Origin of the sequence: Bradyrhizobium sp. (assembly GCF_004799405.1) — a bacterium.
In the GTDB taxonomy this organism is placed as follows: domain Bacteria; phylum Pseudomonadota; class Alphaproteobacteria; order Rhizobiales; family Xanthobacteraceae; genus Bradyrhizobium.
On sequence record NZ_SSMW01000093.1, the window covers coordinates 1 to 42,997 of the forward strand.

Here is a 42,997-nt window from a genome sequence, read left to right on the forward strand (position 1 = left end):
GGATGATTAACCCTGGTTGCCGGGGCGGTTTCGTGACCCAAATCGGCCTTTCCTGGGCCCCTTGACGCCATCCCCCAGGCTGGCCCATGGTATCCCGCATGAACGGTTTTCTCGCCTTTTGTGGCATTTGCCGCGAGATTATGAGCTAGCGATTCGCTGGCTGAGGCCGTCTTTTCTCACACGAGATCACTGGACGCCCGGCCGGCAGTGTCCCCGGCTCTCGCGTTCGCACGGCATCGCCGCGAGCGTGTTTGCGAACGCGAGAGCCGCAGGGGACACTGACCAGAAATACAATTGTAGTGCCGCTTTTCGATTTGAAGTTCCTGATCGGATTTGCGGCTACGGGACAGGAACTTCAAATCGGCGGCACTACCGACGGGATATCCATGGAACTGCGACTCTACGATACCTTGACTAGGGAGAAGCGCACCTTCGTGCCGCTCGATTCTGACAACGTGCGCATGTATGTGTGCGGACCGACGGTCTACGACTTCGCGCATATCGGGAACGCACGCCCGGTGATCGTATTCGACGTCCTGTTCCGCCTGTTGCGCCATCGCTACGGCGAGAACCACGTCACCTATGTCCGCAACATCACCGACGTCGATGACAAGATCAACGACCGCGCGGTGCGGGATTTCCCCGGCCTGCCGCTGAACGAGGCGATCCGGAAAGTCACCGAAGTCACCGCGAACCAGTTTCACGCCGACGCGAAAGCGCTGGGTTGCCTGCCGCCGACGTTCGAACCGCGCGCGACCGATTTCGTGCTGCCGCGTTCGGACGGCAAAGCGGACATGGTGACGATGATCAAGCAATTGATCGCGGGCGGTCATGCCTATGAAGCCGGCGGCGAGGTATTATTCGACGTTCAATCGATGCCTGATTACGGCAAGCTGTCGGGCCGCAAGCTGGAGGAGCAACTCGCCGGCGCGCGGGTCGCCGTCGACGCGCACAAGAAAAATCCGGCCGACTTCGTTTTGTGGAAGCAATCCTCCGGCGATGAACCGGGCTGGGAAAGCCCGTGGGGCAGGGGACGTCCCGGCTGGCACATCGAGTGCTCGGCGATGAGTGCGGCCTATCTCGGGGATGTCTTCGACATCCATGGCGGTGGTCTCGATCTGATCTTTCCGCATCATGAAAACGAGATCGCGCAATCCAGGTGTGCACACGGCACCGCGACCATGGCCAATTGCTGGATGCACAATGGTTTCGTGAATGTCGAAGACGAGAAGATGTCGAAGAGTCTCGGTAATTTCGTGACCATCAGGGAGTTGCTGGCGGATTGGCCGGGAGAAGTGCTGCGCCTGAATATGCTGAAGACCCACTATCGCTCGCCGATCGACTGGACGTTGAAGGGAGTGGAAGAAAGCGCAAAGACGCTCGACGATTGGTATTGGGTGGCAGCGGACACCAAAGGCGGCGCGCCATCCGAAGCCGTTATCGAAGCTCTCTCGGACGACCTGAACACATCGCAGATGATCGCCTCGCTTCACGGCTTGCGGAAGAGTGCGGCTTCGGGAAACAAACGGGATCGCGGTGCGTTTGCGGCCTCTTTGCGGCTTCTTGGTTTCCTGTCCGAGAGCGCGGCGCAGTGGAAGAGCCGAAAGGAACAAGCGAGTGGCGTCGATGCGAAACATGTCGATAGCTTGATTTCAGATCGCACCGCTGCGCGTGCGCGCAAGGACTTTAGGGAATCCGATCGCATCCGCGACCAGCTTGCCGCGATGGGCGTTGTCATCAAGGATTCCAAGGATGGCACCACCTGGGAGATCGCCCGATGAGCAAGCCCGACACGCCGTTTCCAAAACACTGGCGCTATTACATCTTCATCAAATGGGCCGTCATCGCCGCTGCCATCGTGCTGGCGCTGAAGTTGTTTGGGGTATTCTAGAGCATGGGACAGGCGTTGCCCAAAGCTGCGTTGCGGCCGTTTCTGGCGGCGGACACGCCGATCCTGGCGGCGATCTTCATTGCCGCGATCGAGCAGCTGACCGGCGACGATTACAGCGAGGCGCAGCAGGAAGCCTGGGCCTCCGCCGCCGATGATGAAGGACAGTTCGGCAAGCGTCTGGCCAGCGAACTCACGCTGATCGCCACGATGCAGAATTCACCCGTCGGCTTTGCTTCGCTGAAAGGCGCCGACCACATCGACATGCTTTATGTTCATCCGGGAGCCATCGGCCAGGGCGTCGCGTCGATGTTGTGCGAGGCGCTGGAAAAGCTCGCCGGCGGCCGCGGTGCCAAGAGTCTGACGGTCGATGCCAGCGACAATGCGCAGCCGTTTTTCGCCAAGCGCGGCTATGTCGGCAAGCAGCGCAACACCGTGACGGTCAACGGCGAATGGCTCGCCAATACCACGATGCAGAAGAATCTGGCCGATAACGCCGTGCCCGGAGGCCCGACATGAGCCGCGAACGCCTTTATCTGTTCGACACCACGCTGCGCGACGGCGCGCAGACCAATGGCGTCGACTTCACCCTGCATGACAAGCAGGTGATCGCGCAGATGCTGGACGAACTCGGCATCGACTATGTCGAGGGCGGCTATCCCGGCGCCAATCCCACCGACACCGAATTCTTTGCCGAGAAACCCGCGTTCAATCACGCCCGCTTCACGGCGTTCGGCATGACGCGGCGCCCCGGCCGTTCGGCCTCGAATGATCCGGGTCTGGCGGGGCTGCTCGAAGCGAAAGCCGATGCGATCTGCTTTGTCGCGAAGTCGTCGGCCTATCAGGTGCGCGTGGCGCTTGAGACGACCAACGAGGAGAATCTTGCCTCGATCCGCGACAGTGTTGCGGCCGCGAAAGCCGCTGGCCGCGAGGTCATGCTCGACTGCGAGCATTTTTTCGATGGCTACAAGGAAAATCCGGAATTCGCGCTGGCCTGCGCGAAAGCGGCTTACGATTCCGGCGCGCGCTGGGTGGTGCTGTGCGACACCAATGGCGGAACCATGCCGCACGAGATCGAGACCATCGTCACCGAGGTGGTGAAACACATTCCCGGCGATCACGTCGGCATTCATGCCCATAACGACACCGACCAGGCCGTCGCCAACTCGCTGGCCGCGGTGCGCGCCGGCGTGCGGCAAATCCAGGGCACGTTGAACGGTCTCGGCGAACGCTGCGGCAACGCCAATCTGTGCTCGCTGATCCCGACCCTGCGGCTCAAGTCCGAGTTTTCCGACAGCTTCGATATCGGCGTCTCCGCCGGCAAGATGGCGACCCTGATGAAAGTGTCGCGGACGCTGGACGACATGCTCAACCGCGCGCCGAACCGGCATGCGCCCTATGTCGGCGAAAGCGCCTTCGTCACCAAGACCGGCATTCACGCTTCCGCGGTGCTGAAGGATCCGCAGACCTACGAGCATGTCTTGCCTGAAACGGTCGGCAATCATCGCAAGGTGCTGGTGTCCGATCAGGCCGGGCGCTCGAACGTGATCGCCGAACTCGATCGGGCAGGGATCGCCTACGACAAGAACGACCCGAGGCTGGTGCGCCTGGTCGAGGAACTGAAGGAGCGCGAGGCATCCGGCTTCGCCTATGAATCCGCCAGCGCGTCGTTCGACCTGTTGGCGCGGCGCCGGCTCGGCCGGGTGCCGGAATATTTCCGGGTCGAGCAGTTCGACGTCAATGTCGAGCAGCGCTACAACGCCAACGGCCAGCGTGTCACGGTGGCGATGGCGGTGGTGAAGGTCGACGTTGCCGGCGAGCGGCTGATTTCGGCGGCCGAAGGCAACGGCCCCGTCAACGCACTCGACGTCGCGCTACGCAAGGACCTCGGCAAATACCAGAAGTACATCGAACACCTCAAGCTGATCGACTATCGTGTGCGTATCCTCAATGGCGGCACGGAAGCGGTCACGCGGGTGCTGATCGAGAGCGAGGACGAGCAGGGTGAGCGCTGGACCACGATCGGCGTCTCGCCCAACATCATCGACGCCTCGTTCCAGGCGTTGATGGATTCGGTGGTCTACAAGCTAGTCAAGTCCAACGCACCGGCGTGAGGGAGCGGTCAGATGATCGATCACGTATCCGTCGGCGTCAGCAATCTGGAGCGCGCCGCGCGGTTTTATGAATTGGCGCTGGCGCCGCTCGGCTTCACGCGGCTGGTGACGCGGACGGCGACCGTCGGATTCGGCAAGAGCTATCCGGAATTCTGGATCAACCTTCGCGCCGATATGACACAGGTCGCCCCCGATAGCGGCGTGCATATCTGTCTGCGGGCGAAATCGACCGGCGAGATCGATGCGTTCCATGCGGCGGCGCTCAGTGCCGGCGGCCAATCCGACGGCGGCCCGGGGCTGCGCCCGCACGACCGGGTGCGTTACTATGCGGCCTTCATCAGGGATCCCGATGGCAACCGGATCGAGGTGGTGACGTTTCCGGCCGACGACAGCTAGAGCCCCGTTCAGTTTGACGCGTTTTCTTAACGCGAACCGGTATCCACTTCGCTGAAAACCGCTCGAGCGGAATTAAAGCCGGCGCGCGACTTCGGGCGCCATCTGCCTGGTCTCTTCCGGGGCCCGCGCCGCGGCGGCGCGAAGCCGCGGCAGTATATCTTCCACCCGTTCGGCCTTGAGAATATCGACGCTCAAAGTCGGCCGGATGAATTGCGTGGCGCGCATGTGAGTCAGCAGCGCCAGCAACGGCTCCCAAAAGCCGTCGATGTTCGCCAGCAGCACCGGCTTGGTATGGCGGCCGAGTTGCTGCCAGGTGAGCTGCTCGACCAGTTCTTCCAGCGTACCGATGCCGCCGGGAAGGGCCACGAACGCATCGGAGCGTTCGAACATCAGCCGCTTGCGCTCGTGCATGTCGGCCGTGACGATCAGTTCATGAACCCGTCCCAGCGCGTTTTCGCGCGCCGTGAGGAAGTCCGGAATGATGCCGGTAACGATGCCGCCATGATCGATCACGGAGGTGGCTATCGCGCCCATCAATCCAAGCGAGCCGCCGCCATAGACCAGGCCGACGCCATTTTCGGCCATGACCTTTCCGAACGCGGTGGCAGCTTCAATAAAGCGGGGATTGGTGCCGGGGCCGGAGCCGCAATAGACACAGATGGTTTTGATCTTGTTCATGTCGGCCATGTGGCACTGCAATGTGAACGCGTCAAGGCGTGGAAGGCGCTGGCGGGTCTGGCGATTCTGCCTCCAGCGTACCCGTAAAACGCAAAAGAATCGGCGACACAAGGGTGCATAGGCGCTCCAAACGCTCTATATGACAGCGAACAGATGATCAAAAAAAGCGCAGGCGCCGCCCACCGGCGCGCCGTTGATTCCGGGCAGCACGACTGATGGCTGATAGCGATTCGTTTCCGGCCGCCGGGGAGGCCAAGGCCACGCCTGACAAATCCATCGAAAAGGCGACCCTGATCGGGACGCTGGTGCACCTGTGGCCGTATATCTGGCCCAGCGATCGCGTCGACCTCAAGATGCGCGTGGTCTGGTCGGTGGTGCTGCTGCTGATCGCCAAGGTAGCGACGCTCGCGGTGCCCTTCACGTTCAAATGGGCGATCGACGCCCTGACCGGCGCCGATACCGCGCCGGTGCAAGCGTCGAACTGGACGATGTGGCTGATCGCCTCGCCCTTGATCATGACCGTCAGTTACGGAGCTTTGCGCATATTGATGGCGGTGCTGACCCAATGGCGCGACGGCATTTTTGCCCGGGTGGCGATGCATGCGGTGCGCAAGCTCGCCTATCTCACCTTCGTCCACATGCACGAGCTGTCGCTGCGCTTTCACCTGGAGCGCAAGACCGGTGGATTGACGCGCGTGCTGGAGCGCGGCCGGCTCGGCATCGAAGTCATCGTCCGGATGGTGATCCTGCAACTGGCCCCGACCATCGTCGAGGTCTCGCTGCTGATGGCCGTGCTGCTGTGGAAGTTCGACTGGCGCTATGTGCTGGCCACCATGATCACCGTCGTGGTCTTCATGTATTACACCTACAAGGCGACCGAATGGCGGATCGAAATCCGCCGCAAGATGAACGATTCCGACACCGAGGCTAACACCAAGGCGATCGACTCGCTTCTGAACTACGAAACCGTCAAATATTTCAGCGCCGAGGAGCGCGAAGCCAGGCGCTACGATCGATCGATGGAGCGCTACGAAAAGGCCAGCGTGAAAACCTACACCTCGCTTGCGGTTCTCAATACCGGGCAGGCGATCATCTTCACCGCCGGCCTGACCGCGACCATGCTGATGTGCGCAATCGGCGTCCGCAACGGAAAAAACACCGTGGGTGATTTCGTCATGGTCAACGCCATGATGATCCAGCTCTACCAGCCGCTGAATTTCATGGGCATGGTCTATCGCGAGATCAAGCAGGCGGTGATCGACATCGAAAAGATGTTCGGCGTTCTCGCCTGGAGGCCGGAGGTCAAGGACGTTCCGGGGGCCCAGCCGCTGGTCGTCACGTCAGGCAATGTGCGCTTCGACGATGTGCGATTTTCCTACGATCCCGAGCGTCCGATCCTGAAAGGCCTCAGCTTCGAGGTGCCCGCCGGCAAGACGGTTGCGATTGTCGGGCCGTCCGGCGCCGGCAAGTCGACCATTTCGCGGCTGCTGTTCCGGCTCTACGACGTCTCCAGCGGCAAGATCCTGATCGACGGCCAGGACATCCGAAAAGTCACGCAGGCCTCATTGCAGGCCTCGATCGGCATGGTGCCGCAGGACACCGTGCTGTTCAACGACACCATCCGCTACAACATTCGTTACGGCCGCTGGGATGCTGACGATGCCGAGGTCGAACAGGCGGCGCAACTCGCGCAAATCGACGGCTTCATCCGGATGTCGCCGAAAGGATATGAAACCCAGGTCGGCGAGCGCGGCCTGAAACTGTCCGGCGGCGAGAAGCAGCGTGTCGCGATCGCGCGCACGGTTCTCAAGGGTCCGCCGATCCTCGTGCTCGACGAGGCGACATCGGCGCTCGACAGCCATACCGAGCATGAAATCCAGGAAGCGCTGGAGCGGGTGTCGCGCAACCGCACCTCGCTGGTGATTGCACATCGGTTGTCCACCGTCGTCGGCGCCGATGAGATCATCGTGCTCGATCAGGGCCGCATCGCCGAGCGCGGCACCCATACCCAGCTTTTGGCAACGGGTGGACTTTATGCCAGTATGTGGAACCGGCAGCGCGAGGCCCAGGAGGCGCGCGAGAAGCTGGCGCTGATCGCTGACCACGACGAGGCGCCGAACCGGCTGCCGCCGCCGGTCGATGACGTGCTGGTGTCGCCTGCGGCTGCTGAATGATTGCCGAGCTCTGTGCTTGAAGCGTGAACAAACGACAGTGAGACTCAATGTCCATCGTTAATTCCATCCGCGCGCAAATTCCGCCGATTCATCGGGAGGGCTACCCGTTTATCGGCGGCTTTGCCGCGGTTAGTCTCATTCTGTTCTGGATCTGGTCGCCGCTCGGCTGGATCGGCACCTTGCTGACAGTGTGGTGCGCGCTGTTTTTCCGCGATCCGGTACGGGTGACGCCGGTACGCGAAGGCATCGTGGTGGCGCCGGCCGACGGACTGGTGTCGATGGTGACGCAGGTGCTGCCGCCGGCCGAACTTGGTCTCGGCGACAGGCCGCTGCCGCGTATCTCCATCTTCATGAGCGTGTTCAACTGCCATGTGAACCGCAGCCCGGCGGCAGGGCGAATCGACCGCATCGCCTATCGTCCCGGCACGTTCATCAACGCCGAGCTCGACAAGGCGAGCGAAGACAACGAGCGCAATTCGCTTGTGATCTCGACGCCGAACGGACGCATCGGCGTGATCCAGATCGCAGGTCTGGTGGCACGGCGGATTGTATCGTTCGTGCGAGAAGGGCAATCGATCGGCGCCGGCGAGCGGTTCGGCTTGATACGGTTTGGGTCGCGTCTCGACGTCTATTTGCCCGAAGGCACCAAATCGCTGGTCTCCGAAGGCCAGACCGCGGTAGCCGGCGAGACCATTCTGGCCGATTTCAGGCAGGGCGATACCGGGCGGACTTACCGCGCCGATTAACCATTCGATCGACCGGATCAGATCGTCCCGGCCAATGGCGCGGCAGGCTCACGCTTGCTATATACCGACTGCCATGCAGATGCCGTTCGATCCCAAATCGCCTGAAATGCGCCGTCGCCGGTTTCGCCCGATCCCGGTGCGGATGCTGGTGCCCAATTTCATCACTCTGCTCGCGATCTGCGCGGGACTGACAGCCATTCGCCTGTCGACGGAAGGGCGGATGGAACTGGCGGTGGCGGCGATCGTGTTCGCCGCCGTGCTGGATGGTCTCGACGGCCGTGTCGCCCGCATGATCAAGGGACAGTCAAAATTCGGCGCCGAACTCGACAGCCTCGCGGATTTCGTCAATTTCGGCGTGGCGCCGGGGCTGATCCTGTATTTCTGGCAGTTGCACGAGTTGAACAACGGCGGCTGGATCGCGGCGATGGTTTTCGCGATCAGCGGCGGCCTGCGGCTGGCGCGCTTCAACGCCACCATGGACGATCCGAACAAGCCGGCGTTCGCGGCGAATTACTTCACCGGCGTTCCCGCCCCCGCGGGCGCGATCACCGTGCTGCTTCCGATCTATCTCGCCTTCCTGGGCTTGCCGAAATCTCCGGCGACGCTGACCGCACTCTATACACTGCTGATCGCATTCCTGATGGTGTCGCGGCTACCGGTGTTTTCCGGCAAGACGGTCCGGCTCCGCGTGCCGCCGGAAATGGTGCTGCCGGTTTTCGTCTCGGTGGTGTTCTTCATCGCGCTGTTGATCGGCTATCCCTGGTATATTCTTTCCGCCTGCACCGTGCTGTATCTGCTGAGCCTGCCGGCAGGCTGGAAATCCTATCGCGACCACGAGCGGCGCGCTGCCGCACAGGCGGTCGCGCCGGCGGCTGTCGCCCCTGTAAATCCAGCGCCGCCGTTTGCCGCGCCCGAACCGGCACCCGATGACCGGCCGGCGCGGCTGAATTGAGCCGCGCCTCCGGATATCTGCCGGATATCTGCCATGAGCGATCGCCGAGTTGGGTTCGATCCCGATCTCGGCTATAGGCAGACGATACCCGGCCCTCGAAACGGGCCGGGCCCCAAATCAGGAGAGAACGCCGTGACCGAACCCGCAACCGCGCCGCTGCCTGCTTCATTGCTTGAAGCGCTGGCGCGCTACGACACCCCGACGATCTGTAACGCGATGGAAATCGTCGCACCGGGCCGTCGCCTGATCGGCTATACCACCAAGCCTTTGGTGTGCCCGTTCCCGGATCTGCCGCCGATGGTGGGATATGCGCGCACGGTGACGATCCGCTCCGTGCTTCAGTCCGGTCTTCCCGCCGCCGAGCAGTCGAAACGGCGGATCGCCTATTATGAATATGTCGGCACCGGTCACGGCCCGCGCATTACCGTGATCCAGGATATCGACGGCGCCGACGCGGGATATGGCGCGTTCTGGGGCGAGGTCCAGAGCAATGTGCACAAGGCGCTCGGCTGCCTCGGCGTCATCACCGACGGATCGATCCGCGACATCCCGCAATGGGCGCCGGGCTTCCAGGCGCTGGCCGGCTCGATCGGACCCTCGCATGCCTGGGTCCACGCCGAAAGCTTTGGCGGCGAGGTTCGCGTCGCCGGTATGACCGTGCGCTCCGGCGATCTCATTCACGCCGACCGTCACGGCGCCATCGTGATTCCATTCGATATCGCCGCCAAGCTGCCGGATGCGGCCGAACTGTGCGGCCGCCGCGAAACGCCGATCCTCGAAATCGCCCGCAGCCCGTCATTCACGCTTGAGAAGCTGAAAGAGGCGCTGGCCAAGTCGGCCGAGATTCACTGACGGTTTTCGGGGCTGCCCGCGATGAACATGAACGGCAAGACGGTATTGGTCACGGGCTCGACCGACGGCGTCGGCCGCTATGTCGCCGCCAAGCTCGCCGGCGCCGGCGCCAAAGTCCTGATCCATGGACGCGACAAGGCGCGGGCCAAAACGCTGATCGAAGAGATCAAGCGCGAAGGCCACGGCGAAGCGATGTTCTATCAGGCCGATTTGTCGTCGCTGGCAGCTGCGCGGCAGTTGGCGGAAAAGGTGATCGCCGAGCACAAGCGGCTCGAGCTTTTCATCAGCAATGCCGGGATCGGGTCGCGCACGCAAGGATCCGAACGGCGGACCAGTGCGGATGGATACGAGCTGCGGTTTGCGGTGAACTACCTGTCCGGATTCCTGCTCGCGCGGCTATTGCTTCCGCTGCTGAAGGCGAGCGCGCCGTCGCGGATCGTCAATGTCGCCTCGCTCGGCCAGCATCCGATCGATTTCGACGACGTGATGATCACCAGGGGCTACAACGGCGGGCGCGCCTACTCGCAAAGCAAGCTGGCGCAGATCATGTTCACCATCGATCTCGCCAACGAACTCAAGGGCTCGGGCGTGACGGTGAATTCGCTGCATCCGGCCACCTACATGAACACTACGATGGTGCGGGAAGGCGGCATCACGCCGATCAGCACGGTAGAGCAGGGCGGCGAAGCGATCCTGCATCTTGCCGTCGGTGACGACGTGGCCGGCAAGAGCGGGCTGTTTTTCAACGGCATGCGGCAGGCACAAGCCAATGCGCAGGCCTATGATGCGGCCCCCCGCCAGCGATTGCGCGCGCTCAGCCTTGAGCTCACCGGCCTGCCGGCACGCAGTTAGTATTTGATGCGGGAGACGATGCTGACCGTGTCCGAACCTCCAGCGCCGACCCGTCAACGCTTTCTCACCGGATTGATCGGCGCCCCGATCGCGCATTCGGCCTCTCCGGCCATGCACGAACGGGCCGGCGATGCCCTGGGTGTGCGCTGCCTGTATCAGCTGATCGAGGTCGCCGGCGCCAATCGCGAGGAACTGCGCGCGTTGCTCGATGGCGTCAGGCGCCTTGGCTTTGCGGGCGTGAACGTGACGTTTCCCTACAAGGAAGCGGTGCTCGATCTGTTGGACGAACTGTCGCCGACCGCGGCCGCTCTCGGTGCGGTCAACACCATCGTGGTCAGCGACGGCAGGCTGTTCGGCCACAATACCGACACCACCGGATTTGCACGGGCGGCGCGCGATCTGGTCGCAAGCTCCGGTCGCGGCGCGGTGGCCGTGATCGGGGCCGGCGGCGTCGGCAAAGCCATCGTGTTTGCGCTTGCCGACCTCGGTGTTTCCGAGATCAGGATATTCGATACCGATCGCGCCAAGGCTGACGGTCTGGCGGCACGCTTGCGTGCATCTCATGGAATCGTTGTCGTGGACCGCGTCGAGGACGCGCTTCGTGACGCCGTCGGCCTCGTCAATGGGACGCCGGTGGGAATGCTTCCCAGTCGGGGCACGCCGGTTCCCGATGCACTCCTGCATGACGGGCTGTGGGTTGCCGACGTTGTGTATTCGCCGTTGTGGACGCCGCTGCTGCTGGCGGCAAAGGCGAGGGGCGCGCGTATCATGACCGGGGGCGAGCTTGCGATCTATCAGGCGGTCGATGCGTTCGAATTATTCACGGGCCTTACCCCTTCGATCATCGAGATGAGAAATGCATTCGATGACGTGATGGCGAAGGCAACGACAGCATCTTGCGCAGGTGCCAAAACCGGAAGCCCAAGCGGATATTGGCGTTGAGACGAGCCAGGGACGCTTGTCTTTCTTCTCAGGTCCCGCACCACAGCGGGTTGATCGCATGCCTAGTATTTCATTAACCAATCGTTATGCCTACCAAATTCGGTAACGCGTCTTTAATGGCGGGTCCGTAGGGTTCCCGGACGCGGCTCAGAATGAGCTGCGCCGCCGTCCCAGGATGGCGGTCGTTCGCGTACGCGTTGGAGTTTCCCATGGATATCATGACGGGCGTTGGGCTCGTGTCCGGCATCCTTGTCGTGGCCGTAATGGTGCTCATGGGCGGCGATCTGCACATGTTCGTCTCCGAACATGCCGTGATCATCATCTTCGGCGGTTCGATTGCCGCCACCATGATCCGGTTTCCGCTCAGCGCGATCCTCCATGGCCTGCCGCTCGGCGCGAAATTCGCCTTCACCATGAGCCGCCTGTCGGCGCGCGACCTGGTCGACGAACTGGCCCGCATCGCGGAGATCGCCCGCAAGCAGGGCCCGGTCGGCCTGGAAAAGGTCGATACCGACGAGCCGTTTCTCGCCAAGGGAATTCGCTTCGTCGCCGACGGCTACGATCTCGAATTCATCCGCGACAATCTCGAGCGCGACCGCGACAACTTCCTGATGCATCTCGATGAGGGCGGCAAGATCTACCGCGCCATCGGCGACTGCGCGCCGGCATTCGGCATGATCGGAACGCTGATCGGCATGGTGCAGATGTTCGCCAACATGACCGATCCTTCCAAGCTCGGCCCGTTCATGGCCACCGCGTTGCTGGCGACGCTTTACGGCGCGCTGGTCGCCAACCTGTTCTGCCTGCCGATCGCCGACAAGCTCCACGGCAAGCTACTCGACGAGGAGACCAACCGCACCCTGATCATCGACGGCATCCTGATGATCCGGGATTCCAAGAGTCCGACCCTGGTCCGCGAAATGCTGCTGGCGTACTTGCCGGAAAAACACCGCCAAGAAGAGGGCGAACCGGTCCCGGCGTAAACCGCAGACCCCGGTCCGGAAAAGCAGGCGATGGCCAAGAAAAAACGCGGTGATGGGCATGCGGGCGGGCACGGCTGGTTCGTGACCTTCGCCGACCTCATGGGCCTGATGATGAGCTTCTTCGTGATGCTCGTCGCCTTCTCGACCATGGACAACAACAAGCTCAAGATCGTCGCGGGCTCGATGCGCGATGCTTTCGGCGTGCAGACCGAGGTGCGCTATTCCGGGATCATCGAATCCGACGGCTTGCCGACGCGGCCGAAGCTGAAAAACACCGCGCACATCGCGCCGGAGGAATCGTCCAGCACGCCGACCCCGGACGAGCAGGAACGCAGCCGTACCGCCGGCGCCCGCCTCAAGATCGATCGCGAATTCGCGCTGGCCTCGGCGTCGCTGCGGCAGGCGTTGCAGGACATGCCGGAACTCACGGAAATCTCGAAACACATCATGTTCGAGGAGACCAGTCAGGGCCTCAATCTGGAAATCGTCGACCAAGACGGCCGCTCGATGTTCGCCGATGGCTCCAAGGCGCCCTATGAGCGCACCCGCCGCCTGATCGAGAAGCTTGCCGCGCCGCTGAAGGCGACGCCGCTCCGGGTTTCGATCGTCGGTCACACGGCGGCCGGCTTCGTGCCGATCCAAAGCGACTACGGGGCATTCGATCTTTCAGCGGATCGCGCCAACGTGGTACGCCAGATTCTCGAGCGGGAGGGATTGCCGCCGTCGCATATTTTTGCGGTGTCGGGAAAGGCCGACACCCAGCCGCTGTTTCCTGACGATCCCTCATTGTCGGCCAACCGCCGCGTGACCATCACGCTAATGCGCGAAGACCCGCCACTACCGCCCGATCTGAAGCCGTAATACGAATTGCTACTATATTACCGTTCGCGTTGCGATGAAGTGTCGCTTGGCCACACGAAGATCCAACGCGGCCCGGCGCGCAATGCCTCGGTGGCAGAATCACCTGTTCATCGCGCTGAGCCGGTCGGCGAACGATGCCACCGACTATTTCCAGATTCCGCACGCAAGTCACAATCTGAGCGTTATAAAAGCACGGTCTAAGGAACTTATGCATTTTCGCATGACCCGGGCCCAAAATCAGGGTAGGCTATGCTTCAAGCGCAGGACTATAAGCCGCCTCGCTTTGCTATTTGTTGCAGTGAAGCATTGAGGCGTCCGCTCCCATGACCAGCGATGTTGTAGTTCCCGCCGCGGAAGCCACGGCGGCCAATGGTCATGGCGATGCCCATTCCACCGCCGGTTTCAAGGCGCTCATGCTGGGCAGCATCGGCGTCGTCTACGGCGATATCGGTACCAGTCCGCTGTACGCGCTCCGCGAAGCCGTTATCGCCGCCAGCGGGCCATCAGGCATCGTCGATCCACAGGCCGTACTTGGCGTTCTCTCCCTGATCCTGTGGGCGCTGATCGTGGTGGTGACGCTGAAGTACGTGCTGATCCTGCTCCGCGCCGATAACCACGGCGAGGGCGGAACGCTGGCGTTGATGGCGCTGGCGCAGCGCGCGGTAAGCCACGGCGCGGGCGCCATCGTTCTGCTCGGCATTATCAGCGGCGCGTTATTTTACGGCGACGCGGTGATCACGCCGGCGTTGTCGGTGCTTTCGGCGATCGAAGGCATCAAGCTCGTCACCGCAGCGTTCGATCCCTACGTCGTGCCGCTGACGGTGATCATTCTGCTGGCGCTGTTTGCCGTTCAGTCGCGCGGCACGGCGCGCGTCGCGGCTTTCTTCGGGCCGGTAATGTGTATCTGGTTCGCCGTGATCGCGATCGCAGCGATTGAGCCGATCATGCGGCATCCCGAAGTGCTTTTCGCGCTTAATCCGCTCCACGCCATCGCGTTCATGGTCCATCATGGCATCATCGGATTCGTTACGCTCGGCGCGGTGTTCCTCGCCGTCACCGGCGCCGAGGCGCTTTATGCCGACCTCGGGCATTTCGGCAAACGGCCGATCCAGACAGCCTGGCTTTTCATTGTACTGCCGTCGCTGGCGCTGAACTATCTGGGGCAGGGTGCCCTGGTGATCGCCGATCCCAAGGCAGTCGAAAATCCGTTCTTCCTGATGTTTCCGGACTGGGCGTTGTTGCCGATGGTTTGCCTCGCCACCGTGGCGACCGTGATTGCAAGCCAGGCCGTCATCACCGGCGCCTATTCGTTGACGCGTCAGGCCATTCAACTTGGCCTGCTGCCGCGATTTGAAATCCGCCATACCTCGGAATCCCATTCCGGTCAGATCTACATCCCGCGCATCAATATGCTGCTCTTGATCAGCGTGATGCTGCTGGTGCTGATGTTCCGCTCGTCCAGCGCGCTGGCGTCGGCCTACGGCATTTCCGTGACCGGGACCATGGTGGTGACGGCGATGATGGGTTTCGTCGTGATCTGGAAAGTATGGAAATGGTCGCCGTTCGCGGCCGCGGCGCTGATCGCGCCGTTCCTGTTTCTCGACCTGACGTTTCTCGCGGCGAACCTTTTGAAGGTAGTCGAAGGCGGTTGGGTGCCGTTGGCGCTGGGATCTGTGGTGATGCTGCTGATGTACACCTGGCGGCGCGGCAGCCGGCTGCTATTCGAGAAGTCGCGCAAGCTCGAGTTCCCGCTCGCGGATCTGGTGGCGATGCTGGAGAAGCGTCCTCCCCAGCGGGTTTCCGGCACCGCCGTGTTCCTGACCAGCGATCCCGTCAGCGCGCCGACGGCGCTAATGCACAGTCTCAAGCACTACAAGGTGCTGCACCAGAAGAACGTCATTCTCACCGTCGAGACCGCCCCGACGCCGCGCATCGACCCGGCCGATCGGGTGCGGCTGGAAGAGATCAGCGCGACCTTCTCCAAGGTGACGCTGCGGTTTGGGTTTATGGAATCGCCCAACGTGCCTAAAACGCTGGCCATCGCCCGCAAGCTGGGCTGGCATTTCGATATCATGTCGACCTCGTTCTTCCTGTCGCGGCGTGCGCTGAAACCGGCCGCGCATTCCGGGATGCCGCGCTGGCAGGATCATCTTTTCATCGCGCTCAGCCGTACCGCCAACGACGCGACCGACTATTTCCAGATTCCCACCGGACGGGTGGTCGAAGTCGGGACACAGGTTACGGTCTAGATATTTCCTCAGCCTTTCGGACATCCTTCAGGCGCTTGATTTTCAGCCGCCGAGAGGCGAGTTTGGCGCCGGGGCGCGTTGGGGCGGGGTAGGGGAGGATTTTGAGTGACGGATCAGGGTCATCGGGTTCACGATTTGACGCCGGAGGATGTCGCCAAAGGGATCGCCGACGGGCGCTATCTTCTGGTCGATGTTCGCGAGCCCAACGAAGTCGCGATCGAAGCTTATCCGGATTCGGTGGTCGTTCCGCTTTCGGGCTTTGATCCGCAGGATATCCCGGACCCCCATGGCAAGCAGGTGGTTTTTGCCTGTCGCTCCGGCAAAAGGTCGGTGACGGCATCGCTGGCCGCTCAGGCGGCTGGTCTGGCCTATGACAAGCATCTTGCGGGTGGGATACTGGGCTGGAAGGCCGCGGGATTGCCGACCAAGACCGGCGGCTGATCGTCGTCATGGCCCCTGCGAACCTGCCCTCCATGAACAAGGTTTTTGCGGATCTTCCCGTCACGATCTTCGAGGCGATGTCGCAGCTGGCGCGCGACAACAACGCGATCAATCTCGGCCAGGGTTTCCCCGACGATCCCGGCCCGGAGGACATTCGCCGTGCGGCGGCGGATGCGGTGATGGACGGCTATAACCAGTATCCGTCGATGATGGGCATCCCCGAACTGCGCCAGGCGATCTCCGCCCATTACCAGCGCTGGCATGGCCTTGCGCTCGATCCGATGACCGAAGTGATGGTGACTTCGGGCGGCACGGAAGCGCTGACAAGCGCCATTCTCGCGGTGGTCGAGCCCGGCGACGAGGTGGTGGTTTTCCAGCCGGTCTACGACTCCTATCTGCCGATCATCCGGCAGGCCGGCGGCATTCCTCGTCTGGTGCGGCTCGAGCCGCCACATTGGCGCCTGACCGAAGGGGCGTTGCGGCGCGTGTTCAATCCCAGGACCAAGGCCGTGCTCTTCAACAATCCGCTCAATCCGGCCGCGGTGGTCTATCCGCGCGAAGACCTTGAACTGCTGGCCCGATTTTGCCAGGAGTTCAACACCATCGCAATCTGCGATGAGGTCTGGGAGCACGTGATTTTCGATGGCCGCGAACATATTCCGCTGATTACGATTCCGGGAATGCGCGATCGCACCATCAAGGTAGGTTCCGCCGGCAAGATTTTCTCGCTGACCGGATGGAAGATCGGCTTTGTCTGTGCCGCGCCGCCGCTGTTGCGGGTGGCGGCGAAAGTACATCAGTTTCTTACCTTCACCACTGCGCCCAATCTCCAGGCGGCCGTCGCCTATGGCCTCGGCAAGCCGGCGGATTATTTTCACAACATGCGCAAGGAACTGGCGCGAAGCCGCGACCGCCTCACCCAGGGGCTGGAGAGCATCGGCTTTCCGGTTCTCAGGTCTCAAGGCACTTATTTTCTGACCGTCGACCTTTCGCCGCTCGGGCTTAACGAGACCGACGAGGCGTTCTGCAAGCGCATCGTCACCGACTACAAGGTTGCGGCCATCCCGGTATCGGCTTTCTATGAAGAGGATGCCGTTACGTCGGTGGTGCGGTTTTGCTTTGCCAAGAAGGACGCAACGCTCGACACCGCGCTGGAACGTTTGTCGGATGCGGTGCACCGCCGATAGGAGATCGATGAATGATGCGTGGCCGGACCCGTGCCCCGTTCCGACTTGTTGTCGCGATCGCAGCAGCGCTTGCGCTGCCGTCGCAGCTCGCCAGGGCGGAGGAGCGCACCGTCAATTTCTATAATTGGTCGAATTATGTGGCGCCGGGCGTGCTGGAAGATTTCACCAGGGAAACCGGCATCAAGGTCGTCTACGACACGTTCGATGCCAATGAGACGCTGGAGACACGGTTGCTCGCGGGTAAGTCGGGCTATGACGTCGTCGTTCCCACCGCCTATTTCCTGCAACGCCAGATCACCGCGCATATTTTCCAGAAGCTCGACAAGTCAAGGCTGCCGAACCTTGCCAACGCCTGGCCGGTCGTGACCAAACAGCTCGCGATTTACGACCCCGGCAATCAATACGCTGCCAACTACATGTGGGGTACGACCGGCATTGGCTATAACGTCAAGGCCGTACAAAAGATTCTTGGTCCCGACGCCAGGATCGACAGTTGGGATATGGTGTTCAAGCCGGAAAATCTGGCCAAGTTCAAGGATTGCGGCATTCACATGCTGGATTCCGCTGACGACATTTTTCCCGCGGCATTGGGTTATCTCGGGCTCGACCCGAACTCGACCAAGCAGGCCGAGCTCGAAAAGGCCGCCGATCTCGTTGGCCGGATCAGGCCCTATGTCCGCAAGTTTCATTCGTCGGAATATCTGAGCGCATTGGCTACCGGCGAGATTTGCCTGGTGGTGGGCTGGTCGGGCGACATCATGCAGGCGCGAAGCCGCGCCGCGGAGGCGAAAAGCGACATCGAGATCGGTTATGCCATCCCGAAAGAAGGCGCGCAGATGTTCTTCGACAATCTCGCCATCCCGGCGGATGCGAAGAACGTCGCCGAGGCCTATGCACTGATCGATTATCTCTACCGACCGGAAGTCGCGGCCAGGAATTCTGACTTTCTGTCCTACGCCAATGGCAATCTGGCCAGCCAGAAACTGATTAACCCTGCAATTTTCAGCGACAGGAACATTTATCCGGATGAGGCGACGCTCCGGAAGCTGTTCGTGATCACCGCGCGCGATCCGGCCACGCAGCGAATTATCAACCGGCTCTGGACCAAGGTGAAGACCGGACGGTAGGCGAGCATTCTACCGCCAGCGGCGATGCAGCCAAAGCCACTGGTCGGGATATTCGCGGACCCAGCCTTCGACCACCGACGTTACCGCCTGCATCGTCCCCTGAATGTCGATTTGGCCGTTGGCGTCGCGCACGGGCTCGACTTCTTCGGATAGTTCGGCGCGGAAGCGGTGGTCAGGCAGGCGGATGATGCGGACGCCATGGATCGGGCATTCGATCTGCCGCCGCAATCGCGCCAGGATCGGATTGGCCCTGGTCTTGCGGCCGAAGAACGTCACCTCGACGCCGTTGCTGAAATACTGGTCGACCAGCAAGGCCACGTGCTGGCCGTTTTGCAGGGCCTGGGCAAGTCTCAGGGGCGCATCACGACTGGCCGGGACCAGGGTTCCCATCTTGGCCGCGCGCATTTCCTTGATAATGCGGTCCACTGAAGCAATGTTCGGACGGCGATACAGAATCGCGGCGTCGAGCCCGTTTGCGGCGGCGGCGATGGCAGGCATTTCCCAATTGCCCAGATGGCTCGCGAAAATCAACGCCGGTTTGCCGTCGTCTTTGAGCTGGGCGAACAACTGCTTGGATCTGGGCGAAAGTTCGATGCGGCCTTTTTCCGGACTGTCCGGGTTATAGTCCCAGATCTGATCGAGATGGGCAAACTCAGCGCAGATGCGGCCGAGATTGTCCCAGACGCCTGCCAGAATGTGGTTGATCTCCGCGCGCGATTTTTCCGGAAACGCCGCTCTCAGATTGGCACGGCCGATCCTCTGTTCGCGCCTCATGGGTCCGATGCGACGGACGATGCAGCCGAACAGATTCGCCGTCTTGATGTCGTCGAAATCGCGTATGGCGCGCAGTACGCTGATCGCCAACGCCCCCACGACAGCTTCCGTGTACGGCTTGATCGCGAAGTAAACGCGATATTTGGCGCGAAGCAGCAGCGGACGCATCGCGGACCAATAACGAGTTTTACCAAACACCTAGATCGGTTCGCGGGTTAGAATCAGTGAGACATTCTGGCCGCCGAAACCGAACGAGTTCGACATCACGGCGGTGACGCCGGCGTCGCGTGCCTTGTTGGGAACCACGTCGAAAGGAATCGCCGGATCGGGAATGTCGTAATTGATGGTCGGCGGAATCCGCTGGTGCTCGAGTGTCAGCAGCGAAAAAATGGCCTCGATCGCGCCGGCCGCGGACAGGGCGTGACCCACCATCGACTTATTGGACGATACCGGAATCTGTTTGGCGCGTTCACCGAACACGGTGGAGATGCCTAGATATTCCATCTTGTCGTTTTCGGGCGTGGAGGTACCGTGGGCGTTGATGTAGTCGATTTGCTCAGACGTGATCCCGGCGTCGGCCAGTGCCTTGCGCACACAGCCGATGATCGGTTTACCGTCGGGGCTTGATCGGGTGCGGTGGAACGAATCGGTTAACTCGCCGCAGCCGGCAACGACACCGAGAATTTTAGCGCCGCGCGCGACGGCGGCTTCGTAGCTTTCCAGCACCAGCGCGCCGGCGCCTTCCGCCATCACAAAACCGTCGCGGTTCTTCGAGAACGGTTTTGACGCCGCTTCAGGCCGGCTGTTCTGGGTAGACAGCGCCGACAGCAACGAAAACCGGACCAGAGTTTCGACATTGACCGAACTGTCGGTCGCGACGCACAGCGCGGCGTCGACTTCGCCGCGGCGGATGGCCTCGACACCGAGCTGTATCGCGGTAGCACCGGAGGCACATGCGGTTGAAAGCGAAATCGGTGACCCCTTGGTGCCGAAAATCTCCGCCAGATGGGACGCCACCGAGCCGAACATGAAGCGACGATGGTATTGCTCGAACCGTCCACCGCCGCTAACGCGTAACACGTCGCTAAAGTCGAATTCCGTCTTGCCGACGGCGCGTCCGGCCTCCAGTCGCTGCGGCCATTCGGTCTCGACAGGGGCGACCGCAAGGAACAGCGGTCCCGGAAAATCACCTTTGCGGCCGATGCCCGACTGCTCGAGGGCTTCCTCGGCTGCGATATCGGCCATCCGTTCGGTGAGGTCGATCGACGAGAACGGTTCGACGGTGATGAAATCCACCGTTCCGGCCATCGTTGTTTTCAAACCATCGATGGGAAAGCGTTTGACGGTCCGGATGCCGGATTCGCCTGCAGTCAGCTTCGCCCAATTGTCGGTTTTGCCGGCGCCGAGCGACGTGATGACGCCCATTCCGGTAACGACCACGACTGGCCGGTCGAATTTATCGCGCATTGCTGTCACGGTCTCTCCATGGCCCCCGCGGACCGGTTCAGTCGATGGCTTCGACCAGCGCCATGCCCTCGCCCTGCCAGTGGCCGGCGCCTACCACGATAATCTGGGTCGGAGGCTTGGACATTTCAACCTCCAGTCCGGTCGGATCGTTGGGCGGAAACAACTCGCCGCGCGAGATCGAAAGCGCCGCCAGGACAAGACCCAGCGGAAATTGGGCTTCTACGGTCTGGCCGAACATCGTTCCAGTCGCGCGTACCGCATAATCGGGGTGCAGGCTCAGGAAGGTTTTTTCCTCTGATGTGACGGGTTCGGCGCCGGTCGCGCCGGTGATCAGCGCGACATTGCCGCCAAGGACACCCAGCTTGTTCCAGAGCGCTTCCAACGATCGCGTCACCGCGCCTGGTTGTTTGCGCTGCGCCAGATCTGCAACCACCCTGGTCAGCCTGGCGTAGGGCTTGGCTCCGCGCGCCTGTGCATGCGCTTTGGATTCGATGACTAGAAAGGCGCCGGCCGATCCAAGCGCGAAGCCGGGGTGTTCTTGGCGCGCCCATACCGGCGCAAATTTGTCTTTCAGATTGAAGCCGCCGAACTCGTAGAGCATCAACAGCTCCTGGCGCTCGCCATTGTGGGCCGCGCCGACCAGCGCGATGTCGCTCTGACCGGAGGCGACACGCGCCAGCGCGATCCGCACCGCGTCGACGCTTGCAGCTTCCTCGCCCATGAAGGTGCGGGACGTTCCGGAAACGCCGTGGACGATGGCAATATTGCCGGCCAGTAGGTTGGAAAGCTGAGCCAGAAACAGCGTCGGCCGCAGATCGTTCATCAGCCGTTCGTTGAGAAGGTTGGGAGCCGAGTTGCCTTTTGCATCGGCGTTCAGAACCGCAAGGTCGACCGCAAGATCGCGCTCGCCGCCGCCGGCCGCGACGGTCATGTCCATTCGGCTCAGGACTTCTTTGTCGCCCTTGACGCCTGCGGAATCCAGCGCCAACCCGGCGGCGTAGGTGCCGATCCGCTGCCAGGCTTCCATCTGGCGCTGATCGCCCTTTTTGGGGATCTGGGTGTCAAAATTCACCGGCGCCCAGGGATGCACGATGTACGGCGCAAAACGCTTTTCGTCGATGTTGATGCGCCGTTGCTTGAGTGCGTTCCAATGCGTGTCCGGGCCTTCGCCGAGCGAACTCGCCAGGCCAATGCCGGTGATCCAGACTTCCGCCGACCTCGTCTCAGTCATGAAGGATCATTTCTTGCGGAAATCCGATACGCCTCGCCACGGCGTCCATGTGCCCGCGCAAATCGGGATTTGGGAAAGGGATGTGACGGAATGTGAGCGTCGCGTTGCATCTTAGTTGGCCGCGGACGCTGATCTCCGCAGATGTCATGGCAAAGCCCGAGCCTTCGTGAACGATGCTGGCATCGATCTTGAGCGTTTCCCCGGGGCTGACGAAACCCCGCATCTTGGCCTCCTTGACCGCACCGAGGAATGGCATGCGCTCGAATTTCATCAACGCAATCAAAAGCCAACCCGACGCCTGCGCCATGGTCTCGATCAACAGCACGCCGGGCATCAACGGGTACCCAGGAAAATGGCCTTCGAAGATGGTGTTCTTCTCGGGCACCTGCGCCTCGGCCGCAATGGTTTTCGCACCGATGTTGAGGTCGGTGATGCGGTCAATCAGCTGGAAAAATTCAAGATGCATGGTGGGGCGATTACGCGCCCTTGGCCGCGACCAATTCGTCGATGTGAGCGGCGAGGTTTTTCATGACGAAATATTCTTCGGTGGTCGCTTTGCCGTCGTTGACTTCCTGGGTCCATTTTTCAAGCGGCAATTTGATCCCGAACTCCTTGTCGATCGCAAACGCGATGTCCAGGAAGTCCAGGCTGTCGATCCCCAAATCGTCGATGGCGTGGCTCTCGGGCGTGATCCTATCGCGTGGAATGTCGCAGGTTTCCGCGATAATCGTAGCGATTTGATCGAATGTGGATGACATCACTAAGCCTTTGATATATTGAGAGAAAATCTTAGACCTGAAGGGCAGGGGCGCCGCTCCGGAATGCCTTGTCTGCCCGCCGAAGTCGAGTGCCCGTATATCGGAGCGCCGCTCCGAATTCAATGGAGGCGGCGAGTCCCGCCTCCAATCGGCATGAGGGCTAAACTGGCTGATCCGGCCTTCAAATGCTAGCTCAGCGGCGCGGAAATCCGCACGCAGTCGCGACGCCCCATCAGGACGCAATCCTGGGTCCGGCGCAGGTCCGCGATGCTCATGGCGAGCCATATGCCGATGGCCGTCAGCGCGACGGTGAACGCGAAGGCTGCGATATTCGCCAGCATGCGATGGCGAAAGTCGTCCGATTCATCCCGGTCCCGCTCATAGCGCGACAGATCGTTCGGCTCTTGCTGCGTGTCTTTTTGTTGCTGAGCCTGCCAGCCCAAATGTCCGCGCGGGCCCGGCGGATGCGCCAGGGCGCGCGGCCGGAATTCGAGCACGCGATGCTCGTCCTCCGACGCAATGGGCCGCTGGGTTTTCACTGGTGCCAGCTCCGGGACATCCTCATCTCGTGTAGCACGCCCGCAACGCGTCTTGCAGAAAATGTTGAGGTGACGCCGATTCGATCGTCTAGGCCTGCAGGGTGTCATGGAACCGGCCGTAGTCAATCCTCAGCCGGCCGTCTTCCGACGTGCCCAGGATATCCGCGTAGCGGTGCCCAAAACGAATGTCGGAATGATCGTAGGTCTTTCGCGCGTGGACGGTTTGCGCGGCGACGACGTCATATCCGGACACCACCACGGCCAGCGAAACATTGGATGCCTCGAGATCGTCCGCATCGAGCCCGTAAAGCGGGCTTTGCTCGTCGATGACGTGGTAGAGCGTCCAGCTCAGGGCCAGCGCGGGGTGCTCGTTTCGCTCCAGCGGCAGTTCGTAGAACCGCCGAAACGACACGCCCTCCAGGCTCACGATATTCTTGAACAGCCACAGCCTTGCGGTAGCGTTGCTGATGATGGCGTTCCGCTCGTTGGCGAAGCGGGCCATCAAGGTCGGCTTGCCCTCGTTGTTGGAAATCACCGGATGTTGGGCGAACAGCAGACGGGCGTTCGGCCGCGAGAATCGGGCAAAGATCAGCCCGGTCATCAACGACATCGAAAAGATGCCGGTGAACAGCTCCACCGTCGCGACCAGGTGTCCGTAGTGGGTGTCGGGATGCATGTCGCCGTAACCGGCGGTCGAAAGCGTCTCGATGCTGAAATACAGATAGTCGATATAGGCGCCGCCGGGCACGTTCGAGATCGGCTGATTTCCGATCCAGTAAAAGAATGCGAAGACCGCGTTGAAGGCGATAAAAATCAGCGCGGCGCCGCCGATAAACGCCGGCCATGACGCCGTCAGGCAGCGATGGCTGATGTCGGCCCAGAACGTGAGATGGAGGCCCTCGGTGATGATTTCGCGATCGCCAAACCGAACGATCCGCGCCTTCGAAGTTCGCTCGTTCGGGCTTTTGACCATCTCTTCGAATCTCTTGAGGTGCCGGGGCAAAGGCATTTAATCGCCTGCGCCATCATGTCATAATCGGGCATATTTCAGGGCAATTTTTGCGAAATCAGACACGGGGTTCTAGTCATGGCCAACACGCGCGAACCGATGGTGCAGCCGGTCCCAATCCTCTCTTTGCGCCCGACCCAGATGACTGTCGGAATGACGGAAGTTAAGGAAAAACGCAAGCGCTGGCGGGAGCACAAGTCGACGAAGAAGCAGGCGGAACTGCTGGGTAAACACATGATCCCGGTCGTTCTGGGACCGGACCAGCGCTACTACGTCGTCGATCACCACCATCTGGCGCGGGCGCTTCACGACGAAGGCGTGAAAGACATTCTGGTCACCATCATCGGTGACCTCGCCATGGTCGATCGTGATGCGTTCTGGGGCGTGCTCGACAACAAGAGGTGGGTCTATCCCTACGATTCAAAGGGTGAACGCCGGCACTTCAAGGATATCCCGAAAACCGTGGCGGAGCTCAAGGACGATCCGTTTCGCAGCCTCGCCGGCGAATTGCGCCGCGTCGGCGGCTTTGCCAAGGACACGACGCCGTTCAGCGAATTCCTGTGGGCGGATTTCCTGCGCCGGAAAATGTCGCGCAAAAGCTTGGAAGCCAATTTCGAGAAGGCGATCGAGAAGGCGCTTGCTCTGGCAAGGAGCAAGGATGCGGTCTATTTGCCCGGCTGGTGCGGACCGGCGTCGGATGACTAGTGAGTAGCGAATGGCGAATAGAATGAGTCAGGCGGCGGTGAGCTTGCTTTCTTATTCGTCATTTGCTGTTCGCTACTTCGGCAATCGTCCCATCATGTAGAATTCGTCGTTGGGGCGCATTCCGGTGACGTTGGCCATCCGGTTCGATAGCGCGAAGAACGCCGCAATCGCGGCGATATCCCAAATGTCGTCGTCGCTGAAACCGTGGGCGGCGATATCGGCAAAATCCGCTTCCGAAATCTTGTGCGCCTCGGCACTGACCTTCATCGCGAAATCGAGCATGGCGCGCTGGCGCGGCGTGATGTCCGCCTTGCGGTAGTTGACGGCGATCTGATCGGCGATTTGCGGGTTCTTCGCGCGAATTCTCAGGATCGCGCCGTGCGCAATCACGCAATAGTGGCATTGATTGGCGCTGGAAGTCGCAACCACGATCATCTCGCGCTCGGCCTTGGTCAGCCCGCTATCTCTGTCCATCAGAGCGTCGTGATAGGCAAAGAACGCGCGGAATTCGTCGGGGCGATAGGCCAGGGTCAGGAAGACGTTGGGAACAAAGCCTGACTTTTCCTGCACCGCCAGGAGGCGGGTGCGGATATCTTCCGGCAGCTGGTCGATGGAAGGGGTGGGGAAGCGTTTTTTGATCGGCTGCGTCATGAGTAAGATCCCGGCTCAGGCCGCGTGATGCGGCTGTCCGCGACCTTAGTCGATGGCGGCATTCCGGCAAAGCGTGCGGTCTTCTCAGCGCAGCGGCTTTTTCAGCAGGGAAAAGCGGTCTGGATCGAGTCCCATCGACGGCTGCAGCATCGGCGCTTCGACCGTGCGTGCGGCGGGGCGTTCGTTGATGGCGGGATCGTTGGGAACGTCGCGGTGCGAGGTCGCGCCGCGCCAGCGCTCGAGCACGGCGCCGACGAAGTGCATATCGTGGCCGGCCGCGACCGACGGCACGGTCGCGATGGTGGCCTCGCTACGCGGCAACTGATGTACCGGCACTTCCTTGAAACGCAGCCGGGTCGGCAACGCGACGCCTTCACCGAAAGCCAGCACTTCGCGGGTGCCGAGCGACGGGACGAACGACAGCAGGTTTGCCGCGGCATCGGAGACCGCCGAACGCAGGAGCGCCTGGTCGCGGTCGTTGGCAAGGCGCATCGCGAACAGCGTGTTGCACTGGGAAATGATGGTGGCGTCGAGTTCGGCCGGGCGCTGGGTGACGAGGCCGAGATAGACACCGTATTTACGGCCTTCCTTGGCGATGCGCGAGATTGCCTTGCGGGTCGGTCCGAAGCCGATGTTGCGGTCGGCGGAGGCGTAGCGATGGGCCTCTTCGCAAACGAACAGAAGCGGCGAAACGCCGTCGCTCCACAGCCCGAAGTCGAATGCCATGCGGCACAGCACCGACACCACGGAGTCGACGACTTCGGCGGGGAAGCCGGCCAGTTGCATGATGGTCATTGGCCGGCCGTTGGCTGGAAGCCGGAACAGATGGCTGATGACTTCCGCCATGGTGTCGCCGCCGACATTGGCGTTGTCGAACATGAAGGCGTAGCGTGGATCGTTGCGCACGGTCTCGATGCGCGAAATCAGCTTGTGATAGATGATGCGCGACGAGCGGTTTTCGAGCTTGCCCATGCGTTCGTCGATCAGCGAAATCAGGTCGACCAGGCGAAAGGGTACCGGCGTATCGACGGTATAGCCGACCGTCCTGGGATCGATGCGCTTCAGCCCGACGCGATCGGCGTTCTGGTATTGGGTATAGATTCCCTTCGCTATCGGAATGACTTCGGCGAGAATGTCGAGTTCTTCGGGGACGCCAGGCCGGCCGCCGAACAGCACGTCGACGATCTCTTCGAAATTGAACAGCCAGAACGGCAGCTTCAGATTGCGCGGATTGAGAACCAGCGAACGGTTGCCGAAACAACGGCCGTATTCGTTGTGCACGTCGAGCAGGAAAATCCGCAAGTTCGGCCGCGACTTGAGGATTTCGTTGAGCAACAGCGACACGCCGCTTGATTTGCCGACGCCGGTCGAACCGAGCACCGCGAAGTGCTTGCTGAGCATCTCCTCGACGTCGACATAGGCGATGACGGATTGATCCTGCTGCAGGGTGCCGACGTTGATCTGGTCCGATCCGATCGGGGCATAAACCGTTCGAAGTTCCTGATTGGTAATCAGGTCGACGGTGTCGCCGATCGTTGGATAATTGGTGACGCCGCGCTGAAACTTGGGGGTTTGGGCTATGTTGAGGATTTCACCGAGCAGATCGACCGAAGCGCTGGCGATGTAGACGTCGGAGGTCGGCAGGTCCTCGCAGGATACCTCGGTAATCATGGCGACAATGGTCGAGTTTGCGCAGCGGATGCTGACGAACCGGCCGACGGTCGCCCGCACCTCTGAGACGGCCAACTTGCTGGCTGCCAAAAGTCCTACGCGGGCGAGCGAGCCGCGCACCGAAATCACACGTCCGAAGGTTGTCACCGTAGTTGAATCCACTCGTTATGAATTGGCATCAGAATGCCTTCTATGATCGGCACTATGCAGGCAGTCGTTGGACAAACGGTTAAGCCGATCGAACAGCAGTTTCGTTAAATCTGCGGCATCTTGGCCGGAATTGGGTTTGGTAGATCGTCCAGGGCGACCGTCATCGCCGGATTTAGCCGTAAAATCGATGTTTTCGGCGCCCACCCGTCGGCGCCATGCCGCGGGCCGGTTTAACGCTTGGTTCACCAATGCTGCAGAGGACACCCGGCGGTCGGAGGGGGAGCTTGCCGGCGATCTCGGGTTCGATTTCGCAGGGCAGTCGACGATCGTTCGCGACGATGTCCGTTCTCGAATGCCGCCGTTGCGTTTTGAGGTTTGGTGGGGGTTGGAAAGGCTGTGGCCGGCCGGCCAATTCACGCCGCCGATATCTTCCCGGGCCTGATAGGAATGCGAGGGCAACCAGGCATCGATCGCATAGGAGCGCTACAGGATCGGCCGCTGTCGCGCGTGATTTGGTTGTCCGTTTACAGTTTCAAATCTTGGGCTTATCAGACACGCGCGGCCTTTAGGAGACCAAGCGATGACTGATGCCGACATCGTCGATCCCGTTGCCAAAGGCTCCGACATGGCCAATCCGGCTTTTCTGGCTGCGAGCATGCTGGAAGAGCGGGCGCCGGACATCGTCGAGGCCATCAACGACATGCCGCCGGAGCTTGCGACCGCGGTCCTGCTTCATTTGCCGGCCGACCGAGCGATCGAAGTGCTGGATCAGCCCGGGCTTGAGCGCGAACCCGAACTGGTCACGCTGATGCCGCGGGACGTCGCCGCCACGCTGCTTGCCGGCGTGTCCGCCGACCGCGTTGCCGACATCTTTCACCAGGTAAAAGAACCGCATTGCACGGAACTGCTGGATCTTCTGGACCCCGACACCAGGGTCAACATCCGCCGCCTGCTGCAATATCCCAAGGACACCGCCGGATCGATCATGACGACGGAATTCGCCAGCGTTCCCTCGAACTATACGGTCCAGCAGACCCTGGACTATATCCGTCACGTGGAAAGCAGCCGGGAGACCGTCTACGCGATCTATGTGCTGGATCCGCTGAGCAAGAGGCTGGTCAAGACCATTACCCTGCGCCGGCTCATCACCGGAGATCCGCAGGCGCCGGTGCTCTCGGTCGCCCGCCCGGGCCGGCTGATCACCGTCACGCCCCTGATGGACCGGGAAGATGTCGCGCGCCTGATCTCGAAATACGACCTGCTCGCGGTGCCGGTCGTCGACCACGGCCGCGTTATCGGCATCGTCACGGTTGACGACGTGATCGACGCCATCGTGCAGGAAACCACCGAGGACGTGCAGAAGTTCGGCGGCATGGCGGCTATCAACGAGCCGTATATGGAAATCGGCTTCTGGCAGATGATGAAGAAGCGCGGCGGCTGGCTATGCGCGCTGTTCCTGTCCGAGATGCTGACGGCTTCGGCGATGCAGGGCTACGAAGGCGAGCTTGAGAAGGCGATCGTGCTGACGCTGTTCATTCCGCTGATCATGAGCTCGGGAGGCAATTCCGGATCGCAAGCCACCTCGCTTTTGATACGCTCATTGGCCTTGCACGAGCTTGAGATCGGGGACTGGTGGCGGGTGGCGCTGCGGGAAATTCCGAATGGACTGGCCCTCGGGACGATGCTGGGTCTGGTCGGCATCGTCCGCATTTCGCTGTGGCAGTATCTCGGCCTTTACGATTACGGCGAGCACTGGGTACTGATCGCGCTGACGGTCGGCGCCGCCCTGGTCGGGATCGTCATGTTCGGTTCGCTGACGGGGTCGATGCTCCCGTTCATCCTGCAACGGATCGGCTTCGACCCAGCCAGCGCTTCGGCGCCGTTCGTGGCAACCCTCGTCGATGTCACCGGTCTCGTGATCTACTTCAGCGTTGCGTCGCTGATCCTGCGGGGAACACTATTGTAGGCGTCGTATCCCGAGATTGACACCGGCAATATCAACACGGTATCCCCCCTTAGGGAAACGATTTCCATTGCAGGGAAATCCGTTTCCCGGAACAATAAGAAACAACAAGAAACAGGGCAGGGTGGAACGCGATGAATCGCGGCGTCGAGTCTTGAGCGAGGTCGCGCGGCCGACCGCGCTCGCTCCCTTCCGGATCAGGAATTATCGTTTCCAGTGGCCCGCCGACCTGCTCACCTCCTGGGCGTTCGAGATGGAGGCGCTGATCCTCGGCTGGTATGTGCTGGTCGAGACCCGGTCGGTGCTGCTGTTGACGCTGGTTGCATCGCTCAACTACGGCGGCACGCTGATTGCTCCGATATTTGGCGTGGTCGGCGACCGCATCGGTCAGCGCGACCTGCTCGCCATGATGCGCGCGACCTATGCGACGCTGGCGGCCACACTCATGACGCTGGCGCTGACGGGATATCTGACCCCGCTCTACGTCTTCATCATCGTGGCCATCACGGGCCTGGTTCGGCCTTCCGATCTTGGCGTCCGCGGCGCGCTGGTCGCTAACATCATGCCGCATCACTATTTGATCGGTGCGATCAGTGTTTCACGAACCACAATGGACACCGCACGGATCGCGGGAACGTTGACCGGCGCCGGATTGTTCGCCTCGCTCGGCATCGGGCAGGCCTATATCGCGATCGTCGCCCTTTATGTCACGAGCACGCTGCTGACCCTCTGTGTGGTAGCGCCTCCGAAACCACATCCCGCCGATGAAGCAGGTGTCGATGTGTTACGTACTTCACCGTTGCGCGACCTGAAGGAGGGCGTGGCCTATGTCTGGACCAGCGCGAGGATGCGCGCGGCAATCTGGATCGCCTGCCTCGTCAATTTGACTGCCTACCCCCTGACCAACGGATTGTTGCCTTATGTCGCGCGCGAGGTCTACGGCACCAATCAGACCGGATTGGGATATCTGTCGGCCAGTTTTGCGGTGGGGTCGCTCTGTGGTTCGATTGCCCTGAGCCTGATCGGCGGCATCCGGGTGGCGCGGCTGATGATCGCATCGACGGTGGTGTGGTACGGAACGCTGATGGTGTTTGCACAGATGCACACGATGCCGGCGGCGATTGCGTGCCTGATGCTGGTGGGCTTCTCGCAAAGCCTGTGCATGATTTCGATCGCGGTTATCCTGATGCGCACCGCGAGCGAGCACTTCCGCGGCCGGGTGATGGGCGTGCGGATGCTGGTGATCTACACCCTGCCGCTTGGTCTGGTGGCGGCCGGCAGCCTGATCGACGAGGTAGGATTTGCCGCCACCGAAACCCTCTATGCCGCCGCCGGGTTGACGCTATTGCTGGCCATTGTCCTGCACTGGCGCGCGGATTTATGGCACGTCCACGCGCCGGCGAACGCGAAATAAACAGGGCCGTCGAATTTTGCGTTTAGCGCCGATGCCGCCTACATTCGGTCTCTAAAAAATTGGCAACGCACAGGGAATGCCATGGCAAAAACAGGTTTGGTGGTTTCGGCCCATCCGGGAGACTTCGTCTGGCGCGCCGGCGGCGCCATCGCGCTGCACGCCAGCAAAGGCTACCGCGTCAAGATCGTGTGCCTGGCATTCGGCGAGCGCGGCGAATCCCAGTTCGCCTGGAAGCAGCCGGGCATGACGCTGGAAAAGGTCAAGTCCGGCCGCAAGGACGAGGCCGAGCGTGCGGCGGCGGCCCTTGGCGCCGAGATCGAATTCTTCGATGCCGGCGATTATCCATTGCACCTTACCGGGGCGCATATGGAACGGCTGATCGACGTCTACCGCGAACTCAACCCGAGCTTTGTGCTGACGCATGCGCTGGAAGATCCCTACAATGTCGATCATCCGGCCGCCGCGGCCTATGCGCAGGAGGCGCGGATCGTGGCGCAGGCGATGGGTCACAAACCGCAGGCGGATTACAGCTACTCAGCGCCGCCGGTGTTCCTGTTCGAGCCGCATCAGCCGGAAATGTGCAATTTCAAGCCGCAGGTCATCCTCAACATCGACGAGGTCTGGGACATCAAGCGCAAGACCTTCGAGATTCTCGCGGCTCAAAAGCATCTGTGGGCCTATTACGAGCGGGTGGCCTTGCAGCGGGGCATGCAGGGCGGCCGCAACTCGGGCAAGGCCATGACCTATGGCGAGGCCTATCAGCGGCTATTCCCGATGGCGATGGAGGAACTGGCATGAAGACGGTCGTTATCAGGAACATCAAACGCGCCGACGCCGCGGTAGTCAAACGGCTCGGCGCGCTCGGCACCTCGACGGTGCATGAAGCCTACGGCCGTGCCGGGCTGATGAAGCCCTATCTGCGCCCGGCATGGGCCGGCGGCGAAGCGGCGGGAACCGCGGTCACCGTGCTGGTGCATCCCGGCGACAACTGGATGATCCATGTCGCGGTCGAACAGTGCCAGGCGGGCGATATCCTGGTGGTCGGCTGCAGCGCCGACAATACCGACGGGATGTTCGGCGATCTCCTGGCGACCTCGCTGATGGCGCGCGGCGTCAAGGGCCTGGTCATCGATGCCGGCTGCCGCGATGTGAAGTCGCTGCGCGAGATGGGTTTTCCGGTGTGGTCGAAGGCGATTTCGGCCAAGGGCACGGTGAAAGCCACGCTGGGCGCCGTCAACATTCCCGTGGTCTGTGCCGGTATCAATGTCGAACCGGGCGATGCGGTCGTTGCCGATGACGATGGCGTGGTGGTGATCCGGAAGAAGGATGCCGCCGAGGTCGCGGCCAAGGCGGAGAAGCGCCATGCCGACGAGGAGGGCAAGCGCAAGCAGCTCGCCGCCGGCAAGCTCGGACTCGACATGTACAATATGCGCGAACCACTGGCGAAGGCCGGCCTCGTCTATATCGACGAACCCCCGTCCGATTGAGGTGACGATGCATCTGCGCACATTGCTTGGCGACCATCCCTGCACGGCGGCGCTCAAGAATGGATCGGTCAAGTCTGATTCCATCACGCTCGATTTCACGGAATATTCGCCCACCAACAAGGGCTTCAAGCCGATGGTGCGCGACGGCGCCTTCGACGTTTCGGAGATGGCGATCGTCACCTACCTGATGGCCAAAAGCTTCGGCAAGCCGATGGTGCTGCTGCCAAGCGTGGTGGTGGCGCGGTTCCAGCATGCTTATGCCGTCTACCGGGCCGAGCTCGGGAACCTGAAGCCACGCGATCTCGAGAGAAAGCGGGTCGGCATTCGCTCCTTCACCACCACGACCGGCGCGTGGCTGCGCGGCATTCTCGCCAACGACTACGGCGTCGATCTCGATTCGATCCAATGGGTGACGTTCGAGGACGCGCATGTCGCCGAATTCCAGGACACCACGCTGCGGGCGCCGCAGGGCAAGCAGATCATCCAGATGCTGCTCGATGGCGAACTTGATGCGGTGCTTGGGGAGAAGGTGGAACGCGAAGGCCTGAAGGCGCTGTTTCCCGACGCCGCGGCGGAAGAGAAATCGTGGTTCGCCCAACACAGGGCGGTGCCGATCAACCATATGGTCGTGGTCAGCGAGGCGCTGTCCAGGACGAACCCGAACGCGGTGCGGGAGGTTTTCCGGCTGCTGCTAGCCGGCGCCGCTGCTGCACCTGCCGATGCCCGGCCCGCTCCGCCGCAATTTAGCGCCGAAGAAATGAGCCGTTCGCTGGCGCTGATCAGCCGCTATGCCGCGCAACAACAGCTTGTTCCGCGCGCCTTCACCGTGGATGAGCTGTTCGACGACCTGACGCGAACGCTGCGTTAGAACAAAGGAAACAGGCCAATGAAGCCGGAGCCGATCTTCGATCTCGCCCATCTCGGTCACATGGAATTGCTGACGCCGAAGCCGGACGAAAGCCTGAAGTTCTTTGTCGACGTGATGGGGATGACCATCAGCGGCCGCAAGGGAGATTCGGTCTATTTGCGCGGCTGGGACGATTACGAACGCTATTCGCTCAAGCTGACGGCCTCGAAAACCTCTGGGATGGAGCACATGGCGCTGCGGGCGCGAAGCCAGCAGGCGCTGGAACGCCGCGTCGCGGCGTTGAAAGGCTCGGGGTTCGAGATCGGCTGGACCGACGGCGACATGGGGCAGGGCCCGGCGTTTCGCTGCCGCGATCCCGACGGCCATATCATCGAGCTCTATTACGAGACCGAATGGTACCAGGCGCCACCCGAACTCAGGCCCGCGCTGAAAAACCAGGCGCAGCGTTTTCCCGCGCGCGGCGTCAATGTCCGCCGGCTCGATCACCTCAATTGTCTTGCGGTTGACATCAAGGCCAATCGTATCTTTTTCGAGAAGTATCTCGGCTGCCGCCTGACCGAGCAGATCGTGCTCAACGACGGCACCGAAGCCGCGATGTGGATGACGATGTCGAACAAGAGCTACGACTTCGCCTATTCGCACGATCACTCCAATACGCCCGGCCGCTTCCATCACGTCACCCACGCGCTCGACAGCCGCGAGGACGTGCTTCGCGCTGCCGATATTTTTCTGGAGAACGGCGTCTACATCGAGACCGGCCCACACAAGCATGCGATTCAGCAGACGTTCTTCCTCTATGTCTACGAGCCCGGCGGAAACCGCGTCGAGGTCGCCAATGCCGGCGCCCGTCTCATTCTCGCGCCGGACTGGAAGCCGATCGTCTGGACCGAGGAAGAACGCAAGAAAGGCCAGGCATGGGGGTTGAAGACCATCGAATCCTTTCATACCCATGGCACGCCGCCGGTCTCAGCGGATTGAGGCGAGCGGATCGCGGAAGGTTTGCTGATGAGACTGGACGCCCGGAAACGGCTCACGATGATGCTCGCGGCGAGTAACCTGGCCGCGGCACTGGTCGCAACGCTCGTGCTTGCATTGCCGAGCTCCCGCGGTGCGGTCGCCGAGCCGGTCTATTCCTTCGATGCAACGCCGGGCAAGCTGCCGAAGGCGGTCATTCCGCTGCATTACACCATCGAACTGACCCCCGACCTCGAACGCCTCACGCTGGCCGGGGTTGAGGTCGTGGATGTCGAGGTGCGCGAACCCACGGCGCGGCTCGTCCTCAACGCGGTCGACATGACGCTCGACGCCGCCACCGTCGATGGCGATGCGCAGCGCGCCGAGGTCGCGCTCGATGCCGCCGCCGAGACCGCGACGCTGAGTCTTGCGCAACCGCTCGCGGCGGGCGCGCACCGGCTTCGCATTGACTTCACCGCGAAGATAAACAGTTTTGCCCGTGGACTGTTCTTTGTCGATTACCCGACCGGCAAGGGCATCAAGCGGATGCTGTCGAGCCAGCTTGAACCGGCCGACGCGCGGCGGATCTTTCCGTGCTGGGACGAGCCCGCCTTCAAGGCGACCTTTGCGCTGACCGTCACGGTGCCCAATGCTTTCCTCGTCGTGAGCAACATGCCGGTGGCGCGGGAAGAGGCGATCGCACCGAACCTGAAGCAGATTACGTTTGCGCCGACGCCGAAAATGTCGAGCTACCTGTTCGTGCTCTCGACCGGCGAGCTCGAGCGATTTACCGGGCAAGCCGACGGTACGACCGTCGGCGTGGTCACGACCGCCGGCAAGGCAGAGCAGGGACGCTTTGCGCTGGAGAACGCGGTCAAGCTGCTGGACTATTACAACGAATATTTCGGCGTGAAGTATCCGTTGCCGAAACTGGATCTGATCGCGGTGCCCGGCGGGTTCGGCGGCGCCATGGAGAACTGGGGCGGCATCACGTTTTTCGAAAGCCGGCTGCTGTTCGACCCCGCCACCAACGCCGAGACGGCGCGGCGCGAGATCTTCAGCGTCCTGGCGCACGAGATGGCGCATCAATGGTTCGGCGATCTCGTCACCATGGGCTGGTGGGACAACCTCTGGCTCAACGAGGGCTTTGCGAGCTGGATGCAGGTCAAGGCCGCCGAGCATTTCTATCCGCAATGGCAGACCTGGCTCAACAACAACGGGGCGAAACAGTACGCCATGGTGCTCGATGCCCGGCGCACCTCGCATCCGATCCAGCAGTTGGTCGCCGACCAGAGCGAAGCCTTGGTCGCATTCGACGGCATCACCTACAACAAGGGCCAGGCGCTGATCCGCATGCTGGAAAGCTATCTCGGCGACCAGGCCTTTGCCGAAGGCATCCGCAAATACATGGCGACGCACGCCTATGGCAGCACCACCACCGCCGATCTGTGGCAGGCGCTCGAAAGTGCGGCCGGCAAGCCGGTGACCGGCGTTGCCGCCTCCTTTACCGAGCAGGACGGCGTGCCGCTGGTTATCGCCGAAACCGGTTGCAGCGGCGGCGACCAGCGCATGACGCTGCGGCAGGATCGGTTTGTGATAGCGCCTTCGCAATCCCGGACCGTCTGGCCGCATCGTAGCTGGCACATTCCTGTTACGGTCGGGCCGCTCCGCGCCACGCAGCCGGCAAACATCCTGCTGTCGGAGAGCGCTGCCGAGATCGCGGCGGGATCCTGCGGCGAGGCCGTCAAGGTCAATCTGGGCGATGTCGGTTACTACCGGGTCGAATACGGTCCCAAAAGCCGGGCCGCCCTGGTGAAGTCGCTGGCGGAGATGACGCCGGCCGACCGGGTCGATTTCGTCAGCGATAGCTGGGCGCTGATGCAGGCCGGCCGCGCCGAGCCGCCGTCCTATCTTGCGCTGGTCGATCAAATCCGCAACGACGATCACCGCGCGATGTGGGATCAGGTGATCGCCGCCTTGAAGAGACTCGATTTTCTCGCGCGCGGCCGCAGCGAGCGCGATGGCTTGCGAAATTATGCGCGCGCCCGATTGCGGCCGGTGTTCGACCGGCTCGGCTGGGACGCCAGCAGCGCTGACGCAAAGGACAGCGATAGCGACACCGCCTTGCTGCGTTCGAGCCTGATCCAGGCGCTCGGCGAATTCGGCGATGCCGATATCCTCGCCGAGGCCAGGCGGCGGTTCGCAGGCTTCCTGCAGAATCCGTTATCGCTGCCGAACGCGCTGCGCGATCCCGTCATCCATCTCGCCGGCATCGGCGCCGATCGCGCCACGTACGATGCGCTGCTGGCACTGGCGCGCAAAACCACGGTCACGAGCGAGCGCGTGCGCTATTACTTCGCCGCCGCCAGCGCGCGCGACCCCGATCTTGCCCGCGCCACGCTGCAACTGACCCTGACCGATGAACTGCCGAAAACCATCGTCGAGCGCGTGATCAATACGGTGGCCTCCTCCGGCGAGCAACCCGATCTGGCCTGGGACTTCGTGCGGATGAATTTCGACGCGCTCGCCGCCAAGGAGGGACCTTCGTTCCGCGATTTTTTCGTCGCCGACTTCATGACCAACTTCAGCGATGAGGCCCATGCCGCCGAACTGGCGCACTTTGCTCCGGCGCAGGCGACCACCGGCGGCCGCGTCATTACCGCGCGCGCGCTGGAAACGATCGCGCTCTCGGCCGATCTCAGGACCCGCGCGCTGCCGGCGATCGACACCTGGATCAGGAGCAGGGGGCGTTGAGAGGCAGCAGCCGATGAAGTGAGTGGCGACGATTCTCGGAATTCTATCCAGTCGGGCGTTCAATGGGCCTTGCGCCGGTGTCCTCAGCCGCTTTGGATCGGTCGCCGCCAGCTGCAATTTTGTTTCATGCGATGCCTTGCGAAAAGAGGTGCCGCGAAGGATGCTGACGAAAACCGCTCATCGAAGGGATAGGTCATGTCTTTCGACATTCAAGCCGCTACTGATCGCCTCATGCGCTTCCTCGCCGTCGAGGGCGTGACCGGAAAGGAGGCGGCGATAGGGCGAGAACTCACCGCAGCGCTGCAAGAGGGAGGGGTGCCGGCAGACGCGATCCGCCTCGACGACGCCAACACGCGCATTCCCGTGCCGACCGAGACCGGCAACCTCATTGTCGACCTGCCCGGCCGCGGCGCGATGCACAACCAGCCGCGGATCATGTTCATGACCCACATGGACACCGTGCCGCTATGCGCCGGAGCGAAGCCGAAGGTTGCCGGCCGCAAGATCGTCAACCAAGCGAAGACCGCGCTCGGCGGCGACAACCGCTGCGGCTGCGGCGTTCTCGTTACACTGGCGGCCGAGCTCGCGAAGCAGAAGCTCGACCATCCGCCGATCACGCTCCTTTTTTGCGTGCGCGAGGAAAGCGGACTATGGGGTGCGCGCCGCGTCAAAACCCAGGATATCCGCTCGCCGATCATGGCTTTCAACTACGACGGCGGCTCGGCATCCAATGTCACCATCGGTGCCGTCGGCGCGGACCGCTGGCAGGTCGAAATCTTCGGTCGTGCCTCGCATGCCGGGTCGCGCCGGAGCGCGGGATCAGTTCGACCATGATCCTGGCGCTTGCGCTCGCCGACGTGAAGGCGGGCGGCTGGTTTGGCAAGGTGGTGAAAGGCAAGCGGCAAGGCACCAGCAATGTCGGTCCCGTCACCGGTGGCGACGGCCGGCCGGCCGGGGACGCCACCAATGTCGTCACCGACTACGTGCACGTGCGCGGAGAAAGCCGTAGCCACGATGCGAAGTTTTTCAAGGAAATCACCAAAGCCTACAAGACCGCGTTCGAGAAGGCTGCAAAGCGCGTCAAGAACAGCGAGGGCAAGTCAGGCCGTGTCAAGTTCAAGGCCGAGACCGACTACTATCCGTTCCGCATGAAGGAGAGCCTGCCGGTGGTCAAGCGCGCGGCCGCTGCGGTATCCGATATCGGCGGAACGCCGACCATCCGTGCCGCGAATGGCGGGCTCGACGCGAACTGGATGGTCCGCCACGGTGTTCCGACCGTAACTTTCGGCGCGGGACAGAACGAGCCGCACACGACTGACGAATGGATCAATCTCGACGAATACGACCGGGCGTGTGCACTCGCAGTACAACTCGCGACGACGCGGTGATGTGCCTGTGTTCCCGAATGGAACCGAAATCCTGTCGCCAGGGATCCACAGCCGGCAAGAATCCAGCCATGGATCGGCTAACGGTTGACGCAGCGACACACACCTGATCGGAAAAAGGCCACCAACGGGAGCGGAAAGAGAACGAGGCCCGGTGTGCCTAGGAGACCGGACCTCGTAACCGTAACAGTCTGTGCGACAGGCCACTCGGTATAAACACACCTTATCAGGCGCAGGTCAGGCGGTTTTGATTTGTCTCAACCTGCCGGCAGAGTCGGTTCCGATCCTGTTGGGTTCCTTGGATGGTGCCATCGTCCCCCGGGCTTGCCGGCACGTCCTTGGTCTCTTCGGCCAGCAGCTTCCCTATGATGTACCTCTTCCCTCGTCTTGCTCCTGTCCGTGCAGCTTTCGGTTGCGGGCCGCCGCAGGGCCGGGCCGCAGCTATTCGACGTCGACTTCATCGACCCAACGAGCTGTAAATCTCCAACACATTGAAATAGGTGAACTGAAAGTGCTTGGGCGCGGCCGGCTCCTTATCCATCTCGACATAGACCCCAAAGCGAAAATTCCCTTGCGGGGATGCGAGTTCGGTAGATTTTGTCAACGCGCCATTCAGCCAAATCTTCAGCAGTCCGTTCCCGGCAACGACGCGCAGTTCGGTGACGTCATCGTTTCCTTTCCACGCACTCTGGGAATCGTCCATCGCCAGAAGCTCGGTCCAGGTCCCGTTGGTCGATCGACCGAAATTCAAAGCGCCGTTCGACCAGAAATCCACGGTGAACCCGTTCTCCTCATCCTGAGCCCAAAAAACGATGCTTCCCGACGACCCATTGTCTGGATCGGGCTCCGCCAGCTTGAAGCGAACACAGAAATCTCCGCCTGGTCCCGCCAGCCTCCTCCTGTTGAGCACTGTGCGGACCATCGAATCCGTTCCGAGCGTGATATCCATCCGGCCATCGCCAATCCTCACCCCGTCGGCTCGCTCCCAATTGCCGGAAGAACTGGTGAAATTATCTTCATACAGAATTCGCTGCTCGACCGACTGCCCGTTGCAGAGCCGCGGCGACGATGGCGTAGACAGGCTCGGCGCCGGATGGACAGGGGCGGCGTCGGGGACACCCATCGAGGTCTGCGCGATATCAAAACGGCGCTGGCTGTCAGGGGAGGCTTCGGCAGCGGCGCATCGCAGCGGTACCGTCGCGATCAGAAAAGCCGCGATCGCTGCCGCAGAAATCGCAATGGGTTGAACGGCTCGCATTCACGCCAGTTTCCGATCTGGTGCCCGCATCCTGGTAGTGGCATCTCGTCGGCGAATGTCCCAAGAATTTCGCTGGCGGGCAAGAGCCGGCGGCCGGGCTGAGAGCGAAACCTTGCGGCAACTAGCCGGCCAATGTCTCAGTTGGGTCACAGGAGCGGTCCTCGTGTGCTACGATCTCCGCCATTGCGAGATCGTCGCGTTGCACGCGAGGACCTCGTCCATCGCGTCGATGCGCACGAGTCCTGCTGGTCCGTCGCGTAGCGCGCGGACATGGAGGCCCCAGACACCTGTCACGCCTTGCGAGATCAGCCGGTCCCGCCACACGGCATAACCGGGGCGATCACGGAACTTGGTGAAACAGACCTCAAGCGGCGCCCGCTCGGCGCGCCGCACCTCTACGCGGAAGTCCGGGAACGCGGCGAGTACGAGATCAGTCGCCCACTCCAGTCTGTCGTCGCTCAGCGTCCACGTAAACATCTCGAATCGTCTGCCGGGGCGGAGTCGTTGGGGGACGCCCGGAAGCAGCGCGCGGATAACGTCAAGACCGTCCTCTCCGCCGTGGGAATGGAGAAAGTACCGCATACCCGGCGGGACCGGTTCGAATGGAGGGTTCACGAGGATGAGATCGAAGCGATCCTCCGCCGCGAGAGGCTCGAACAGATTCCCGCGCAGTATCTCGAGCGGTGGCTCGCCGCGCTCCCGCGACAAGTTCACGGCGGCATTCGCCGATGCGAATGCCAGCGCTCGCTCGCTCACGTCGACACCGACGACCCTCGCGGCGCCGCGGTGTGCTGCGGCGAGCGCGTTCACGCCAGAACCGAGACATAGCTCCAGAACGTGATCGCCCTTCCGTACATCCATCGACCGCACGAGGAACACCTGCTCGAACATCAGCGAGAAGACCTGGTCGACCTCCGCACGGGCGAGGAGGTCCGTCGCAATTAGAGCTCGTCCAAGAAAAACACGCGCACGCAAGGCCTGACGGCGCCTGCGGTGGTCGCTTTCAAATAGCCGGCCGCAGCGAGAATCTCGGTCCTGGCCGCTCGGCTGGTTCGGGCACAAGCGGCTCCCCTTTTAGAAACAACCGACGGAAGCGATTCTCGTCCCGCGCGAGAAACGCCTCAAGCGCGCCACGCACGGCTCGCGCCTGAGTGTCGCCCTCGATCCGTGGCGGGGGAAAACGGTCATCGCTCAGGGAAGCCTCGTTGAGCACGACATCAAGATCGATTTTGAGAGCCCTGCATACTTTACTTGCGGTTTTGCGGATTCGGCATCGCCCTTTCAGAACACCCCGCACGGTCTTTTCAGCGAAGCCCGCTTCGTCCGCAATCTGGTCATTGCTAAGACCAGATGTTGTCTTCGCGTCACTGACGAGCTTGGCAACCAGACGCGCCTGTTCATCGGTGAGCCGCAGCGGCATTTGAAATCTCCCGCCAATTGAGCCGCCGCAGTCGCGATTCGGGTCCCGAGCCGCAGGCACTTGAAAACGCTAATACATCTCGCCAAGAGCGACGACTCACCTGCAAAACCCTTCGCGGTAAATTCACCCCTCCTGGCCGCTTGGGGTCAAAAGCGAACCTGATGTGAAGAATGATCACCCTAAACGGACATTGGCGATTGGCCGACGGCCGGCGCGATACGTCGGGTTACAGCAAGACCCGTGAGAGCAAGGACAGTGAATGCCGCGCCTGAGAGGAAAGTGGCCTGGGAACCGATGCTATCCCAAAGCGCGCCGGCGAGAACGCTCGCGACAAGGAGCGCAAGCCCAATCGCCAGATTAAAGATGCCATAGGCTGTAGCGCGCAATTCCGCCGGAGCCCCGATGTCTCAGTTGGGTCATTAGCGGAAAACCTCTAGCTGAGCATATGTTTTCCGCTTTGTACCTCATAGCGGACTCAAGGCGGACCTCGCGCGATGTCCGTTAAGTGCCAATAGGCGACGTCGACCGCGTCGCTTGACGTGAAAAGAGGCCGCCAACCTGAGGCGACCTTAATCGAATCTGACGCCGATTCGCTTCTCTTTCCGCCATACAACTTGGCAGGGAACTAGCCGCCCTTCCGCCGGAAAGACCAAGCTGAAGTGATCGGGAATGCCAACCGGGCTAGTCACTTCCAGCAACGCACCGCTGTTCGAGAGGTTGCGGACCGTGCAATCGATAGCGCCGCCGCCGAACTCAATCGTGCCGGCCTTCAAGACGCGATGTCGCGATGCAATACGGTGGTCTTCCATTGCGGCAAAATACGACAGAACCTTAACTAATTGATAAAGCGAGACGCGCCGCCAACTGAGGCGGCTTTTGGAGGGACGAGGCCCGGAGTGCCCAGGAGGCCGAGCCTCGCCAACCGCAGCAGCATCCGGCCTGAGAAGTCGTGCCGTTCGGTTCAGCCAAGTTCGACCCGGACGACGGGCATCATTGCGCAGTGCCATGGGTTAGGGCACTGGTCATCCCGTCCCCCCGTTTTCACTTTTTGCCCGGCATGGTAGCATCTTGCCGTCTTGGGGGATGGGCGCTTGAAGGCAATCAGCGCAATTGCGGCCAACAAGTTGGGCAAGTTTATTGCCAAAGACTTTCGCCGTGTTTTTGGTCCAGCACACGACGATATGGCGGAGCGTTTAGGCTCCTTGGCGCGTAGTACGATCGAATGTCTCGCCAGAAGCGACGCTCTCTACCACAACTACGAGCACACGTTACAAGTCACGATGGTTGGACGGGACATTCTAGAGGGAATGACGCTTTCACAACGAATAGAACCTACTGATTATAGTCATCTGATCATCGCTTGCCTATTGCATGATATCGGCTACATGCGCGGCGTTCTGAGCGGCGACACCGAAACCGAATTTGTAGTGGACGAGAGCGGAAAGAGAATTACGCTGCCTCGTGGCTCATCTGACGCAGCGCTGGCGCCTTATCACGTCGATCGATCGAAGATCTTTGCCTTTGAGCGCCTTGGAAAGTCACCCACCATCGACGCGTCTCGAGTAGCCGCTGCAATTGAAATGACGCGCTTTCCTGCGCGTGCGGATCGCTCTTACGACAACATAGAGCCCAAACTAGTCCAGGCAGCCGATCTCATAGGCCAGCTTGGCGACCCGATGTATTCACGGAAGGCAAACGCACTTTACGTTGAGTTTGAAGAAATGGGTATGAACCGACAGCTAGGGTACTCATCACCGGCTGATATTATTGATAAGTACCCGGCCTTCTTTTGGGATAGTGTTTCAACCCACATCGAGGATGGAATAAAATATCTGAATATGACGGTCTCGGGTCGGCAATGGATAGCAAACCTGCACCATCACATTTTGTGTGCGGAGCATTCACACCGCTTCATGGGGCCCCAGCGCTGAAATTCGGCAACCGGGCCGATGTCCGAGATGGTTCAAAAGCTGACCTGACGGTCCCGAAACGCGACTTCCGCTTCTCTAATCGGCCGGTTGAGGTCAAGCACTTTCAGGCTATCCACCGCTGCAGTGTCGATGTCTCTCACGGGCTCGCGCTTCTCTTCGGAATCGG

39 protein-coding genes and 2 pseudogenes are annotated in these 42,997 nt (G+C 61.5%); 26 read left to right on the forward strand and 15 right to left on the reverse strand.

Annotated elements, in window-relative coordinates:
• Positions 1-386 precede the first annotated feature (386 nt).
• The 4 genes from cysS (at position 387) to E7813_RS15140 (ending at position 4,398) form a co-directional block, all read left to right on the forward strand.
• Complete coding sequence (gene cysS / locus E7813_RS15125; RefSeq protein WP_291575272.1) at positions 387-1,781, forward strand: cysteine--tRNA ligase; 1,395 nt, start codon at positions 387-389, stop codon at positions 1,779-1,781.
• A 113-nt stretch (positions 1,782-1,894) separates the two neighbouring features.
• Positions 1,895-2,407, forward strand: a complete 513-nt coding sequence (locus E7813_RS15130) for a GNAT family N-acetyltransferase (RefSeq protein ID WP_291575218.1) — start codon at positions 1,895-1,897, stop codon at positions 2,405-2,407.
• Positions 2,404-4,002, forward strand: a complete 1,599-nt coding sequence (gene cimA, locus E7813_RS15135) for a citramalate synthase (protein ID WP_291575219.1) — start codon at positions 2,404-2,406, stop codon at positions 4,000-4,002. Before E7813_RS15130 ends, cimA begins: the two co-directional genes overlap by 4 nt.
• Before the next feature lie 12 nt (positions 4,003-4,014).
• Complete coding sequence (locus tag E7813_RS15140; protein WP_291575220.1) at positions 4,015-4,398, forward strand: VOC family protein; 384 nt, start codon at positions 4,015-4,017, stop codon at positions 4,396-4,398.
• A 72-nt stretch (positions 4,399-4,470) separates the two neighbouring features.
• Here E7813_RS15140 and E7813_RS15145 read toward each other — a convergent pair whose 3' ends face one another.
• On the reverse strand, positions 4,471-5,076 hold the full coding sequence (locus E7813_RS15145; RefSeq protein ID WP_291575221.1) for a TIGR00730 family Rossman fold protein: 606 nt from the start codon (positions 5,074-5,076) through the stop codon (positions 4,471-4,473).
• A gap of 215 nt (positions 5,077-5,291) precedes the next feature.
• On the opposite strand from E7813_RS15145, the gene E7813_RS15150 reads away from it, so the two are divergent.
• The 12 genes from E7813_RS15150 to E7813_RS15205 all read left to right on the forward strand — a co-directional run bounded on the left by E7813_RS15150 (position 5,292) and on the right by E7813_RS15205 (position 18,442).
• Complete coding sequence (locus E7813_RS15150; protein ID WP_291575222.1) at positions 5,292-7,250, forward strand: ABC transporter ATP-binding protein/permease; 1,959 nt, start codon at positions 5,292-5,294, stop codon at positions 7,248-7,250.
• Between the two features lie 47 nt (positions 7,251-7,297).
• On the forward strand, positions 7,298-7,996 hold the full coding sequence (locus E7813_RS15155) for a phosphatidylserine decarboxylase (protein ID WP_291575224.1): 699 nt from the start codon (positions 7,298-7,300) through the stop codon (positions 7,994-7,996).
• A 79-nt stretch (positions 7,997-8,075) separates the two neighbouring features.
• Positions 8,076-8,948, forward strand: a complete 873-nt coding sequence (pssA, locus tag E7813_RS15160) for a CDP-diacylglycerol--serine O-phosphatidyltransferase (RefSeq protein ID WP_291575273.1) — start codon at positions 8,076-8,078, stop codon at positions 8,946-8,948.
• 132 nt (positions 8,949-9,080) lie between these two features.
• Positions 9,081-9,800, forward strand: coding sequence for an RraA family protein (locus E7813_RS15165; protein ID WP_291575226.1), 720 nt, complete (start codon positions 9,081-9,083; stop codon positions 9,798-9,800).
• A gap of 21 nt (positions 9,801-9,821) precedes the next feature.
• A complete protein-coding gene (locus tag E7813_RS15170) occupies positions 9,822-10,652 on the forward strand; it encodes an SDR family NAD(P)-dependent oxidoreductase (RefSeq protein ID WP_291575228.1) in 831 nt (276 codons plus the stop codon).
• Positions 10,653-10,679: 27 nt separating this feature from the next.
• Entirely contained in the window at positions 10,680-11,594 is a 915-nt protein-coding gene (locus tag E7813_RS15175; protein ID WP_291575230.1) for a shikimate dehydrogenase, read from the forward strand.
• Positions 11,595-11,803: 209 nt separating this feature from the next.
• On the forward strand, positions 11,804-12,577 hold the full coding sequence (locus E7813_RS15180) for a MotA/TolQ/ExbB proton channel family protein (protein WP_291575231.1): 774 nt from the start codon (positions 11,804-11,806) through the stop codon (positions 12,575-12,577).
• 30 nt (positions 12,578-12,607) lie between these two features.
• Positions 12,608-13,438, forward strand: a complete 831-nt coding sequence (locus E7813_RS15185) for a flagellar motor protein MotB (protein WP_291575232.1) — start codon at positions 12,608-12,610, stop codon at positions 13,436-13,438.
• A 323-nt stretch (positions 13,439-13,761) separates the two neighbouring features.
• Entirely contained in the window at positions 13,762-15,687 is a 1,926-nt protein-coding gene (locus tag E7813_RS15190) for a potassium transporter Kup (RefSeq protein ID WP_291575233.1), read from the forward strand.
• 105 nt (positions 15,688-15,792) lie between these two features.
• A complete protein-coding gene (locus tag E7813_RS15195) occupies positions 15,793-16,128 on the forward strand; it encodes a rhodanese-like domain-containing protein (RefSeq protein ID WP_291575234.1) in 336 nt (111 codons plus the stop codon).
• A gap of 32 nt (positions 16,129-16,160) precedes the next feature.
• Positions 16,161-17,315, forward strand: coding sequence for an aminotransferase (locus tag E7813_RS15200; RefSeq protein ID WP_291575236.1), 1,155 nt, complete (start codon positions 16,161-16,163; stop codon positions 17,313-17,315).
• A gap of 11 nt (positions 17,316-17,326) precedes the next feature.
• Positions 17,327-18,442: a polyamine ABC transporter substrate-binding protein gene (locus E7813_RS15205; protein ID WP_291575238.1), complete on the forward strand. Its 1,116-nt coding sequence runs from the start codon at positions 17,327-17,329 to the stop codon at positions 18,440-18,442.
• 9 nt (positions 18,443-18,451) lie between these two features.
• On the opposite strand, the gene E7813_RS15210 is transcribed toward E7813_RS15205, so the two are convergent.
• The 7 genes from E7813_RS15210 to E7813_RS15240 all read right to left on the reverse strand — a co-directional run bounded on the left by E7813_RS15210 (position 18,452) and on the right by E7813_RS15240 (position 24,184).
• Positions 18,452-19,384 carry a lipid A biosynthesis lauroyl acyltransferase gene (locus E7813_RS15210; protein ID WP_291575240.1) on the reverse strand — a complete coding sequence of 311 codons (933 nt, stop codon included), beginning with the start codon at positions 19,382-19,384 and terminating at the stop codon, positions 18,452-18,454.
• Positions 19,385-19,414: 30 nt separating this feature from the next.
• A complete protein-coding gene (locus E7813_RS15215) occupies positions 19,415-20,692 on the reverse strand; it encodes a beta-ketoacyl-ACP synthase (RefSeq protein WP_291575241.1) in 1,278 nt (425 codons plus the stop codon).
• 28 nt (positions 20,693-20,720) lie between these two features.
• Positions 20,721-21,914: a beta-ketoacyl-ACP synthase gene (locus E7813_RS15220; RefSeq protein ID WP_291575243.1), complete on the reverse strand. Its 1,194-nt coding sequence runs from the start codon at positions 21,912-21,914 to the stop codon at positions 20,721-20,723.
• Positions 21,907-22,380, reverse strand: coding sequence for a 3-hydroxyacyl-ACP dehydratase FabZ family protein (locus tag E7813_RS15225; RefSeq protein WP_291575244.1), 474 nt, complete (start codon positions 22,378-22,380; stop codon positions 21,907-21,909). Before E7813_RS15225 ends, E7813_RS15220 begins: the two co-directional genes overlap by 8 nt.
• A 10-nt stretch (positions 22,381-22,390) precedes the next feature.
• Entirely contained in the window at positions 22,391-22,672 is a 282-nt protein-coding gene (locus tag E7813_RS15230) for an acyl carrier protein (RefSeq protein ID WP_291575245.1), read from the reverse strand.
• Positions 22,673-22,860: 188 nt separating this feature from the next.
• Positions 22,861-23,211 carry a hypothetical protein gene (locus E7813_RS15235; RefSeq protein ID WP_291575246.1) on the reverse strand — a complete coding sequence of 117 codons (351 nt, stop codon included), beginning with the start codon at positions 23,209-23,211 and terminating at the stop codon, positions 22,861-22,863.
• A gap of 88 nt (positions 23,212-23,299) precedes the next feature.
• Complete coding sequence (locus E7813_RS15240; RefSeq protein ID WP_291575247.1) at positions 23,300-24,184, reverse strand: ion channel; 885 nt, start codon at positions 24,182-24,184, stop codon at positions 23,300-23,302.
• A 114-nt stretch (positions 24,185-24,298) separates the two neighbouring features.
• Between E7813_RS15240 and E7813_RS15245 the strand changes: the two genes are divergently transcribed.
• The gene (locus tag E7813_RS15245; RefSeq protein WP_291575249.1) at positions 24,299-24,925 is read left to right on the forward strand and encodes a ParB-like protein; all 627 of its coding nucleotides are present in this window, start codon (positions 24,299-24,301) and stop codon (positions 24,923-24,925) included.
• 72 nt (positions 24,926-24,997) lie between these two features.
• Here E7813_RS15245 and E7813_RS15250 read toward each other — a convergent pair whose 3' ends face one another.
• On the reverse strand, positions 24,998-25,576 hold the full coding sequence (locus E7813_RS15250; RefSeq protein ID WP_291575251.1) for a peroxidase-related enzyme: 579 nt from the start codon (positions 25,574-25,576) through the stop codon (positions 24,998-25,000).
• Between the two features lie 84 nt (positions 25,577-25,660).
• Positions 25,661-27,394 (reverse strand): DUF87 domain-containing protein, encoded by a 1,734-nt coding sequence (locus E7813_RS15255; protein ID WP_291575253.1) that lies wholly within the window; start codon positions 27,392-27,394, stop codon positions 25,661-25,663.
• A 628-nt stretch (positions 27,395-28,022) separates the two neighbouring features.
• On the opposite strand from E7813_RS15255, the gene mgtE reads away from it, so the two are divergent.
• The 8 genes and pseudogenes from mgtE to E7813_RS15295 all read left to right on the forward strand — a co-directional run bounded on the left by mgtE (position 28,023) and on the right by E7813_RS15295 (position 38,225).
• Complete coding sequence (gene mgtE, locus E7813_RS15260) at positions 28,023-29,363, forward strand: magnesium transporter (protein ID WP_291575275.1); 1,341 nt, start codon at positions 28,023-28,025, stop codon at positions 29,361-29,363.
• Positions 29,364-29,514: 151 nt separating this feature from the next.
• A complete protein-coding gene (locus tag E7813_RS15265; protein WP_291575254.1) occupies positions 29,515-30,774 on the forward strand; it encodes an MFS transporter in 1,260 nt (419 codons plus the stop codon).
• Positions 30,775-30,855: 81 nt separating this feature from the next.
• Positions 30,856-31,572: a PIG-L deacetylase family protein gene (locus tag E7813_RS15270; protein WP_291575256.1), complete on the forward strand. Its 717-nt coding sequence runs from the start codon at positions 30,856-30,858 to the stop codon at positions 31,570-31,572.
• Complete coding sequence (locus tag E7813_RS15275; RefSeq protein ID WP_291575257.1) at positions 31,569-32,261, forward strand: 4-carboxy-4-hydroxy-2-oxoadipate aldolase/oxaloacetate decarboxylase; 693 nt, start codon at positions 31,569-31,571, stop codon at positions 32,259-32,261. Before E7813_RS15270 ends, E7813_RS15275 begins: the two co-directional genes overlap by 4 nt.
• A 7-nt stretch (positions 32,262-32,268) precedes the next feature.
• Positions 32,269-33,129: a hypothetical protein gene (locus E7813_RS15280; protein WP_291575259.1), complete on the forward strand. Its 861-nt coding sequence runs from the start codon at positions 32,269-32,271 to the stop codon at positions 33,127-33,129.
• An 18-nt stretch (positions 33,130-33,147) separates the two neighbouring features.
• On the forward strand, positions 33,148-34,107 hold the full coding sequence (locus tag E7813_RS15285) for a catechol 2,3-dioxygenase (protein ID WP_291575261.1): 960 nt from the start codon (positions 33,148-33,150) through the stop codon (positions 34,105-34,107).
• A 27-nt stretch (positions 34,108-34,134) separates the two neighbouring features.
• Positions 34,135-36,837, forward strand: coding sequence for a M1 family metallopeptidase (locus E7813_RS15290; RefSeq protein WP_291575262.1), 2,703 nt, complete (start codon positions 34,135-34,137; stop codon positions 36,835-36,837).
• A 195-nt stretch (positions 36,838-37,032) separates the two neighbouring features.
• Positions 37,033-38,225 (forward strand): annotated as a pseudogene (locus E7813_RS15295) (M20/M25/M40 family metallo-hydrolase).
• A 454-nt stretch (positions 38,226-38,679) separates the two neighbouring features.
• Here E7813_RS15295 and E7813_RS15300 read toward each other — a convergent pair.
• The 5 genes and pseudogenes from E7813_RS15300 to E7813_RS15320 form a co-directional block, all read right to left on the reverse strand.
• On the reverse strand, positions 38,680-39,480 hold the full coding sequence (locus E7813_RS15300) for a hypothetical protein (protein ID WP_291575264.1): 801 nt from the start codon (positions 39,478-39,480) through the stop codon (positions 38,680-38,682).
• A 168-nt stretch (positions 39,481-39,648) separates the two neighbouring features.
• A complete protein-coding gene (locus E7813_RS15305; RefSeq protein ID WP_291575266.1) occupies positions 39,649-40,371 on the reverse strand; it encodes a methyltransferase in 723 nt (240 codons plus the stop codon).
• Positions 40,372-40,483: 112 nt separating this feature from the next.
• Complete coding sequence (locus E7813_RS15310; protein WP_291575268.1) at positions 40,484-40,900, reverse strand: hypothetical protein; 417 nt, start codon at positions 40,898-40,900, stop codon at positions 40,484-40,486.
• 179 nt (positions 40,901-41,079) lie between these two features.
• Positions 41,080-41,298: pseudogene (locus E7813_RS15315) on the reverse strand (MFS transporter); the annotation flags it as partial.
• A gap of 171 nt (positions 41,299-41,469) precedes the next feature.
• Complete coding sequence (locus tag E7813_RS15320) at positions 41,470-41,709, reverse strand: PilZ domain-containing protein (RefSeq protein WP_291575270.1); 240 nt, start codon at positions 41,707-41,709, stop codon at positions 41,470-41,472.
• A 282-nt stretch (positions 41,710-41,991) separates the two neighbouring features.
• Between E7813_RS15320 and E7813_RS15325 the strand changes: the two genes are divergently transcribed.
• Positions 41,992-42,831: an HD domain-containing protein gene (locus E7813_RS15325; protein ID WP_291575271.1), complete on the forward strand. Its 840-nt coding sequence runs from the start codon at positions 41,992-41,994 to the stop codon at positions 42,829-42,831.
• The last annotated feature ends 166 nt before the right edge of the window (positions 42,832-42,997 follow it).

Bases quoted from the DNA above. Each gene is read 5' to 3' on its own strand.
- cysS (WP_291575272.1), top strand. From the start codon at position 387: ATGGAACTGCGACTCTACGATACCTTGACTAGGGAGAAGCGCACCTTC.
- E7813_RS15130 (WP_291575218.1), top strand. From the start codon at position 1,895: ATGGGACAGGCGTTGCCCAAAGCTGCGTTGCGGCCGTTTCTGGCGGCG.
- cimA (WP_291575219.1), top strand. From the start codon at position 2,404: ATGAGCCGCGAACGCCTTTATCTGTTCGACACCACGCTGCGCGACGGC.
- E7813_RS15140 (WP_291575220.1), top strand. From the start codon at position 4,015: ATGATCGATCACGTATCCGTCGGCGTCAGCAATCTGGAGCGCGCCGCG.
- E7813_RS15145 (WP_291575221.1), bottom strand. From the start codon at position 5,076: ATGAACAAGATCAAAACCATCTGTGTCTATTGCGGCTCCGGCCCCGGC.
- E7813_RS15150 (WP_291575222.1), top strand. From the start codon at position 5,292: ATGGCTGATAGCGATTCGTTTCCGGCCGCCGGGGAGGCCAAGGCCACG.
- E7813_RS15155 (WP_291575224.1), top strand. From the start codon at position 7,298: ATGTCCATCGTTAATTCCATCCGCGCGCAAATTCCGCCGATTCATCGG.
- pssA (WP_291575273.1), top strand. From the start codon at position 8,076: ATGCCGTTCGATCCCAAATCGCCTGAAATGCGCCGTCGCCGGTTTCGC.
- E7813_RS15170 (WP_291575228.1), top strand. From the start codon at position 9,822: ATGAACATGAACGGCAAGACGGTATTGGTCACGGGCTCGACCGACGGC.
- E7813_RS15180 (WP_291575231.1), top strand. From the start codon at position 11,804: ATGGATATCATGACGGGCGTTGGGCTCGTGTCCGGCATCCTTGTCGTG.
- E7813_RS15185 (WP_291575232.1), top strand. From the start codon at position 12,608: ATGGCCAAGAAAAAACGCGGTGATGGGCATGCGGGCGGGCACGGCTGG.
- E7813_RS15190 (WP_291575233.1), top strand. From the start codon at position 13,762: ATGACCAGCGATGTTGTAGTTCCCGCCGCGGAAGCCACGGCGGCCAAT.
- E7813_RS15200 (WP_291575236.1), top strand. From the start codon at position 16,161: ATGAACAAGGTTTTTGCGGATCTTCCCGTCACGATCTTCGAGGCGATG.
- E7813_RS15205 (WP_291575238.1), top strand. From the start codon at position 17,327: ATGATGCGTGGCCGGACCCGTGCCCCGTTCCGACTTGTTGTCGCGATC.
- E7813_RS15210 (WP_291575240.1), bottom strand. From the start codon at position 19,384: ATGCGTCCGCTGCTGCTTCGCGCCAAATATCGCGTTTACTTCGCGATC.
- E7813_RS15220 (WP_291575243.1), bottom strand. From the start codon at position 21,914: ATGACTGAGACGAGGTCGGCGGAAGTCTGGATCACCGGCATTGGCCTG.
- E7813_RS15225 (WP_291575244.1), bottom strand. From the start codon at position 22,380: ATGCATCTTGAATTTTTCCAGCTGATTGACCGCATCACCGACCTCAAC.
- E7813_RS15230 (WP_291575245.1), bottom strand. From the start codon at position 22,672: ATGTCATCCACATTCGATCAAATCGCTACGATTATCGCGGAAACCTGC.
- E7813_RS15240 (WP_291575247.1), bottom strand. From the start codon at position 24,184: ATGGTCAAAAGCCCGAACGAGCGAACTTCGAAGGCGCGGATCGTTCGG.
- E7813_RS15245 (WP_291575249.1), top strand. From the start codon at position 24,299: ATGGCCAACACGCGCGAACCGATGGTGCAGCCGGTCCCAATCCTCTCT.
- E7813_RS15250 (WP_291575251.1), bottom strand. From the start codon at position 25,576: ATGACGCAGCCGATCAAAAAACGCTTCCCCACCCCTTCCATCGACCAG.
- mgtE (WP_291575275.1), top strand. From the start codon at position 28,023: ATGGCCAATCCGGCTTTTCTGGCTGCGAGCATGCTGGAAGAGCGGGCG.
- E7813_RS15270 (WP_291575256.1), top strand. From the start codon at position 30,856: ATGGCAAAAACAGGTTTGGTGGTTTCGGCCCATCCGGGAGACTTCGTC.
- E7813_RS15275 (WP_291575257.1), top strand. From the start codon at position 31,569: ATGAAGACGGTCGTTATCAGGAACATCAAACGCGCCGACGCCGCGGTA.
- E7813_RS15280 (WP_291575259.1), top strand. From the start codon at position 32,269: ATGCATCTGCGCACATTGCTTGGCGACCATCCCTGCACGGCGGCGCTC.
- E7813_RS15285 (WP_291575261.1), top strand. From the start codon at position 33,148: ATGAAGCCGGAGCCGATCTTCGATCTCGCCCATCTCGGTCACATGGAA.
- E7813_RS15290 (WP_291575262.1), top strand. From the start codon at position 34,135: ATGAGACTGGACGCCCGGAAACGGCTCACGATGATGCTCGCGGCGAGT.
- E7813_RS15300 (WP_291575264.1), bottom strand. From the start codon at position 39,480: ATGCGAGCCGTTCAACCCATTGCGATTTCTGCGGCAGCGATCGCGGCT.
- E7813_RS15305 (WP_291575266.1), bottom strand. From the start codon at position 40,371: ATGTTCGAGCAGGTGTTCCTCGTGCGGTCGATGGATGTACGGAAGGGC.
- E7813_RS15310 (WP_291575268.1), bottom strand. From the start codon at position 40,900: ATGCCGCTGCGGCTCACCGATGAACAGGCGCGTCTGGTTGCCAAGCTC.
- E7813_RS15320 (WP_291575270.1), bottom strand. From the start codon at position 41,709: ATGGAAGACCACCGTATTGCATCGCGACATCGCGTCTTGAAGGCCGGC.